At 66.5% G+C, this 57671-nt stretch carries 22 protein-coding genes and 1 pseudogene (1 of these 23 running past the window's edge); 14 read left to right on the top strand and 9 right to left on the bottom strand.

Annotated elements, in window-relative coordinates; genetic code table 11:
• Together eccD and FNH09_RS05340 are read left to right on the top strand one after the other, a co-directional pair.
• A protein-coding gene (gene eccD, locus FNH09_RS05345; RefSeq protein WP_152885572.1) for a type VII secretion integral membrane protein EccD crosses the window boundary here: on the top strand, positions 1–404 show its final stretch. It extends 952 nt beyond the left edge of the window; only the last 404 of its 1356 coding nucleotides appear in the window; its start codon lies off the left edge, out of view; the stop codon is at positions 402–404.
• The gene (locus tag FNH09_RS05340) at positions 401–3103 is read left to right on the top strand and encodes a right-handed parallel beta-helix repeat-containing protein (RefSeq protein ID WP_162468148.1); all 2703 of its coding nucleotides are present in this window, start codon (positions 401–403) and stop codon (positions 3101–3103) included. Before eccD ends, FNH09_RS05340 begins: the two co-directional genes overlap by 4 nt.
• A 41-nt stretch (positions 3104–3144) precedes the next feature.
• Here the strand turns inward: FNH09_RS05340 and FNH09_RS05335 are convergent, their stop codons facing one another.
• On the bottom strand, positions 3145–3723 hold the full coding sequence (locus tag FNH09_RS05335) for a hypothetical protein (RefSeq protein WP_152885571.1): 579 nt from the start codon (positions 3721–3723) through the stop codon (positions 3145–3147).
• A 175-nt stretch (positions 3724–3898) separates the two neighbouring features.
• Between FNH09_RS05335 and FNH09_RS05330 the strand changes: the two genes are divergently transcribed.
• From FNH09_RS05330 to FNH09_RS05315, 4 genes are all read left to right on the top strand, one after another.
• The gene (locus tag FNH09_RS05330; RefSeq protein WP_238426472.1) at positions 3899–4195 is read left to right on the top strand and encodes a WXG100 family type VII secretion target; all 297 of its coding nucleotides are present in this window, start codon (positions 3899–3901) and stop codon (positions 4193–4195) included.
• A 2-nt stretch (positions 4196–4197) separates the two neighbouring features.
• Positions 4198–4617, top strand: coding sequence for a WXG100 family type VII secretion target (locus FNH09_RS05325; RefSeq protein ID WP_152885569.1), 420 nt, complete (start codon positions 4198–4200; stop codon positions 4615–4617).
• Positions 4618–8685, top strand: coding sequence for a type VII secretion protein EccCa (gene eccCa / locus FNH09_RS05320; protein ID WP_152885568.1), 4068 nt, complete (start codon positions 4618–4620; stop codon positions 8683–8685).
• Between the two features lie 109 nt (positions 8686–8794).
• Positions 8795–25525 carry a hypothetical protein gene (locus tag FNH09_RS05315; protein ID WP_152885567.1) on the top strand — a complete coding sequence of 5577 codons (16731 nt, stop codon included), beginning with the start codon at positions 8795–8797 and terminating at the stop codon, positions 25523–25525.
• 79 nt (positions 25526–25604) lie between these two features.
• Here the strand turns inward: FNH09_RS05315 and FNH09_RS46990 are convergent, their stop codons facing one another.
• Positions 25605–25940 carry a YbaB/EbfC family nucleoid-associated protein gene (locus tag FNH09_RS46990; protein WP_162468147.1) on the bottom strand — a complete coding sequence of 112 codons (336 nt, stop codon included), beginning with the start codon at positions 25938–25940 and terminating at the stop codon, positions 25605–25607.
• A 142-nt stretch (positions 25941–26082) separates the two neighbouring features.
• Positions 26083–27030: a ricin-type beta-trefoil lectin domain protein gene (locus FNH09_RS05305; RefSeq protein ID WP_338017473.1), complete on the bottom strand. Its 948-nt coding sequence runs from the start codon at positions 27028–27030 to the stop codon at positions 26083–26085.
• Positions 27031–27574: 544 nt separating this feature from the next.
• Between FNH09_RS05305 and FNH09_RS05300 the strand changes: the two genes are divergently transcribed.
• Positions 27575–31780, top strand: coding sequence for a hypothetical protein (locus FNH09_RS05300; protein WP_152885565.1), 4206 nt, complete (start codon positions 27575–27577; stop codon positions 31778–31780).
• Positions 31781–31935: 155 nt separating this feature from the next.
• Here the strand turns inward: FNH09_RS05300 and FNH09_RS49450 are convergent, their stop codons facing one another.
• Positions 31936–32058, bottom strand: a complete 123-nt coding sequence (locus FNH09_RS49450) for a hypothetical protein (RefSeq protein WP_274390205.1) — start codon at positions 32056–32058, stop codon at positions 31936–31938.
• A 534-nt stretch (positions 32059–32592) separates the two neighbouring features.
• On the opposite strand from FNH09_RS49450, the gene FNH09_RS05295 reads away from it, so the two are divergent.
• From FNH09_RS05295 to FNH09_RS05285, 3 genes are all read left to right on the top strand, one after another.
• The gene (locus tag FNH09_RS05295; RefSeq protein WP_152885564.1) at positions 32593–32889 is read left to right on the top strand and encodes a hypothetical protein; all 297 of its coding nucleotides are present in this window, start codon (positions 32593–32595) and stop codon (positions 32887–32889) included.
• Positions 32890–32991: 102 nt separating this feature from the next.
• On the top strand, positions 32992–35427 hold the full coding sequence (locus tag FNH09_RS05290; protein WP_162468146.1) for an amidoligase family protein: 2436 nt from the start codon (positions 32992–32994) through the stop codon (positions 35425–35427).
• A 33-nt stretch (positions 35428–35460) separates the two neighbouring features.
• Positions 35461–39255: a hypothetical protein gene (locus FNH09_RS05285; RefSeq protein WP_152885562.1), complete on the top strand. Its 3795-nt coding sequence runs from the start codon at positions 35461–35463 to the stop codon at positions 39253–39255.
• A gap of 319 nt (positions 39256–39574) precedes the next feature.
• Here the strand turns inward: FNH09_RS05285 and tpg are convergent.
• Positions 39575–39975 (bottom strand): annotated as a pseudogene (gene tpg / locus FNH09_RS05280) (telomere-protecting terminal protein Tpg); the annotation flags it as partial.
• A gap of 1054 nt (positions 39976–41029) precedes the next feature.
• On the opposite strand from tpg, the gene FNH09_RS05275 reads away from it, so the two are divergent.
• The gene (locus FNH09_RS05275; protein ID WP_338017472.1) at positions 41030–41902 is read left to right on the top strand and encodes a methyltransferase; all 873 of its coding nucleotides are present in this window, start codon (positions 41030–41032) and stop codon (positions 41900–41902) included.
• Positions 41903–42242: 340 nt separating this feature from the next.
• Here the strand turns inward: FNH09_RS05275 and FNH09_RS05270 are convergent, their stop codons facing one another.
• Together FNH09_RS05270 and FNH09_RS05265 are read right to left on the bottom strand one after the other, a co-directional pair.
• A complete protein-coding gene (locus FNH09_RS05270) occupies positions 42243–42566 on the bottom strand; it encodes a fic family toxin-antitoxin system, toxin component (protein WP_152885561.1) in 324 nt (107 codons plus the stop codon).
• Positions 42567–42613: 47 nt separating this feature from the next.
• Positions 42614–42859 carry a plasmid mobilization protein gene (locus tag FNH09_RS05265; protein WP_152885560.1) on the bottom strand — a complete coding sequence of 82 codons (246 nt, stop codon included), beginning with the start codon at positions 42857–42859 and terminating at the stop codon, positions 42614–42616.
• Positions 42860–43235: 376 nt separating this feature from the next.
• Between FNH09_RS05265 and FNH09_RS05260 the strand changes: the two genes are divergently transcribed.
• The 3 genes from FNH09_RS05260 (at position 43236) to FNH09_RS48185 (ending at position 48153) form a co-directional block, all read left to right on the top strand.
• The gene (locus tag FNH09_RS05260) at positions 43236–46463 is read left to right on the top strand and encodes a hypothetical protein (RefSeq protein WP_152885559.1); all 3228 of its coding nucleotides are present in this window, start codon (positions 43236–43238) and stop codon (positions 46461–46463) included.
• Positions 46464–47056: 593 nt separating this feature from the next.
• On the top strand, positions 47057–47776 hold the full coding sequence (locus tag FNH09_RS48190) for a transposase (RefSeq protein ID WP_238426467.1): 720 nt from the start codon (positions 47057–47059) through the stop codon (positions 47774–47776).
• A complete protein-coding gene (locus FNH09_RS48185) occupies positions 47773–48153 on the top strand; it encodes a transposase (RefSeq protein WP_338017471.1) in 381 nt (126 codons plus the stop codon). The genes FNH09_RS48190 and FNH09_RS48185 overlap by 4 nt, the downstream gene beginning before the upstream one ends.
• 114 nt (positions 48154–48267) lie before the next feature.
• On the opposite strand, the gene FNH09_RS05250 is transcribed toward FNH09_RS48185, so the two are convergent.
• Positions 48268–49539: an IS256 family transposase gene (locus FNH09_RS05250; RefSeq protein WP_420802739.1), complete on the bottom strand. Its 1272-nt coding sequence runs from the start codon at positions 49537–49539 to the stop codon at positions 48268–48270.
• Positions 49540–49811: 272 nt separating this feature from the next.
• Entirely contained in the window at positions 49812–57341 is a 7530-nt protein-coding gene (locus FNH09_RS05245) for a toxin glutamine deamidase domain-containing protein (RefSeq protein WP_162468144.1), read from the bottom strand.
• Between the last annotated feature and the right edge of the window lie 330 nt (positions 57342–57671).

Here is a 57671-nt window from a genome sequence, read left to right as displayed (position 1 = left end):
TTGCCGCCGCGTGCCTGGTGGTGCTGGGTATGGCGGACCATGTCTTCGCGGTGGCCCTGGCCAGCTGTCTCGGCCTCGCGCTCATCCTGCGCGCGGGACGGCTGACGATGGCGCTGGCGGTGGTGCCGATGGTGATCGCGGGGACGATCGGTCTCGCGACGACGCTGATCCACGCCCCGGGCGCCTTCGGGGCGCCCGGCTGGGCCGGCTCCGTCGCCCTGCTCGGCGCGGCGGTGATCGCGCTGGCGTTCGGCCTGGGCCGGGCCTTCCGCGCGGACGGTTCCGAGGAGAGGCCCTCCTGGATCGATCCGCTTGCAGGGTTCTTCCTGGTGGCCTCCGTGCCGCTCGCGGTGGGCGTCTTCGGCATGTACGCCTCGATGATGAACTCGGGGCAGACGCCGTGACAGCGGCGGCAAAGCGCGGTGTGCTGCGGGTGGCGGACCGCGGCTGGGGTACCTACCGCACCATCACGGCCGCGGTCCGGGCGGCCGGCGAGGGCGCGGTGATCCACGTCCAGCCGGGGGTCTACCGCGAGTCCCTGATCCTCGACATCGATGTCTCCGTCGTGGCGGAGAAGGGCCCGGGCACTGTGCGCATCGTGGCCGTGCAGGGCCCCGCGGTCAGTGTGAGCCGCGGGGCGCCCGTGCTGCGGGACGTGACGGTCGAGAGTGGTTCCGACCGGGGGCCGGTGGTGCTGGTCGCCGGAGGCACACCGGTGTTCGACCACTGCCAGGTGTCCGGCGGCCGTGTCGAGGTCATCCACGATGCCGCCGCCGAACTGCGGGCGTGCACCGTCGAGGACGCCTCCGACTCCGGAGTCCATGTCACGGGCACGGCCGCGGCGGTCGTCGAGGACTGCGTGATCCGGGAGTCAGCAGGCCACGGCCTGACGTTGAGCGACGCCGCCAGGGCGGAGGTCCGCCGCACCACGATCGAGCGGGTCGCCGGGTGCGGGGTGGTGATGGCGGGGGAGTCGTCGGGCACCTTCGACGACTGCACCGTCCGGCACGTCGGTGAGGCTGCGTTGCTGGTGCACGCCCTGGCGCGGCCCCTGTTGCGCGGGTGCCGGCTGCACGACGCGAAGGCCGAGGGGGTGCGTGTGGGCGACGCTCCCGGTTCCGGTCCGGCCACCTCGGCGACAGGCCGGGACGACGCGGTCGCGTCCGGTCATGACGAAGTCCGGGTTCGGTTGGAGAAGTGCGAGGTCTTCCGCACCGGCCGGGAAGGTGTGCTGGTGTCGGGGGCGGGCGACGTCCGGCTCCGGGACTGCCATGTGCGGGAGACGGGCGGAGCGGGCGTGATCGCCGCGGGTGCCGGCCGGGTGGAGATCGACGGGACACGGGTGGTCGACGTGCCCGGGACCGGCCTGGCCGCCGTGGAGAACGCCGAGTTGCACGTACGCGGTGGCACCGTGGCCCGTACCGGCGCCAACGGGGTGCACGCGACGGACGGGTGCACCGTCCGTCTCACCGAGTGCGAGATCTCGACCACGGCCTACACGGCCCTCCACTTCGGCGGGAGCGCCCGGGTGGAGCTGGCCTCCTGCACGGTGCGGGACAGCGCGCAGCACGCGGTGCGGGTGGAGGGCTCCGCGGAACTCACCGCCGAGGACACCCGGGTGGAGCGGGCGCAGATGACGGGCGTCGACGTCAAGGATGCCGACGTGGTGCTGCGCCGGTGCGTGATCGGCGAGACCGAGACCGGCATCAGGCTGGACACCCGGCACCGGCCGCTGCTGGAGGACTGTGAGGTCGTCCGGCCCGCCAGGACGGGCATCGAGATCGCGGCCGGCACGGGCGCCGTGGTGCTGGGCGGCCGGGTCGACGCCCCGGGGTCCGCCGGGGTCTTCCTCGACGAGCGCAGTGAGTCCTGGATCGAGGACCTGACCATCACCGATGCCAAGGGGAGCGGGCTGGTGATCTGGTCCGGCGCCAGGCCGCGGGTGCGGTCGGTGACCATCGCGGGCGCAGCGAAGAACGGCGTGTACGCGGGCGATGGCGCCGAAGGGCTGCTGGAGGACTGCTCGATCTCCGCCACCGGCTATCCCGCGGTGTACGTAGGGGCCAAGGCGGCGCCTGTGCTGCGCCGCTGCCTGGTGCACGACACGGATGAGGACCTGTCGCAGGCCGAGGACGCCGCGGCCAGCTTCGAGGAGTGCCGCACCAGCAATGTGAAGGTCGCCACGATGCCAGCGGCGGCCGAGGGCGAGATGATGCCGGTGGGGGCGCCGCGCGGCACAGCCGGGGGGCCGGCGGCCAAGAGGGCCCGAATGGAGCGGGTAGGCGAGGACCAGCTGCCCGAACTGCTGGCCGAGCTGGAGCGGCTGGTGGGCCTGGAGAGCGTCAAGCGCGAAGTGGCCTCCATGGCCAAGCTGATGCAGATGGTCAAGCGCCGTCAGGAGGCGGGTCTGCAGCCGCCGCCGCTGAGCCGCCACCTGATCTTCGCGGGCAACCCCGGGACCGGCAAGACGACGGTGGCCCGGTTGTACGGACGGCTCCTGGCCGCCCTCGGGCTGCTGGCCAGCGGGCATCTTGTGGAGGCCGACCGCAGCGCGCTGGTGGGCGAATACATGGGGCACACCGCTCCGAAGACCACCGCGGTCTTCCGGCAGGCGCTGGGCGGCGTGCTGTTCATCGACGAGGCGTACGCGCTGGTCCCGGCGGGGCAGAGCAGCGACTTCGGGCACGAGGCCATCTCCACCCTGGTGAAGCTGATGGAGGACCACCGGGACGACGTGGTGGTGATAGCCGCGGGCTATCCAGAGGACATGGAGCGCCTGATCGACTCCAACCCCGGTCTGGCGTCGCGTTTCACCCGCACCCTGCGCTTCGACGACTACACGTCGGCGGACCTGGTGCGGATCGTGGAGCACCAGGCGTCCCGGCACGAGTACCGGATCGGCGAGGACACGGCGGCGGCGCTGCTGACCCACTTCGACGCGATCGACCGGACGGAGCGCTTCGGCAACGGGCGCACCGCCCGCCAGGCCTTCCAGCAGATGACCGAGCAGCACGCCCTACGCGTGGCCGACCTGGCCGATCCCGGCGACGAGGCCCTGACGGTGCTGCTGCCGGCCGACGTGCCTGTGGTGGCGGTCCGATGACCCGGCCCCGCAGGCACGCCGGACTGGGCGTGGCAACCGGCTCACTTCTTGATGGTTCCCGGGGGGCCGGGGAAGCGCGAGTGCCGGTCGACCGTGGCGTAGGACTGGCCCGTGGCGTTGACCACCGCGATGTAATTGCCGAGCAGTTCGAGGGAGTTGCTCAGCAAGGCCAGAACCTTCTGCATCGCCGGGTTGATGTGCCGGGCGAACTCGTCACCGATGCCGGCGAGGATCTCGTCATCACGATGCATGGTGTCGCCCAACTGGGAGCCTCCTCCGCCGGTGCTGGGATCCACGTTTACCGACACCCCGCTGGGATGGGCGGGGCCCCAAAACTTGCCCTGCAGCACGGTGTTGACGCTTTGGCGCAGCGCCTCGTAGTGAGAGACGCCGATGCGGGCCTGTGTCAGCAGCGTGGTCTCGGTCGCCCGCACCGTGTCCGCGGCGAAGTAGAACGGCCCACTGTCGGCAAGGGTGGACGCGGAAGGCCCACCACCGGGCTGGGGGGTCTCGGTGTCGTTGAAGCTGGGCAGGCTGTTCCAGCCGACCGTCATGGTAGGGACGAGATAGCTGAAGTCCTTTCCCGCGTCGGGATCGTCGGGTTGCTGGGGATCGGCCATTTTCATCTCCTGAGTTCGCGTCTGGCGGTTGGGCAGGGGGTATTTCAGTCGGCAGCAGGCGCCAGTTTGTCATACCGGAATCGGTGGGCGGAAGCCCTGTTTCAAACATTCGATATTCCGACGGAGACCCGCGAAGCGCGGTCGTTCTGGCGAAAGGAGCGTTACCGTGGCAACGATGACCGTCGAAGAGTTTCGGGTCGCATTGGGCGACCTCGGCAGGGCTATCGGTGTAGTGCGGGGGGAGAGCGAGCACATATCGGGCTTGATCAACCAGATCCAAAGCCAGTTCGAAGCGGCTCACAGCTCCTGGAAGAGTCCGGCCGCATCCACACTGCACACGATTTCCGCTTGGTTCACGGACGCTTCTCGTGACCTGGAGAGCCTGTTGCAGGAGATGGCCCGGCGCATGCAGACCGCGTACGACAACTACGCCACGGCCGAGATCGCCAACACCCACAACTCCGGAGGCTGATCGTGCCCGAATACGGTGACTACGACATCGGTGTGCTGAGCATGGACCCGCAGGCGCTTGACGGGGTGGGCGATAAACTCATCGCACTCGCCGGCGAAATGGCTGACTCGATCATCCGGATTAACCACACCGTGAGCGGACTGTCGTTGGGATGGGTGGCCGAGAGCGCGGATGAGGCGCAAGCGTTCGGTGACCGCTGGAATCGCGTGATGGCGCAGATGTTCGGCGATGACGGCGTGCTTACTGCTCTGGCCGGGGGAATCAAGGCGGCTGCCATCGGAAGCAGCCAGGCGGAGGTCGCGCGGGAAGCCGCGTTCCGCTCATTTTCCGAGGCGCTCGCGTCCACGTCCGGGGGTGGCGGCGGGGGTCCCCAGGACCACACCGGACCCGAATTCCCTATCACTCAGGATTTCCCGAACTAAATGACCAGGATAGATTTCCACCGCCCCGCCAGGACGTTCCCGCCTGCGGTCCCGGAACAGCAGGTCTCGCTGGCGGCGCCGCCGCAGAAGGCCACGCAGAACCAGGCCCAGACCTGGCTGTACATGCTGTTGCCGCTGCTCAGCAGCGTCAGCATGGCCGCGTACATGTTCACCTTCGGCCGGCCGTGGATGATGGCGCTCGGCGTCGGCTTTGTCGTGATCTCCATCGGCGTCATGGTGATGGTCAGGGCGCAGACCAAGAACGCGAGTCGGCGCACGCAGTACCGCCAGCGCGACCGGTACGTCGAGTACCTCGCCGACATCCGGCGCCAGGCGCAGGAGTCGGCGACGGCCCAGCGGGCGGTCAGCGCCTTCGTGTACCCCGGCCCCCAGCGGCTGTGGGCGATCGCCACCACCGGACCGCGGCGGGTGTGGGAACGCCGGCCGGCCGACGCGGACTTCCTGAAGCTGCGGCTGGGGATCGGCCACGGCATGCCGGCGATGCGGATCGCCCTGGGCCGGCACAGCGACCCCATGACGGAGCACGACGCCGAGGCGCACCGGCGCGCCGAGAAGCTCACCCGGGACTTCGAGACCGTCAGTCTCCAGCCGGCCTGGGTCGATCTGGCGAACACCGGCGTCCTCAGCCTGCTCGGCCCCGAGGAGCGCACCGCCGAGCTCGCCGGATCCCTGCTGATGCAGTTGTCCGTGCTGCACGCCCCGGACGACGTCCGGGTCGCCGCCCTCACCTCGGGTGAGGACGGGGAGTACTCCTGGGCCTGGGTGAAGTGGCTGCCGCACGCCCGCCAGCCCGGTCGGGTGGGCCTCGTGCCCATGGTGGCGGAGAGCATGGACGGTATCGCCGACCTCCTGCAGTCGCAGGTCGACCGGATCCGCGAGGAACGCGCGGAGCGTGCCGCCTCCTTGGGCATGCGGCGGGAGGGCGGGGCGTCCCGCCACCTGGTGGTGGTCCTGGACGCGTTCCGGCCGGGAGCGGATTGGGCGCGTTCGCCGCTGGTGACCGACCTGCTGGCCGAGGCCGGCCCGGAGAGCGGCCTCCACGTCGTCTGCCTGGTCACCAAGGAGAGCGAGGAGCCCAGCCGGGTCGACGCGCGCGCCCGGGTGGACGCCGACGGCAACCTCAGCCTGGAGACCCGTCACCCCGGCCTGGTCCAGGTGGTCCAGGACGCTGTCGCCGACGCCTGTCCGCCGCAGCTCGGCGAGCAGGTGGCCAGGGCGCTTGCCCCGCTGAAGCTGACCGGCGAGCAGGAGCAGGTGCTTGCCCGCACCATCGCGCTGCCCGAGATGCTGGGCGTGACCGACCTCGGCGCGTTCGATCCCACCGACCTGTGGCGGGAGCCGGACGATGAGGCGCTGCTGCGGTTGCCGATCGGATTCACCGGCGATGGCGCGCCGCTGGTACTGGACCTGAAGGAATCCGCGATGGGCGGAATCGGCCCGCACGGCCTGGTGGTCGGCGCGACCGGTTCGGGCAAGAGCGAACTGCTGCGCACCCTCGTCACGGGGCTGACCATGACCCACGCCCCGGAGCACCTGGGCTTCGTCCTCATCGACTTCAAGGGCGGTGCCACCTTCGCCGGAGTGACCGAACTGCCCCACGTGGCCGGCCTGATCACCAACCTCGCCGACGACTTGGCGATGGTGGACCGGGTCCGCACGGCCCTACAGGGCGAGCAGCAGCGGCGGCAGCGGATGCTGCGCGAGGCCGGCAACGTGGACTCGGTCCGCGAGTACCAGATCCTGCAGGCGGCCGGCGGCACCGACGAGGACGGCAGGCCCTTGGAGCCGATGCCGTATCTGATGATCGTCGTTGACGAGTTTGGTGAACTCCTGGCCCAGAGATCCGACTTCATCGACCTCTTCGTCCAGATCGGACGGGTCGGCCGAAGCCTGGGCATGCATCTGCTGCTGGCAACGCAGCGGCTGGACGAGGGCCGTCTGCGCGGCCTGGAGTCGCACCTGTCGTACCGGATCTGCCTGCGCACCTTCAGCGCCCAAGAGAGCCGTGCCGTCATCGGGACGCCCGACGCCTACCGGCTCCCCTCGATCCCGGGCTCTGCTTACCTCAAGGTCGACGAGTCCGTCTACGAACGCTTCCGCGTCGCCCACATCTCCGGCGCATACGACGAGGACAACCGGCAAGAGCCGGTCGCCGGCCCACCACCGGTGCCTGTGCCGTTCGGTGTGCGCACCGCCGAGGACGCCGGGACCGAGGAGGCCGACGAGACCGAGCCGTCCGTGACACTCTCCCGTCCGCTGCCCGGCCAGCGCACCGAGATGCAGGTGGCCGTGGAGCGGGTGCGGGCCCACGGCACCCCCGTCCATCAGGTCTGGCTGCCACCACTGCCCACAGCCATCGAACTCGACTCGATGCTGGCCCCCCTCACCACCGACGACCAGCGCGGGTACCACTCCCGTCTGTGGCCGCAGGGCGGCAACCTCGCGTTCCCGGTCGGCGTCGTCGACCTGCCCAGCCGCCAGGAACAACGCGCCCTCCTCCTGGACATCTCAGGCCAGCAGGGCCACCTGATCCTGGTGGGCGCACCGCAGTCCGGCAAGAGCACCCTGCTGCGCTCCCTCATGACCAGCGCCATGCTCACCCACACCCCCGACGAGATCCAGTTCCTCGGCATCGACTTCGGCGGCGGCAGCCTCGTCGGCTTGGAACGGGCGCCGCACGTGTCCGGCGTCACCACCCGGCACGACGAGGCGCGCACCCGGCGCGCCCTGTCCGTCGTCCGGCAACTGATCGACGACCGAGAGCGGCTCTTCCAGGAGCTGCGGATCGACTCCGCCGCGGACTTCCGCCGGCTCCGCGACGAGAAGGCGCTGCCCGCCGGGGTCAACGCCGCCGACATCGTCCTCGTCATCGACAACTGGGCCGCGCTGCGGGCGGCCATGGAGGAGGCCGAACAGGTTGTGCCCGACATCGCGGTGCGTGGCCTCGGCGTCGGCGTCCACCTGGTGCTCACCGCGAACCGCTGGGCCGAGCTGCGGGCAAACCTCCGCGACACCATCACCGGCCGTCTGGAGCTGCGCTTGGCCGAGCCCGCCGAGTCGGAGATCTCACGGCCGCTGGCCAGGCAACTGCGCGCGTTCGTACCCGGCCGCGGTCTGGTGGCTCCGGGCAGCGTCTTCCACGCCGCTCTGCCGCGCCTGGACGGCACATCGTCCACCGACAACCTGACCAAGGCCCAGGAGGCCGTGGTGGACGAGCTGGTCGCGGGCTGGAAGGGCGCCGTCGCCCCGCCGCTGCGCGTGCTCGCCGAAGTGGTCACCCCCCAGGAGCTGGAGCAGGCCTGTGCGGCCCTCCCCGGCGGGGCGGCCGCGCTGCCCGAGGGCGCCGTGCCCATCGGCATCAGGGACTTCGACTTGACTCCGGCGACCCTCGACCTGGACGCCGACGGGCCGCACTTCCTGGTGTACGGCGACCCGGGTTCTGGCAAGACCTCGTTCCTGCGGTCATGGATGCGCGCCATGGCCGCCCGCCGGTCGGCCTGGGACCTGCGTTTCATCGTCGTCGACTACCGGCGCGGACTGCTGGGCGCGGTGCCCGGGGACTACGTCGGCGCGGCGGCCGGGGACGCGGACTCCGCCGCCGTCTACATGGAACAGGTCGTGGACAAACTCAAGGAGCGGATGCCGCCCCCGGACATCACTCCGCACGAGCTGAAGCAGCGCGACTGGTGGGACGGCCCCGAGCTGTACCTGGTCGTGGACGACTACGACCTGGTGGCCGGGGGCGGAACGACCGGACGCGGGCCCCTGGCGGCGGTGGGGGACTACCTCACCCACGCCGCCGAGATCGGCTTCCATGTGGTGCTCGCGCGCAGAAACGGCGGGATGAGCCGCTCGCTCGCTGACCCGGTGGCCGGCCGGATCCGCGAACTGGGTTCCGGCGGACTGCTCCTGTCCGGCGACCCCCGTGAGGGCGCGGTGCTGGCGGACCAGCGCGCGCGGCGCCTGCCCCCTGGCCGCGGCGTTCTCGTCTCCCGCCGCAGCGGCGGCTCCCTCGTCCAGACCGTCCACGACCCCGGGGACGGATAGGGGCACCACCCCCTCCGAGATCCGTCCCCTCTCTCCTCCCGTATGACGCCCACCCGATGACCTGTGGGCGGCCGCTACCTGCAGCCCACTCTGTGAGGACACGCATCCCATGGCCGCATTCGACGACTCGCAAATACGGGCTCTGGGCAACCAGTGGATCGAAGCCGGTCGGAGCCTCCTCGACGGGCTGCGGACCATGCACGGGAGCATGCAGTCCATGGCCGCCGAATGGACCGGCAAGGCCGGCCGCTCCGCACAGGTGGTCTGGAACGGCAACGGCAAGCACAACATCTTCGAAGCCGTCTGGGAGGCGGGCACCACCGTTGAGGCGATCGGCGAAGCGATCCTGAGCTATGCCGACGAGCTGCAGAAGACGGTCCAGGAAATCAACCGTGCCCACCTGATCGAGGGCCTCGCCGCGATTTTCGGCACGATCCTCGGTTTCCTCACGTTCCCCATCGGAGGTCTGCTGGGGCGGTTCGCCGGGTTCATCGGTGAGCTGACGTCGAGCATCCTGAGCACCATCTCCAGGGTCGGCGCCGCTGCCGCAGCGCTCGGCCGCGCGGCCACCTTCGCCGCCGATGCCTTCATCAACGGGGCAATCCAGCTTGTCAACGACGTGATCTCCCAGGTGCTGGCAAAGGCAGCCGCCCATGCGCCGATCGACGTCCACCTTGACAACCTTGAGTCCATAAGCGTCCTCTTGGCCTCATGGCTGGGTGCGACCTTCGGCTTCCAGCACCCCCAGGTCGGCACAAGCGGAGAGGTGCCGCATGTCGGAACCCCGCGCCCTTCGTCAGTGCCATCGGTGGAAGGGGCCGTCCCGCACGTTCCGCCAACCACCGCCCACGTCGAAATACCGCGCCCCGGGACCCCGGGCTCCCCCTCCGTGGGCTCGCTCGACCCTTCTGTGATCACAACAAGCCATACGCCGATACCTGTGAAGAGCCTCTCGGACTCGGTGATCGAAGTACCGCGCTCCGCTGCCGGTGCCCAGGGTTTTCATACGGGCTCATCGGCGCCGAGGGCCGTTGCTCCCGAAGACAGTGGCGCCATCGCGGCACCTGCCGGGGCACGACCCGGCACGCCGCTTCCGGGCGGGACCGGGCGCGATGTGCCCGTACCCGGGACCACTGGCAGGGGGCCACTGGAGAACGGGACCCCATCTGCTCCCAAGGACCCCGTCAAGGGCGATGCCACGTCCGGGATCCCGAGTGCTCCCGGCTCCGCGTTCCTCGAGCCGCGGCCAGGCACTCCCAGCGGTGTCAAGACTTCCCCGCCTTCGCACGACATCGACACGGGGAGCCTGCGGACCCCGGCCGACAGCCCCGCCGTACGGGATGGACTCCCGCCGACCGCGACCACCGGCATGCATGCTGGCAGTGGGGTCGACCGTGGGGTCTCCCCAGGCGGAAGCACCGGCAACGGCCGAGGCACGGTCACGTCCGCACACGGCTTCGAAAGCCTGCAGGAGCGCGCGGCGAACGCGGGCGCCGCGGGCAGTGGCAACGGCCTGGCTGCGGTAGCCGGGCACGGTGGCGCTGATGCCGCACCTGGCGCCCCGATGCGGTCTGGTGGCCCGGAGACCGCCGGTGCCGCCCGTCCGTCGGACATGACCAGCAGTGTGCGGAGCCAGGCGGAGGCGGCCTCCCCCTCGACGCCACCCGCGGGAGGACGCCCCGCGCCCGGCGACCGGCGCCTTGAGGTGGCTGCTGGGCGCGGGCACGCGGAGCCGGGGGGCACGGGTGTGCGCACGAAGCCGTCGGGAGTGGAACCCGAGGGCACCGGACGTGCTCCGGACTCCCTCGCGTCGCCGGCGTCCGACTCGTCTGCCGGCAAGCCCCACGACATCGGTTCCGATACGGCGACGCCCCGTGGAGGCGGGGTCACCGTCGAGACCCAGGGCTCGCGCCAGGTCCACGGCGGGGGCACGGACGACGTGTCCGGCCACGGTGCCACAGAGGGCGAGAGCGGCATCCCCGGCCCCAGCCCGGACCGGTCGACGCCCAGGACTGTGCGTCTGGTTGCATCGTCCGCGTCCCTCGATGAAGGAAGAGGCGGGTACACACCGCCCAAAATGAAGTTGCCCGGCAGGGATGATGAGCCGCAGGCGGTCCTCGACGCGCCGTCCCGCGGTGGCACCACCGGCACCGGCCCCGGGAAGCCGGCCGTGACACCGCGCACTGGCAATGTCCGCGAGGACGTTCCCTCGGCCACACCGGCCTCACACGCCGGCGGCGGTAGGGAAATCGTCTCGTCGGACTCGGCGGCAGCCCACGGCAGCGTGGTGGGTGATGACGCTGCCTTGGCCAAGGGACTGTCGGAGAGCGCTGACGTAGAGGCCGCTCGGGTCGCGACGGACAGTGGCACAGGCGGTGTCGGTGGTGACCGGCGCCTTGAGGTGGGTTCCGGCGACGGGCATGTGACGCCGGGTGGCACGGGTGTGCGCTCCAAGGCGCCAAGGGTGGAGGAATCGGCGGACACCGGGCCCGCTCCGGAAGCTTTCGGGTCGCCTGCGGCCGAGCACCACGACATCAGTTCCGGTGCTGCTGCGCCTCGTGGCGGCGAGGACAGCGTCGGGGCCCAGGACCCGCTCCAGGGTGGTGCCCCGGAGCACACGGCCGACCACGGCGCTGCCGATGACGCAAGCGGCACTCCCGGTCACGACCTGGTGCCCGACCACGGGCTTGTCGACGCAGCCACGCTGCGACAGGAATGGGACGCCTTCAAGCAGGGGCATGATGCGCGGACCGGGGCGGTAGTCGAGGCGGAAGCACGGACAGACGGCGCGCCCCTCGACGAGGCTTGGAACCTGGGGCGGGACAAGTGGGCCCAGTACAATAAGACAGAGCCGCTTTCCGAGCGCGAGATCGCCGGCGCCCGATTGAACTGGCGCCATGACATCTCCGAGGCGATCCAGGCAGAGGTAGACCGCTCGGCGTACGTTTCCGGCGAGGCCCTTGACCACATTCTCGATCATGCGGGGCAGAACGCATACAAGCACTACATCCAGGTCGTCGAGCTCCGGCGCTTTGTCACCGAGTTGAGGAACGTGGTCGGTGAGGCACGCGGCTCCCTCCACGGCGAAGACCTACCGTCATTGGGCGACTTGGCACAGCCTCGCGTCTATGACCATGAACTCAATATGTTCGTGAGGGACGATGCCCATCTGGAGGTCGGAGGCAATAAGACCGGCGAAAAGCCTGACGTCTTCCGCAACAAGGAAGAAGATTTCAACCCCATTGAGCAGTGGGCCTACGAAAAAATGGCCGAGTTCGAACGGGCCTTTGCGTCGTACCGTAACTCGGAGGACACCGGGGGCGCGCTACCTCGGTGGGTGAGGGATCGGCTCGACGGCCTACTGGAGGGCGCGGGGCAGGACCTCGAACGGATGGCGGTGCGGGAACGCGACGTCCAGGTGGCCATGGAGAAGCACTTCGCAGCCATAAGGTCCGACAATCCCGAAATGGTTGCAGGAGCCGTTCTGGATCGGGTGGAGTGGGCTCTTCGGTCCGACCTGCGGGCTCTGCATGAGGAGGTGTACCCGGCCGGCGTCAACGCGGCATCGCTCGCACGGTGGAGGCAGGAGACAGCCCAGGTCTTCGAGGAAGTCCCGGGCCGCATCGAGCGGGAGGATTACATATTCTTCCGGCTGAAGGAGGAGAGGGAGTACGCCGATTCCTACCTGAAGAACGAGGACTTCGTTGGCGATGACGGGCCGCAGCGCGTTCTCGGAGAATATATCGACAAGGTTCGGAAGCTTGCTGACTGGCACTTCACCAACCGACTGGACGATATCCGCGATCTCGGCGGCCCTGCGATGGAGTGGACCTCCGTACGTGACGATCTGCGCTCCGGCCTTGGCCAGGCGGCCGACCACGAGGGCAACCTGCAGGTCAAGGCTGTCCAGTTGGCACGGGACTTCCACGGAATTGTGGGGCACCCCGAAGATCTCGAGGCGTTTTCATTCCACCTCGCGGACAGCACCCGCATCCGAGCGGGCGACCGTTACCTGACAGAAGGGGTGAAGAAGTACGACGAGCTGTACGCGCCTTGGCACGACGCAGAGCGCTGGCTCGCATTCGAGAAGCACCATGCGGACCGGTTCGGGACCGAGCTCGGCAATCTCCAGGCCCCCCGCCCCGAGCCCATGAGCCGGCCCGGCAACCCCTCCGGCTCCGCCGGAGATGGCCCTTCCCTTCCCCCGTCCCTTGAGGGGCGGCCCGAAGAGCCCAAGAGCGCCATCCCCGCCGCCTCGACGGATCACGACGCGCAGGTACAGGTGCAGGCGGTTATGGAGCGTGGCGTGTCTGACGTCCGCGACCTGACGGCTCACGCGCCCAGGGCAACGTCTGGCACGTCCCGTGTCGAGGTTGGGGTTCGTGATTGGTTGAGGGAGCGGGGGTCTGCTGTTTCCGATGAGCAGGTCTCTCGTGTTCTGGGGGAGTTTGACGGGGATCAAGGTTTTGCTGGTCTGCCGGTGCGTCTGCGGGTGGACGCGGTGGCCAGGCGGGTGGTTGCCGAGAACGTTCTGGCGGGTGCGGTCAGGCGGCAGGGCGGTTTGGGCGATGTCGAGGTCTCCGAGGTGTGGCGCGTCCATGGCGAGCTGGTGCGGGATCTTGGGGCGGGCTTTGCGAAGTTGAGTCTGCAGCGGCGGGCCGATGAGGTGGCCAAGTGGATGGTGGGGGATCGGGCGCTTGGTCGCGCGGGTGGGGTGTTGCGTGGCGAGGCCGGCGATGTGGATGTTCCGGTTCGGCAGGTGGTGGACCGGGTTCATGGCGATCTGGTGCGGGAGCATGCCGCTTTCGGGCAGATGCCGGTGGAGGCGCGCGCGCAGGCTGTGGCGGACCGGATCGGTCAGGAGCGGGCTGCGTTCATCGAGGTCAACAAGTCCCGTGGGGTGAAGGACTTCGTCGGCAGCGACCAGGTGCGGTGGGTCTACGAGGACCGGAGGCATGACGGTGGGGACGCAGACTTCGGACAGCTGACCGCCGAGGACGGGCAGACGCTGCTGCCACACCAGACGTCCGACTCGCCCCTTGTCGAGGCTGGGGTTCGTGATTGGTTGGGGCAGCGGGGGTCTGCTGTTTCCGATGAGCAGGTCTCCCGTGTTCTGCGGGAGTTTGACGGGGACCGTGATTTTGCTGGTCTGCCGGTGCATCTGCGGGTGGACGCGGTGGCCAGGCGGGTGGTTGCCGAGAACGTTCTGGCGGGTGCGGTCAGGCGGCAGGCCGGCTTGGGTGATGTTGAGGTCGCCGACGTATGGCGCGTCCATGGCGAGCTGGTGCGGGATCTTGGGGCGGGCTTTGCGAAGTTGAGTCTGCAGCGGCGGGCCGATGAGGTGGCCAAGTGGATGCTGGGAGATCGTGCCCTAAGTCGTGTGGGTGAGCTGTTGCGCGGTGACGTCCGCGATGTGGATGTTCCGGTTCGGCAGGTGGTGGACCGGGTTCATGGCGATCTGGTGCGGGAGTCGCGCGGGGGTGCCTTCGGGCACATGCCGTTCGGGGCGCGCGCGCTGGCCGTGGCGGACCGGATCGGTCAGGAGCGGGCTGCGTTCATCGAGGTCAACAAGTCCCGTGGGGTGAAGGACTTCGTCGGCAGCGACCGGTTGCGATGGGTCTATGAGGACCGGGCGCATGCGGGCCAAGGCGCTGACTTCTGGCAGCAGACCACCGAGGAACGCACCCGCGTGGTGACTGAGCGGTTCCCGCTGGCTGAGCACGACTTTGCCGGCGAGGTCCGCGACTACGTGCGGGAGCGCACCGACTTCGTCTTCACCGACGCCGAGATCAACGATGCCCACCGACAGCTTGCTCAAGAGAGGCCGAAGTACGCGCAACTGTCGGAGCAGGCGCGGGCCCGGCTGGTCGCCGACGCCCTGGCTCGCCCCGTGGAGGACCTGGAACGCGCCACGAACAGCGTGCTGTTCCGGCAAGGAAAGGACTTCGCCAAGAGCGCCGAGGTGTACAGGGCCTGGAACGCTCTGAACGAGGAAGTCCCGGAAGCCGAGTTCCCACAGACGAGGGACGAGCAAGCCCGGGCCGTCGCCGTACGGGTACTGGAACACAGGAGCCGTGTCCCCGCGACGCCCACGCAGGCCAACGACACCAGACCCCTCTTCCCCGCCCATGACACCCCGGACGCATCCGTTACCCACACGCCGGAGGACTCTCATACTGAGACGCCGGGTGCGGTGGATGTCCAGCGAGGGACCGCGGTGCCGGAGGAGGCCAGTTCCTCGGGTCCGCAGGTCGAGGTTGGGGTTCGTGATTGGTTGAGGGAGCGGGGGTCTGCTGTTTCCGATGAGCAGGTCTCTCGTGTTCTGCGGGAGTTTGACGGGGATCAAGGTTTTGCTGGTCTGCCGGTGCGTCTGCGGGTGGACGCGGTGGCCAGGCGGGTGGTTGCCGAGAACGTTCTGGCGGGTGCGGTCAGGCGGCAGGGCGGTTTGGGCGATGTCGAGGTCTCCGAGGTGTGGCGCGTCCATGGCGAGCTGGTGCGGGATCTTGGGGCGGGCTTTGCGAAGTTGAGTCTGCAGCGGCGGGCCGATGAGGTGGCCAAGTGGATGGTGGGGGATCGGGCGCTTGGTCGCGCGGGTGGGGTGTTGCGTGGCGAGGCCGGCGATGTGGATGTTCCGGTTCGGCAGGTGGTGGACCGGGTTCATGGCGATCTGGTGCGGGAGCATGCCGCTTTCGGGCAGATGCCGGTGGAGGCGCGCGCGCAGGCTGTGGCGGACCGGATCGGTCAGGAGCGGGCTGCGTTCATCGAGGTCAACAAGTCCCGTGGGGTGAAGGACTTCGTCGGCAGCGACCAGGTGCGGTGGGTCTACGAGGACCGGAGGCATGACGGTGGGGACGCAGACTTCGGACAGCTGACCGCCGAGGAACGCACTCGCGTGGTGGCTGAGCGGTTCCCGATGACCGAGCGCGATTTTGTGGGCAAGGTCAGCGAGCACGTGCGGGAGCGCACCGGCTTCGTCTTCACCGAGGCTGAGATCAGCAAGCAGATCGCGAAGGAGAAGCCGAAGTACGCGCAGATGTCGGAGCAGGCGCAGGCCCGGCTGGTCGCCGACGCCCTGGCACGCCCCGTGGAGGACCTGGAGCGCGCCACCAACAAGGTGCTGCGAGATGCGGGGAGGAATCCCGCTGAGAGCGCCGAGGTGTACAGGGCCTGGATTGCTCTGGATCGGGAGGGCGAGGCCGTACCCCTGGAGCTGCGCGATGAGCCGGCCTGGGTGGAGCAGGCGCTGGATGTGGCCAGACGGGTACTGGAACACAGGACCCGCGTCCCTGCGACGCCCACGCGCGCCAACGACACCAGGCCCCTCTCCCCCGACCACGACACCACGGAGTCGGATGCCGGCATATCGGCTGACCTTGGGGAGCGCTCCGAGCCCCCGTTGCCGCTGACGCCGGAATCCGAGGTCCCGCGGGACCTGCGGCTGCAGGCCGAGCTTCCGGGCGAGGTCAACAGGCACCTGGTGCTGCTCAACGAGGAGGCCGCCCCGGCCGAGCGGGTCATCGAGGCGTACCACGATCTGAGTGCGTCGCGAGAAGATTTTGCCCAGCAAGCCTGGGAGTCGCAGGTCCAGGCCGTGGCGCGGTACATCGCGGGGCTTGAACCGGTCGCGGAAGTACTAGCCGGGATCGTTCTCAGGAGGCTCCAGGAGAGCGGGGCGTACGCCGCTTCCGATACCGAGATCGCCGATGCCCAAAAGGAGCTCGTGAAGGAACAGGCCGACTTTGTGCGTCTGCCCCTGCGCGCGCAGGCGGACGTGGTGGCCGAGCGGGTGGTGGACGAGAGATCTTTGGTCCGGGCTGTCAGGCAGGGTGGCTTGGGCGATGCCGAGGTCGCCGAGGTACGGGGGGCATATGGCGAGCTGAGGCGGGATCTCGGAGCGGGCTTTGAGGAGGCGAGCCTCCAGCGCAGGGCCGACGAGGTGGCCAAGCGAATACTGGAGGATCGGGGCCTGGGACGTGTGGTCGAGATGTTGCGTGACGAGGTCCACCACGAGGTCCGCGAGGCGGAGGAAGCAGCTCGGCGGACGGTCGATGAGGTCCATTACGCCTTGGTGCGGGAACATGGGGACGTCTTCCGGCAGATGCCATTGGAGGCGCGGGGTCAGGCTGTGGCCGACCGGGTGGCCGAGGAACGGGCTCTGCTGCGCCAGGTCAACGAGCTGCGGGGCGCGAGCGCATACGTCACCGGTGCCCAGGTGCGGTGGGTCTACGAGGACCTTGCGCCCGAGGACCGTGCCGCCCTTTCGCGGTTGACGCTGGAGGAACGGGCCCGTGTCGTGGCTGAGCAGGTCCCGTCGGCCCAGCGTGGTCTTGCCGACGAGGTCCGCGAACGGCTGAAGCGGCGTACGGAGTTCGTCTTCTCCGAGGATCAGATCGGGCGTGCCCACCAGCAGCTTGTGAACGAGGAGGCAGGGTACGCGTGGCTGTCGGAGCAGGCGCAGGCCCAGCTGGTCGCCGAAGCCCTGGCACGTCCGGTGGAGGAGCTGGCTGACGCCGTCAACACACTGCTGCTACGGGATGAGAAGGAACCTGCCGGGAGCGCTGAGCTGTCCGCGATCCACAGGGACCTGGAGCAGGAGACCCGCGGCGGCTACTTTGAGTTGCCGGTCGCAATCCAGGCCCTCCTCGTCATGGTCCGGCTGGAGGAGACGCGGGAGCGGGATTCCGCCGTGCCCGAGCCTAGTGGGGACTCGCCGGCCGACGGTGCTCAGGCTCTGGGGCATCCGCCCGTTGTCCATGGCGACGCCGCCGTTGCCGCGGTTCCTCCCGCGGCGCAGGAGTTCCCCGAATTCGAAGCCGCCCCTGGCCGCCCGTACCGCAGTGAATGGGAGACCTCGCGGAACCTGACACCGGCGTCCCCGATCTCCGATGCCTTCGTCGCGGAGGTCAACGAGCACCTGTCCGGCCTGAAAATGCCGATCGCCACGCCTGGGGTGATACAGGACGAACATAACGCACTGGTCGCGTCGAGTGGTCCCGGCTTCCACCGACAGGATCCCAGGGCCAGGGCCCGGGACGTGGCCCAGCACATCGCCCGTCGCAAGAGGCCTGCTGTACGCGGTGGCGCCTCGGAGCCGTGGGAGACCGAAGGCCCCTCGCTCCGTAAGACTCAGCGGCCGGTGCCCGCTGGCGCTGGTGAGGCGTCGGGCTCTGGTGTTCCGCCTGTCGTACGAGGAACGCGGGATTACGTGCCGATCGGGACGCAGCTCGACCAGCGGCGGCCGCCCAGGCTCGATCCCGGGATGCCCCCGCCGCCGTTGCCGGGGAACCTCCGGCCGGTGAGGTTCGCCGAGGGCTGGATGCCCCCCTACATGAGCGGACGTGTGGCTGATCTGCTTCCCGAGCTGCCGCCGGAGGTGCTACGGGAATCGATCTCGTTCGGGCACAGCGTTCGGACGCTGCGCGGTTTCGACCTGGCGCTGCAGCACATCGCCGACCGGTTGCGTCAGCACCCGGGTATCGCGCCGGCGGCACTTGAGACGCCTGACGGCGGCGGTCTGCTCCAGAAGATCGACGGCGCTTTGCGGGGCGATCCGCAGGTGCTCTTCACTGACGGTGTGCGGTTCGACTACCGGACGGCCGACGGGGAGAAGCGGCAGCTGCTGCTGGAACTGCAGGTATACGGCAACTGGCGGAAATACCGCTTCGGCCTGGGGAGCCTGGAGAAGGTCGACAGTATGCGGCAGCTGGCCAGCACCAGCGGCCGGACCGTGACGAACGGGAGTGCCACGGGGGTTGCGCCTTCGCTGCCCCTGGGGCTCATCAGCGCCGCGGTCATGTGGCACGCCCGGATCTCCACCATGGTCAAGCTTGGCAAGCGGACCGGGTACGACCTGCAGAAGAGGAACGAGATCGAGGGGCAGATCGGTGCCCCGGACGGGGAGCTGGTCCAGGACGACGTCGGGTACAAGGTGACCGTCCTCGACGGTTCGGGGCGCCCCGTGACCTTGGACGGCAGGCCGATCGCCGAGGACGATGTGCGCCGGCAGCCCACGACGTTCGGCTTTGGCATCCATCACGGACTTCAGGTGCGGCTCGACCGGTCCTTGACTTCGGCGGAGTCGCTGGGTGAGGACAGTGCGCCCGCGACGCTGAGCCTGGAGCAGTGGTTGCCTCGGATGGCACGGACCGTGGGGTTCGGTCCCATGCGTCATGTTCAGGAGTGGGCTCTCGCTCACGCGGGAGGGGCTCAGGATTCCGTGGCCGCTGCGCAGATCCGCGGCTTCTTCTCCACCGAGAACTTCCATCGGCTGAGTGACCTGCTGAACACGGGTCGCGTGTTGACGGAGGCGCTGTACGGCGGACGCAGGGGCACCGATCCGGCGGGGATGTTCTCGGTGCGAGTCGAGTCCGGCACCGCGGTACTCGTCAGTGTGGCGAAGAACGCGAGCATGGCCATGTCCGTCCACGCAAAGATGCCCAACGGGCGCACGGTCACCAGCGGGTTCAGCCTCGGTCTTGGTGTCTCGGCTGGTCCTGGCTTCGATGGGATCGGCCTTGGTAACGGCGCTTTCAACATACGGGGCACGCTGGGGGTCAGCGGTTCCGGCCGCTTGGACCAGGAGACGGACGCCGGATGGGAGGTCGCCGGGTCGTCCAAGTACCGAGCGGCGACCAAGGACGTCGCGACGGCGCTGTATTTGGTGCCCAAGAAGGTGATCGTCACCACGCCACCCCGCAGGACGCCGGAGCGGCCCGGCCCGGGGCTCGATGCGTCGGGTCGGACGGTACTGCTGAAGAGCCTGCCCAGGATTCCCGCCACCGAGGAGTTCTGGACGTGGTCGTTGGAGCAGATGACGGTTCCCGAGGCCCGTCACCGGGCTCTCGGTGGCGCCGAGACCGTGCCCGACTCCGGTCGTGAGGCGCCGCTGCCGCCGCTGTATCTCACCGAGAACGAGCCGCCGATGCTCGGCATGAGCCGTGTGGAGGAGATCACCTTCCCCGGTGGCGCCTTCTCGCGTGAAGGCGCGGACCGGCACGCGGTGACCGTCCTCGACGAATTCCGCGCCGCGGTGTTGAGGAGGGTTGCCGGGACCGTCCCGATTGCCTTGGACCACCAGCTCCACCCGCACCACCCACGATGGACCAGCGCCGACGAGTACACGACCGCGCTGTACAACCGGCAGCAGGTGGACGACCAGCTGCAGTACCACAGTGTCATGGCGAACCTGGGCACCATGTCGACCACCGGGGTCGAAATCGCGCTCGTCGGCCCCGGCAGGCTTCGGCGGACGGCGGTCTACTTGCGGGTGCGTGCCAGTCTTACCCGACGCCGTTACGAGGGCAGCCAGTCGAACCAGCGCAACAGCTACAGCACCCCGGTCTCCACGAGCGTGTCCGGCCAGCAAAGTGCCGCGATCTCCGCCCAGGCCGGAGTCGAGGCCGTGCTGTCACTGCGTGACCCGGCTCCTGGCATGGGGGGCGGGCCGCTGCAGGCCGGCACGGCTTCCGCCGGGGTGCGTTTCGGTGTGAGTGCGGGGGTCGCCAACGGCCACGCCATAGCCGCCGCGTTGGAGAGGAAGTCGACGGGCAGCGGCGTGGATCTGTACCGCTATGACCTCGCCCTCAGCGCCGAACTGGGTGGCTACCGCGAGATCCGCCACATGGTGGGCCATATATTTCCTTTCGCCCGCCTCCTCGTCTCCGAACTGCCGTCAATCGCTCTGACCGGGCAACCGGATCCTCACACAACCCTGAATCCGGGCACGTCGGGTATGGGCGAGGTGCTCCTGAGTGTCCCTGTCGAGCACAGGCCCCTCAAGACCATTACGTTCACGAAAAACCCGCCGCGGGTGACGGCGATGTCCCCGCAGGACGCCCGCGCCCTGGCACTGGGCAGGCTGCAGCAGCAGAATCGATCGGCATTTTCCGGATATCCCTACCAGACGATCGCCGTTACGGGGGCCGGCGAACTGACCGCCGTCCTGCGCGAGGTGCTTCGCGAGGCATCCGGCGGCTTTTGGAGGCTGACGAAGGATCCCGCGCCGGAGTTGACCTCGGCTCTGCGGTATTTCGAGGCCTCGACGCTGACCGGGAACTTCGATGAGACCTCCGCACCGAGCGGATTCCGGACGTGGATGCAGGTACCCGCGACGCCGCTGCCGTCCTGGAACGTGAAGTTCGCGCTCAAGACCTCCGTCGTCGGTCCGCCGACCGTCGTCACCCCGGCGGTGAACATGGAGGTCAGCACGGCCGTCGGCAGTTACGGCATGGCCGCCGGACGAACCAATGGGACACGCAGCCTCTTCACCGGCGGCCAGGTGACCTACTCACGGTCCTACACCGCTGTCGGACCCGTGGGAAACCACTCGCTGGTCGCCAGCCCGTACGTTCTCGACGACTCCCAGGCCAGGACTGTCCGGCGGGAGGTCTACGAGGAAGTCAACCGCGTGGACAACCGCCCGCACTTCCTGCTTGCCGCGCCCCTGGAATACAGGCTCGCAGTGGATGCCACCAGCATCGGCCGATGGGCGCAGGAGGCACCCTTCGTTCCCAGGTCCCTGTCCGGAGCCTCGGCCGGGCGCACGATGGTGGTCGAGAACGGCTGGTGGGGCCAGATTTCCGAGCCGGAGGCGTACAAGAGCCGCATAGTGGAGAACCATTTCGGCGAGCTACCGCGGTACACGAGAGAGAAGTGGGTGCCCAACCCGTGGGCGGCAGAGTCCGCCGGGACCAGCTGGCCGGTCAACACCCTCGACACGGCGGAGCCGCTGGCCGACTTCGAACGGCAGCTTGGGCGGCTCGGACTGACCGAAGAGCACCGGGCACAGCTGCGGGCGTTCGCCTCGGACCGCATGGTGCTCGCCATGGGCAAGGCGGCGAAGGCCACCGGTGTCTCGATGCCGGCACGTATCGGCCGCTGGGGCTCGGAGTCCTTGGAGACGTGGGTCGGTGATCGAAAGGTACGACTGCGGATCCAATTGCTTCCCCCCGAGGACGCGACGGAGGGCGGTGGCGGGACGTTTGACGGCCTGGGCCACAGCGTGAGCCTGGAGACCTACCGTGAGGCGAGGGAGACCGTTCAGGAGACCCACAGCCGCTCCTCGGGCGCGACGATCGGTCTTGCGACGTCTGTGGCTGCGGCAACCGGGAGCGCCATCGCGGGAACGGCCGCATCGAGCTACTCCCATTCGGGTACCTCGGTGCAGTCGGCCGTCCGGACGAAGACCACCGGTGGCGTTCGGGCACAGGTGGTGGTGACCACGCAGGCATACGGCGAATACACCACGCCGTACAGGCTCCGTCTCGAACTGGAGGTCGCCGGCGGCACGCCGGTCTCGGTCGAGAGGGCACGCCGTCTGACCGAGCACTTCCCGCTCAGCCTGATGCTGCCCGGTGACCAGCCCTCGCAAGAGGACGTGCTGGCGCTGCCTCGGATTCCCGAGTTCACCGGTCCCCGCCCGGCCGGCCACGTGCTACAGGCGTTGCGGGACGGCACATGGCACCACGTTCGGCTCCCCGGCGACGACATGCCCAAGCCGTTCGTCATGCCCGAGTCGGGCTTCGTCGTCCGCGGCATTGTGGGGTTCGAGGATCTGGAGAAGGCCAACGACTTGGCCATGGGCATCGCCTACGACACGTCGTTGGCGCTACCGGCACACGGCCCCATTGACGACACCCTGCTGGCCCGGGCGAAGGACACACCACTCACCCGTCCGGGCACGGGTGCGGCGCAGAGCCTGAAGGAGGCCACATCGAGCCTGGCCCTGATGGGCTATCTGCACAAGTCCCTGCAGCCGGGCGGCCTTGAGACACCGCAGCTGAGCCATCGCGGCCTTGGCGGCGCTGACGGCCACCTCACCCTCTACTCCAGGCCCGACTTCTCCGGGGCTCTGCTGCTGGGGGTGGCGGACGGCGTGCAATTCGACGCGTTCAGGCAGGGCGTGAACGCCGACAGCTCGTCCTACGGCCGTGGCGGTGCGGCGGATCACACGCTGGACGCCGGACCGGCTGTCACATCAGCGGCCGGCACGATCCAACTGGGCGGCCTGCCGGGCGTTCAGGTGAGCGACTCCGTGACCGCGAACCTGGCCCGTCAGGACCTGACCTCGGTGAGCGTGAACCCCGGCGAGAACAAGCGCGGGTTGTTCGTCGCCGTGCCTTGGCAGTGGCTGAGTTCCGGTCAGGTCCACAACCACCTCAAGGACAACCGTCCGGCGCGGTGGATCCGCAGCGTCTTCGGCAATGTGACGCGGGATCCTCAGATAGTGGAGACAACGACCTGGGTGGTGGGGTTCGTCGAGGAGGGCCTCGCGCGCCAGTGGGGACTGATCACCGACGTCAACTTCCCCGCCGAAGTGTCCGAGGCGTGGGACGCCGTCGGCCAGGCGGACAAGGCGTGGACCGACGCCGACAAGGCGTACATGGGCATTCTCCGCACGGCGGAGAGTGCGAACCTGCACGCCGAGCTGGCCCGTCACGAAGCAGGTGTGGCCGAGTTCACCGCCGCCGCGGAGCGGGCGGCAGCAGCTGTCGATCAAGCTCGCGCCGATCTGCGCGATGCCGAGCCCGCCCATGACGGATGGGAAGCGGAGCAGCGCAGCCGGCTGGAGGAGGCACAGTCGAGGCTGGCAGCCGCGAACGGTGCACTCACCGAAGCGAGCCGTGAGCGGGACGCTGTACAGGCACGTCTTGAGGAGACTTCTGGGCAGCTGCAGGACCTGAAGGAACGGGCCGAAAGCCTGGCCGCACAGTTGGCCGAAGTGCGCAGGGGCGCTGACCGGCTCACCCGCTGGTACCAAGTGCGCCCCACGGGTGTCGAGAAGCCGGGGCCAGTGACCTTCGCGGCGCCGGAAGCCCCGAAGACGGAGGTAAAGACCGAGGCGGAGGCCCCGAAGAGCAAGGGCAAGCAGCCGGCATCGCCGGCCGTGTGGCAGCCTGCCGAGGACGCCCCGGTGCACCCGGCGTACGCCACCGCGCCGTGGCAGCCGCAGAGCGCGGCCGAAAGTGGCGAGTGGGTCTTCGACACGGCCACCGACCATCGCATCCTCAACGCGACATTCCCCGACGGCACCCGCCATGTGTTCGACCTGCACCAGCCCGCAGTCGAGGGGAATGGCTTCTACGCCGCTGTCTGGCAGGCCGGCGGCTTCCAGGGCGACCCCGGTGAACTGGCGACACAGGTCGCGAGGAGATCGCAGCTGCCGAGCGGCCTGCGGATCGATCCGGGTGCGCTCTTCCGCGTTGGCGACCTGGAGGAAGAGATCCCTGCCCTGTTCAGCGCGGACCCGGAACTGCGCGAGCAGATCACCCGCGCCGGAGGGCGGCTGCCGGGTGCGCTGCTCGCCCGGCTCGCAGACGAGCCGAACCTGCGGGAGGCCGTTCTCCGGCTGACTCTTGACAGGGCTCACCGATGGGACGACAGGACAGCCGAGGCGGCAGCCTCACTGACCGCAGGACACCTTGGCAGCGAGCACCGCAGGGGCCTGATCGTCGTCCAGGAAGACGGTTCTTACCAGCTCTTCCGCAACGACGAATCCGACCCGCACCCGGTGATCGTCTACCGGCAGGCGGATGCCTATCTGGCTGCGGTCCCGCGGCTCAGCGACACAGTGCCGTACGACCCGGTCGCGTCCGCGGCGGAAGCTCAGCGGAAGGCGATGATCCGGAAGGGCAAGCGGCCCGAGACGGAGTCCGAGGCCTATCTGTACGCAGCCGTGGCTGATGCCGTGCGTACGCAGCCGTCGCTGCGCGGACTCGATCCCCATGATGTGATCAGGGCTTTTGGGATCTGGCAGGAGACGACGGCACCGCGCATAGGGACGGACGCGGGGGTACAAGCGCTGCGTAATCAGCAGTCGAGTGATCTGGCCCGAATCACCCGGGTGCTCCTTGCTGAAGGTGAGGCGCAGGCCAGGGCTGAGGCGTCACGACTGGCCTCCCAACGCGATTTCCCAGCCGCCCGAGTACACGACAACCCCGTGTGGTACCGGCTGGAGGACTTCACGCCGACCTCGCTGCAGGGCATATGGCTGTTCGCCGTCGACGACGACGGCAAGATCAGCATCGGGCGTGAGCAGGATGTGCCCGCAACGGCCGATGACGACCTCGACGGCCTGTGGCACAGGATGCGGCAGGTCGACGAAAACGCGACGCTGGAACAGCTGAAGGCCGCGATCCACGAGCAGGGACCCGCGACCGGCGCGGCCGAAGTGCGCGGAGCCGGCACCACCGCCGTTCCTCCCGCGCGCATCAGTGGCGAACTTTCGTACAACCACGGTGCGCAGCAATGGGAACTCACCGACCAGCCCGGGCGCTACCTGGGCAACACGATCCGGACCAGTGCCGAACCCGACCAGGTGCGGCAGTGGCTCTCGGAGGCCGCCTTGCGAATCGGCGAGCAGGTCGGCGAACCGATCACGCCGGTGATGTCCACCCTCGAGGAGACGCCGAACACCGTCTCGGCCGTGGGCACCACCGGGCGAAACGAGGAGGGCGGCGCACCGGCGGTGACGCCCACGAGGCGGCGGCTCGGGTATCGCAAGCGTCTCGCGCTCGCCACGACCGTGTGGCCAGGTCCGGTCGACCAGGGGGTGGAGAACCTGCAGAGCAGGCTGCTGGCCGCCGGCACGGGCGCCCGTTCACTCGTGATACTGCCGGACCAGAAGATGTGGGCGCTGAATTCCGGCGGCACGGTCAAGTGGTACGAGCCCACGGCACTGGAGCAGGTGCAGGCCCCGCAGACCGCGTCGGGGGTGGTGATGTCCATCGACCTGGACCCGCAATCCAGGGTGCTCAACGCGGACCCGCAGCTGCTCGCCGAAGCGGGAGCGGACAGGTTCTGCGACCTCACCTTCGGCGCCCCGCTCGGGCACGTCGGGTGACGGCTGCTCCACATGAAGGCGCCGGGGCCGCGGAAACGGTGAGGAACCGTACCGCGGCCCCGGCGCCCGGGAGCTCGTGTCAGCCGGATATGTCCCGAAGCTCAGTGCGGAGGGAGTCCAGCACGGGGGCGAGTCGCTGCTCGTGGCGGTCCATCAGGGTCTGATGGGCATTCTGGACAGCGGACACGATCATGTCGGCCAAGCCCCGGACGTTGCCCGGATCGGCCACGACCGGCGAGATGACCAGACCTTCCAAAGCGCCCCGGCCGTCCACCGTCGCCTTCACCGCGCCGCCGCCGGCAGTCCCCTGTACGGTCACCGCGCTCATCTCCTGCCTGGCCTGGACGAGGTCCTGCTGGAGTTGCCGGGTGCTGTCCAGGAACCTCTTGATGCCGAGAGTGTCGTCGAGATCCATGTGCCTGTTCCGATCCGGTGGGTCCTGTGAGACGGAGAGAGGTCGTTGACGGGGCCGGGGTACAGCCCGGCAGGAGTGGCCGGGGGCAGCCCGGCGGGGGAGCGCCGACGTCGGCTGACGCTCCCCACCCGTCGGGTGGCGTCTAGCGCTTGCTCCACTTTTGGTTGTCGGTGCCGAAGCACGTCCACAGTTGGAGCTTGGTGCCGTTGGCGGTGCCGTTGTCGACAACATCGACGCACTTGCCGATCGTGGTGTTCACCAGGTCGTGCGCGTCGTTCAGGTTGAACCGCTGGGCCCAGCTGCCGTTGCACGTGGCGAGTTGTATGGCCGCGCCGTCGTTCTGGGAGGCCCCGGCGATGCTCATGCACAGGCCGAACATGCGCGCGGTGCCGTCGGAACGGAAGTCGATCTTCTCCCACGAACCGCCGACGCAGTCCCAGATCTCCAGGCGGGTCCCGCTCGTGGCCTTGACATTGGCGGCCCCAGTGGCCGCTACACAGCGGCCGCTGGCGTGGCTGAAGACGGCGACACCCGGGTACGTTGCGACCCGCGTGCTCGGTGTCGAGCCGGTCGTCTGCACGCGCCTGGCTGCGCTGTCGGACCCGGAGGCAGCGTTCGTGCCGCTGGCGGGCGTGCTCTGCGTGGCCGTGGCCTCGTTGTTGCCGTTGCTCTTGGCTCCACTGTCGCCAGCCTGCTGACCGCCTCCGTTTGCCGGAGAACCGGCACCGTCTTTGGCGCCGTGGGCACCGTGCGGCCGGGCCGAAGCGGACGGGGAGCCGTGAGGACCGCCGGGCTGTGGCGAGCTGTGCGTCCCCGGCGAGACTGCGCTGGACGCAGCGGCCTTGCCCTTGTCGTCGGAGCCGGAAGGAAACTTCGTGACGGCGAACACGATGAGCAGGATGCACGCGGTGAGCGCGGTCGCGCCGGCGGCCCACGCCCACGGACGAACGCCTCGGTTTCCGTTTTCGCGGGCTTGTGTCGTGCGCCGGATGAACGCGTCAGCGAAGCGCGACGACGCTCCGTCCAGCAGCGGCGGGTCCTGCGGCTTGGGTTGGGGCGGCACTTCGTCTCCTGTGAACTGGTAAACCACGGACAGGCAGGAAGCGCGAATGGGCGCTTCCTTGGGTAGAGGATGCACACAAAGCAACAGGCATCTTATAAGTAGTAAGACGCTCACGATGAGGTGCCCGGATCAATTCGGAATCGACGACACGCACCGAACGACCATGCCTGTCGTTCGAGCGGCGGGTTTCCCAGTGGCGTTGACGAAACCCACGCCGGTCTCGAAGCCGAAGCCCATCACCGCGGCCGACCGACGCCGAACTGCCGACACCGGCTTGGATGTCGGCTGTGCGCGGCTTCGCTTCCGCTCCTCGAGCGCATACGCAACTGGTGTGTCCACGCAAGACATGGCACTGTGATGCTGCCCTAAATGGCACCCGAATTGCTCGATGGGGCTTACATTCGGCCTCTCGACCCGGGGCCGCTTATCCGGCACCGTATTGTGTCGCGATTCGGGCGAACCGTCGTGCAATATCGATGGTGCAGGACGCCATCAGAGCCACCTTGCAACGAGGCCGTGAGATTTCGCAGACCTCGGGTGGGCAAGTCTCGAGCGGTGAGGATGCAGTGATATGGCCGAGCTTTCCACAGTCTGTTTCGAGGTGGCGCCCGATGTCGCGCGAGAGGTGACACCGCTGCCTCATCCGCTCGAGCGGCTGGCAGTCCTGGCCGCGTACTTCGACGAGCAGCCACACCTTGAACAGGCACAGCGGACCACCGGCGCGCCGCTCTCCGAAGCCGTGCTGGCGCAGGCAGGCTCCGCGGTGGACGATCCTGTGGCGAACGATGACCCGCGGGAGGCGCCGCACGACGCGGAACTGCTCCACGCGGTGAACCTGCGGTTGCAGGCACTCGGGCAGAAGGCCGTAGACCAGGCCGCGGTCGATGAGGCGTCCCGGGCGCTGGCGGAGGAGCGGGGCCCCGCCTTCACCGAGTCGGCGACGGATGCTCAGGCCGATCTGGTGGCGATCAGGCTGCTGGGTCCTGAGCCGGACCGGCTCCGGACGGGCATGCCCCACGCGGACTTCGACGCCGGCGCGCCCATCGCTTCGGCAGCGGGCGGGCGCCACGCACCCGATGGCATACGGACGCAGGAGCAAGGCCGCATCGGCGAAGACGACCGGCGCGCCCACTCGGCTGCGGAGTCCGACAACCCGGTTGTCCACCCCCCACGGAACACTCAGGGCCACGTGCCCCCTGGTGAGGACGCGGCCGCTCCTGATGGAAGCGGAAGCCACGTTCTGTCGTTCGAGGACGACTTGTTGCACTGGGTCAACGTGCAGCTGAGGCAGGTGCCACGGGAGACCGACTCCCGTGAGGTCCGGAAGGCGTTGCAGACGCTGGTCAAGCTGCGGGGCCCCGCGGCCGCGAAGAGGCCTGCCAGGGACTTGGCCGCGGACATCGCCGCGATCGTGATGGAAAAGGACCCGCCGCGATTGCCGGGAGGCGCCCCGTCGCCGGTCGGCAACGAGGCGGAGCGAATCGTGGAGCCCTCGGGCAGCGGCTTGTGGGGGGCGACCAGCGGTTCCCCGGAAGAAGGACGCTTCCCTGCGGTGCAACGCGCCGACCTGGACGCTGCCGATGCCGGATTCTGGCAAACAGGGGAAGGCCCGGAGCCAGACGGCCCGTTCCAGCCGGACCGCGAAGTGGCCGCGCAAGCGACGACATCAAATGGTGCCACAAATGCGAAGAATCTGCGAAAAAAGGACAAGACCGGGGCCGGAAAATGGCGAAAGTACACGATTTCCTTTCCGGAAACCGTCAAAAGCGTGCCGCCTGACCAGATCGCCCAGATAAACGGACTGGCCTCTCACATCTTCGACATCGCCGAGAGGAATTGGCAGGAGGGACGGCCCCTGCCTCGGGTCGAAATCGTGGGATACGGCCACGGCCGCACGTTCAGCATCAATCGGGCAGAAAATACCGGACAAGCGCGCGCCGACGCCACAAGGGAAGTTCTCGAAAGAGCACTCGCGGGGGCGATCTCCTCTCCCAGGATCACGACCGGCATCGAACTCGGCGATTTCTCTGTTTCTTCGCGCTCGGGTGGTCAGGGTGAGCGGACCGCGGCCGTCTACGTACAGTTCAAGCCGGAAATTGATGCGCGGCCAGAAGATGTAAAGCGCATCAAATATAGTAGAGCGGCCGCCCAGTTCGAAAAGAACTTGGGCTGGTACCTGATTGGTCGTCCGAAAGCGCTGAAAGCGGTTCAGGACGTGGTCAAGGGAATCTGGCGAACCATTGGAACGCACGATCCCGAGAACCTTGCCCTCCTCGGTACCGAACTTCCCTACAGCGGTGCCGTGGGGACCAACCTGGGTGACCTGAGCAGAGTGGTTCACTCGGGTAACATCCGTGAGTTGTCCACGATGCTCCTGGAAGCCGTCTTCAATCGTGCGCTGCGGAATGTCGTGACACAACTTCCCCGTTATCGCGATTTCCCGGAGATTGCGAATGAGCACAAAGAAGAGGAGGAGCGCGACGCGCACCGCACGGTGCCGCTGCGTGCCGCCTGGTCGACGTACTCGATCAATTCCATACAACCCCCGCTCAGCACTGCGGAACGGAACGCCGCAAAAATCACGCACGATCCATACTGGGAATACGTCAACTGGAAGACGCCCTTTTACGATGACCGCGAATGGAGCGGACACCGGCCGGGGACTTCCCGGGACGAGAAAGACCTGCCTCTCGATTCCGCATTGCACCGGGACGGCAACAGGACGGGGGGGTTGGTCGGCAGGGGAACCTCCGGCGCTTTGGCGCTGACCCTGGAAACGGCATGGCGGCTGCAGCAGCGGTTCGGGTACGAGTTTGATTTCCCCGAGCTCAGGCTGGCTCTGATGGGGCACATGCTCGTGACTCGGCAGCACACACTGCATGAACTGATGCGAGCTGCGCACATCTTCGACGAGGCACACAATGGGGCTTTCGGCTTCCGCTATCTCGACGGCTGGAGCCGATACCGCTACCTCTACCCCCTTACAGAGAAGCAGTTGCGGGACAACGTTGGGTCTTTCCCGGACGAGATCGCTCTGGATATAGAGGCGCCGCAATTCAGCGACCAGAGGGTCGCCAGCGGCCTGGACGTGTTGCGGGCCCTGAAAATCGATCCAGACTTGTGGGCGAAGGAACTTGAATTCACCGCGAATGGCCAGCAGATGCCTCCTCTTGGTGCCGGCATACGCCTGGACGCGTGGTCGCGGTACTGGCAGGCTCTCCAAAATGAGAGCGTAGCCCGTCCAAATCCCGCTGATCTGGAGGAGCTTGTCCGCCGGGCAGGCCGCACGGCCGGTCGATACAGAGTCGACCACAAAGCGCTGGCCAAGGCACTCGAAGAAGAAAAGAATCGCGCCGCTCAAATGGTCCGTACCACCGGCCACGATCCTGAGGAACTGCAGAGACGCTTCGCCAACTGGACGAAAAGGCAGATCGAAAGCCGGAGCCAAGCGAAGACGCTGGCCGGGATCTACGAGTCGAAGGCTGTGAACGACTTCCGCAACCCGTATTCGCCGGTGAACATCGCCATTTCGGAGATCGAGCAGCACCCCTTCAATGAGCCGTTCCGGAACGTGATCAGAGGAGTTCTGGAGCAGGTGCACCAGCATCGTGCATGGGAAATCTGGGAACTTCGCGAGGCAAATGATTTCCATACGCTGAGTGATCTCGGCATCCTACAGCGCCGCCGGCAACTCAGCACAGACCTTTGGCATCAGTTCCGCAGTCGGCTCGTGAGTCCGATGGTGAACCAGTCTGCTGAATCTGCGCAAGCGGCGCAGATGATGCAGAAACTACTGGACTCCTTCACGCGGAAACCCTTGGACAACTGGATTTCCGGGCTGGAAACCGATCTCGACCGGTACCTCGGCTCTACTCCTCACGCTTCGGTTTCCACGTCCGGAGGCAATGGGACGGTCATCGCGAGGATGGCTGATACCAGTGATGCCATGGCCAACGGGCTGCGGGTCCGGTTGGAGGAAAAGTTCACGGGTCTTGTCGAGGAGGCTCCGCGTATTGCCGATACGGGTGCCCTTGATCGGGGTTGGATCGAAGCTCGTTTGAACGAGGAGCCGATCAAGGTTCTGTACCAGGCGCTGACCCAGTGGAGTAGGGCGGCCAGTGTCGCCGATCTCTTCGACACCTGGTGGAACGAGCGCCAGCCGATTTCGCGGACGGGGCCGGACCAGTACAGCGGGCTGGACAAAACGGCGACCTCTGAGGCGGCTTCTTCCGCCGAAAGGGTGCTGCCGACGTTGCCGAACTCGGCGGAGATCCCAGCACCGTACGCCTCCGCAGGGTCGGGAACACTGCACGACCCACGCGACCCCGTGACCAGCACTGACTTTGCTACGACCGTGCCGGACAGCGCGGATGCTCTGCTTGAGCAATTCAGCCTTGAGGTCCGCCCAGCGGTACGCGTCTGGGATCCTCCGATTGCCGGCCAGGCCGTGGCGTTGGAGAAGGACATCTTGACAACATCGGGGGCACGTGCCGTGGTCTTCTTGGGGGATCAGGTGCTGTGGGCCGTCAACACGGGAAGCACCATCACGTGGTTCGACCATCACAGAGCCCAGTCAGTGCCGCGGCCGGTATTCGCTGATCATGATCTGATCGCCTCGATCGACATGGACCCCCATGGCCAACTGATCGGTCCGAAAGCACGATCGCTCAAGGCGACGGCGACGATACTGCCCGACCGGGTGAGGGGCGGCTTCTGTGACCTGAATCTGGGTGCTGATCTGCATGGTGTCCTGGGATGGAGCCCGGCCCGCAGGTAAAAGCAGCGGCGCTCCGATGGCAGACACCAACCGGCCCAGATAGACGGTGGTGGTCGCGCGCCCGGGCACCGATCGCGGGCTCGTTGCCTGGTGGCGGACCGGATTCCTCGAAGCCTCCGATTGTACTGGCTGTCCGACGAACCACGTCCCGGTGTCTACTGCGCCATCACCGATACCCGGCCGGAAGAGGCGGCGGATCGCACCACGTACTGGTCGATGCGGAAGCCGGCCAGGCGGGTGGGAACCTCGACTACGAGTGTGCTGCGGCTTCGGGACATGCTCCTCAGCGGACAACGGTGGCCTCGCCGAAACCTGAGTGGTTGGGGCAGCATCGTGCGTCATCCGCCGAATTGCGACTGATAGTTCGATCTTGTCTGGAAAGTGCAGGAAGCAAAGTGGGCATCACGTCGCGTGCAGTTCCGTTCGTGGAGGCGAATTGTAAATCGACAACCACTTTGCCCGAATGTGCCAAGTGAAGGGAATGCGGGCACTTCTCGGTTGACATATGCCGGGAAACGTGGAACCCAAACATAGAATCGCCTTTTGGTGCCAACCGATGCCGGGGCCCCCGTCTACTTTTAGGACTCCTGATGGCTCGCGCGACCGTCGCAAATCCGGACGATATGCGTCTACTCGAACCACCGACTCGAGCGGATGGGACATTGTTCCGCCTGGAGATGGTGCATAGCGGATGGAGACGGAGAACATATGCCGACGAAGCCATCGACTTGATGGACACGCTAGTGCCAGGTTACGGAGAACTAGGTACCCCAGAAGAACGTCGAGCACGGCGGGTGGAGCACGGTCTCGCCATGCAAGTCAGGATTCAGGCGCTCCTCAACGTGCAGTTCGGGCTGGCTGAGTGCAATGAGTATGAGAAGTCTGCCCTGACCTCTGATCGTGCCGAACCCTTGAATCTCCGGGCGCCTTGGACAGCTGGTGTCCCACTTGTCCTGCTGGACATCAATTACAGGCCTCACACAACGGCGGAGCGTCCAACGTCATCCGGCGACGGCAGAATTCTGTGGCTGCGTCCCAGCAGTGAATGGGAATACTTGGAATCGCTGCATTCGATCGGCGTCATTTCGATTGCGGTTCGCGAGGACTGAGGTCTCGCGAGCGACCGTGCACCACTGATTCATCTCACAGAAACGAAAGAGACAGCTCGAATGACCTCTCCCAGTGGCGTATCCTCAGGCTCTGCAGTCCAGGTGACGGCAACCAAAGTTTGCTTCGATGTTCTGCCGCAAATCAGGAATCTACAGGGAACGGAATCCTTGTCCCGCGGAGAGGTCCGGAATCTCACTGAGCAGGTAATCAATTCCCTGCGCCTGACCTTCGCTGATGAAATCCGTCGATTGCTCGAAACTCGCACCGTTCCCGTAGCCAGTGTGGAACCGGTCCGCTGGGTGGAGTCTATCCGGCGCCCCGATACCGAACTCAGCGTGCGACTCGCACCCGGTGCACGTACTTTCGATGTCACCGCACTGCAGCATCGCCTGGACCGAGGCAAGAGCCGCGCCGATTCCCCCTTTTTCGACGAGGCGACTCGGATCGTTCGGCAGTATTACGGGTCCATGCCACTGGCCTACCGGGGCGAGGGCATGCGGTTGGAGACACTGCCGGCAGCCTGGCAAGCGGTGCACTTCGTCACGGCGCACCTGGAGGACGCAGATCCAGAGGATCTGGCAGCGGCCCGGGAATCGGCAGCAGATCTCGCACTTGCCATGTCTGCTTTGCTGCCGCCCGAACTCGCGCGGGTGCTTGGTGGTGCGCCGGCGCTGGTGCAGACAACCCACCAGGACATCGTTCGAGTGACAGAGCAGGTTGCCGCGCGTGGTGCACAAGGGCTGTCCCCGTTGCTCCGCACGTCGATTCCGAACCAAAGCGATCTTCCTCCGTGGATGAATCGCAGATTCGGGCTGGAAATTGAATTTCACGCCCGTGATGAATCCGTTCGAGAATCATTGAAACTCATCGAAACGGTGACGGAGAATGCGAGCAACATAGACACACCCGAAGCGTGGGAAGAAGCGGTTCAGCGTCTCCAGGAATCTGGACTTGACGTTCCGGAAAACAATGACGATCCCCTGGATAATCTTATTGCGCTACAGGAAGAAATGGGGGAACGGGAGGACGGCCCGGCCTTTGCGATGTTGGAGGAGCTCCGCTCCAGAGGTTTCACGAACGAACAGCAGATCGGCGACTACCACACCGCATACAACAGAGGGTACCGCGAAGCATCTGATGCTTGGAGCTTTGAACGCGACACGGCGATGTTCGAGATCGTCAGCCCTATTCTGAGGACAAGTTCGGAAACATGGGACCAGATTGACGCAGTCATTGGCACTATTCAGCGTTACGGTGGCCGCGTCGACACGCTGACTGGTGGGCACATACACCTGGACATTGCAGATTTCGGGACCTCCGTAGCCGTACACCAGGCATTCATCAGCATCGTTCAAACGCATCAGGATGTCTTGTACCGACTGGGCACGAATCCTTGGTCGAGGACGGGGCACCGCGGATACCGAGCCGCATCACCCCTGACGCAGCCAGCACCCGGATATGTGAACCTCGCGCAGATTCGGACGGATTTCCATCACGACAAGCTGATAAACTTTGAATCGGTTCATGGTACCCTCAGCGATCATCTCGAATTTCGGGTGCCCGACGAAAGCCTCAACCCTCAGGTCAAGCAAGTTCTTGTAACGCTATTGCAAGCAATGGCTGACTTGGCATTTCGTGTAGCAGCCAACCCAGGGCTTCTTGCCAGTGACGTGATTGAAGCACCGGGTTCTCATCGTGACTTGCAACAGTCCATCACGAGCACCTTCCACGACTCCGCGGACCGGGAATGGCGCCTTTACGAAAGCGACTCGCCCGAGTCGACCACCAGCCTGCTGAGACTGCTGAACCTCCTCCCTCTCTCACCCGAACAGCGTGATGAAGTCCTCGCCTTGTGGTCCATTACGCCATGGCCATTGGCGCGTCAGACGCTCGGCCGTGCCCCCACCGAGCCACACGCCCTGAGCAACGCGGGCCCGAGTCGACTGTCAGAGGCCACTGAGGAAGTGCACGAACCCGTTGGGGTTGTGGGTGGTGGGGTTTCGTATGAGTCCGGTCTGCGGTCTGCGGTGGATCGGGCGTTGCGGGGGATGGGTGAGGGGGCGCGCCTGGATGATGCGGAGTTTGAGGCGGCTCGTTCGGTGGCCGAGGGACGTGTTTCCGGGGCCGTGTGGGGTCGGATGGCTTTGGGTGAGCGGGCGGATCATGTTGCTTATGCTCATCGTGGGTTGCCGGTTCCGCGGATGCGGGGTGGGGCGCCTTGGCCGAATTGGTTGACATCTGGGTCGTCGTCGGCGTCGTCGGCGGCGGCGTCGTCGTCGTCGGGGTCGTCGACTGGTGTGGTTCAGACTCGTGGGCTACCTGTGGGGAAGTTCTTTTTTGCCAATCTTTCGACGCATGAGCCGATTTTTATAGGCAAGGCTGCTGCGTTGGCGTCGATTCTGTCGTTGCATCAGGGCATCCAGCAATATCTGGCAGGACGTCCTACGCGGATTATCCTGGAGAAGCGGCTTGCCGATTCTCCGGCGGAAATCATACCGAGCCCCGAGGGGCCGCAGATCACGCTTGCGGCGTATTAGTTCGAGCGGTACAGCTTGGGTTATCTTGCGGGAATGATTGCGCACGAATTCGGCGCGCACCCCCTGCCGCGGAATATGAATGGCGCTGATGGGGACCGGCATTATCACAATACGCCGGTTTTCGTGCCGGGCGTCCCAGCGAGGATGATGACGGCGTCTGCGGGGTCTCAGGCCGAGCATGTGTATGCGGCTTCGATGGGTGGCCACTATTTCGATGTGTACAGGCGTACCGTTATCGAGATGGCCAGGGTGATCCTGACGGAAGGGGGGACGTTCGATGCGACCACCCAGGATGTCACGGATCTTTTCGATGCCTATTTGATGGATGTTGCTTCCATCGCGGTGACGAATGACCACCGGGATCGTGGTTTTCCGTTCGTGCCGGGTTCGACGGCGGTGCGGGCCGATATCGCGACGTCATACAATTTCTATCGCCGTCTTCTCGAGGATGAAATTCCCGGTAACCTGTCTGCTGCATTGGTGCCGCATCTTCCCGGGCAGAAGACGTCCCAGGCTGTCTACGATGACTACGCTACTTTGGTGCGGCGTGCGGCCCGTGGATATATGCATTCTCCGAGTGTTGACGGGCGACCGGTTGAGGGATTCGGGAGGCCGGGCGCGTCGCGTGAGATTCCGTCGGCTGTTGTCGGCGAGTCCGGCACCCGGGTGGGGATTGCCGAGAGCGGTCCGAGCCGTCCGGGCGGCCTGCGAGTGGGGGACGGTGCCGCGGGTGCAGGGGACGTTGCGGTTGACGATGCATGGTTGATCGAGTGGGCGCGTTCCCGGAACTGGACGGATGAGTTTGCCGGCGCGCAGTATGCGGCGGCATCCGGTCTCGTGTGGCAGGCGCTGGATTACCGCCCGGTCCTGGGGCAGGGGGAGGCGGAGGAGGAATATCGTGACCGTCTGCGTCAGGTGACGGCCGCGGTGGCTGTGGCCCGCGCCGAAGTGCCGGCTGTGGGCAAGGGCAAGCAGCAAGAGGATATCCCGGCAGAGTCGTCTGACGGGCAGCTGGTTTCCCGCCTGAAGGATCTGTGGGACTTCTTGCACGCTCTCAATCTTGTGGTTCTCGAAGAGGACCGGGATCTCGTACCGGATCGCGAGCTGTCGATCGCCAGCATTGAATCCTTGGTCAATGACGCGGCCGATAAGGCGATGGAGATAATTCCCGGCCTGGACCGTATGGACGTCTTCCGTCTCTACGAGTACCAGACCGCACTTCAGCACCCGGACCGTCCCGCGGTGTATCTGCCGGGCAATCCGAACCACGTCGTCCTCGAACCCTCCGAGACCTCCACACACAATCGTCCGGCCACTGAAGACCTCGAAACTTCCCCGCGACCCAGAACGGCATTTCTGGAGACCCCACGCGGCCGGGACGCCGGAGAACAGGGCACGCCACAGTCGGCACCCGCTGGCGAACCCATCATTGGACGCGACACCGCAGCACCGGTCCAGAACACACCACACCACGACACCACCGTTGAAGTGCACGAACCCGTTGGGGTTGTGGGTGGTGGGGTTTCGTATGAGTCCGGTCTGCGGTCTGCGGTGGATCGGGCGTTGCGGGGGATGGGTGAGGGGGCGCGCCTGGATGATGCGGAGTTTGAGGCGGCTCGTTCGGTGGCCGAGGGACGTGTTTCCGGGGCCGTGTGGGGTCGGATGGCTTTGGGTGAGCGGGCGGATCATGTTGCTTATGCTCATCGTGGGTTGCCGGTTCCGCGGATGCGGGGTGGGGCGCCTTGGCCGAATTGGTTGACATCTGGGTCGTCGTCGGCGTCGTCGGCGGCGGCGTCGTCGTCGTCGGGGTCGTCGACTGGTGTGGTTCAGACTCGTGGGCTACCTGTGGGGAAGTTCTTTTTTGCCAATCTTTCGACGCATGAGCCGATTTTTATAGGCAAGGCTGCTGCGTTGGCGTCGATTCTGTCGTTGCATCAGGGCATCCAGCAATATCTGGCAGGACGTCCTACGCGGATTATCCTGGAGAAGCGGCTTGCCGATTCTCCGGCGGAAATCATACCGAGCCCCGAGGGGCCGCAGATCACGCTTGCGGCGTATTATTTCGAGCGGTACAGCTTGGGTTATCTTGCGGGAATGATTGCGCACGAATTCGGCGCGCACCCCCTGCCGCGGAATATGAATGGCGCTGATGGGGACCGGCATTATCACAATACGCCGGTTTTCGTGCCGGGCGTCCCAGCGAGGATGATGACGGCGTCTGCGGGGTCTCAGGCCGAGCATGTGTATGCGGCTTCGATGGGTGGCCACTATTTCGATGTGTACAGGCGTACCGTTATCGAGATGGCCAGGGTGATCCTGACGGAAGGGGGGACGTTCGATGCGACCACCCAGGATGTCACGGATCTTTTCGATGCCTATTTGATGGATGTTGCTTCCATCGCGGTGACGAATGACCACCGGGATCGTGGTTTTCCGTTCGTGCCGGGTTCGACGGCGGTGCGGGCCGATATCGCGACGTCATACAATTTCTATCGCCGTCTTCTCGAGGATGAAATTCCCGGTAACCTGTCTGCTGCATTGGTGCCGCATCTTCCCGGGCAGAAGACGTCCCAGGCTGTCTACGATGACTACGCTACTTTGGTGCGGCGTGCGGCCCGTGGATATATGCATTCTCCGAGTGTTGACGGGCGACCGGTTGAGGGATTCGGGAGGCCGGGCGCGTCGCGTGAGATTCCGTCGGCTGTTGTCGGCGAGTCCGGCACCCGGGTGGGGATTGCCGAGAGCGGTCCGAGCCGTCCGGGCGGCCTGCGAGTGGGGGACGGTGCCGCGGGTGCAGGGGACGTTGCGGTTGACGATGCATGGTTGATCGAGTGGGCGCGTTCCCGGAACTGGACGGATGAGTTTGCCGGCGCGCAGTATGCGGCGGCATCCGGTCTCGTGTGGCAGGCGCTGGATTACCGCCCGGTCCTGGGGCAGGGGGAGGCGGAGGAGGAATATCGTGACCGTCTGCGTCAGGTGACGGCCGCGGTGGCTGTGGCCCGCGCCGAAGTGCCGGCTGTGGGCAAGGGCAAGCAGCAAGAGGATATCCCGGCAGAGTCGTCTGACGGGCAGCTGGTTTCCCGCCTGAAGGATCTGTGGGACTTCTTGCACGCTCTCAATCTTGTGGTTCTCGAAGAGGACCGGGATCTCGTACCGGATCGCGAGCTGTCGATCGCCAGCATTGAATCCTTGGTCAATGACGCGGCCGATAAGGCGATGGAGATAATTCCCGGCCTGGACCGTATGGACGTCTTCCGTCTCTACGAGTACCAGACCGCACTTCAGCACCCGGACCGTCCCGCGGTGTATCTGCCGGGCAATCCGAACCACGTCGTCCTCGAACCCTCCGAGACCTCCACACACAATCGTCCGGCCACTGAAGACCTCGAAACTTCCCCGCGACCCAGAACGGCATTTCTGGAGACCCCACGCGGATCGATGTCGCCCGACGCTCTCACCATCGGACGCGATGCCTCACCACCGGTCCAGGAGACACCGCACCACGACACCACTGCGGAACCTGCGAAACCGGCAGTGGAACAGGCATTGCGTCCGGATACGGAGCGCCACACGTTTGTACTTGAGGCGGGCGCGCTGGCGAAGTATGGCACAGCTGAATTTGCGGATCAGCGCAAGGTTGCGGTTAAGGTTTTGAAGGACGGCCTTAAAGCTGCGCTGCCGGGCGAAACACCAGAGTTGTTCGTCAGAGTCGAAGGGTATGCTGCCGGGTTCGATGACGCGGTGAAGTTCGTCAAGGAGACCGTGGATGTACTAAAACAAACCATCAGGCTTGACATCGGTGGGCAAGTGATCAACATCTGCATATAATAAAAACGTGCTGTCCTTCACAGCGAGTCATTTCCGCGGCATGCAACCAGCGTTCAGGGGAGGGTGGCAGCCATGGGCCTGGCGGCGAGCAGTGTCCAAGAACTTGCAGCCGACTGGCCGATTCTGCGGCGGCACTTGAGATTTGGGCCGTTGGTGAAGACGCAGCATGGTCGGCGACATCTTGACCAACAGTCGCCAATTGTTCGCGCGGCCGGCTGGTTGAAGACCAGCGCCATGCGGATGCTGTGCTCCGGCTGGCTGTGTACGGGTGACGTACACAGCCATATGCCGGCTCAGGCGGGGGGTCTGGGGGTCTGCCGAGCCGGGCCGCGTACGCGGGTGGCAGCGCCTGGGTGATCAGGCGCAGTCGGGCGTCATCGGTACTTCCGGGGCGACGGTGAAGCCGAAGCGGGCGCGGGTGTCGATGACGATGCCGCCGGTGGTGGCCGCGGCCTGCTTGGCGCGGGCGCGGACCTGCGGCTGCCAGCGCCGGGTCACTTCGCGCTCCATCCGGGCGGCGAGGTCGGCGCGGGGCCGTTTGATCCGGCCCTTGACGTAGCGTTCCACGGTCCGCTGCGAGACCCCAAGTACGTGGGCCACGGCCTTGGTGGTCTTGAGCTGTTTGACGAGGTAGCGCATCTGGGCCGGGGCGGTCTTCGGAATGGGGCAGGTGAAGGTGCCCCGCAGGGCCCGGTCCAGGCTGTCGCCGATGATGCCCATGGGTGATTCCCCACTGTCTTCGGCCTGGGCCACAATGCCGTCCTTGATAAAGCGGGCGAGGTTGAGGTCCGGGCCGTGTTCTTCGCGTTCGCTCTCGGCCCGGAACGCGGTCTGAGTGCTTTCGTGCTTGACCATCCCGGGGGTCACGCCCAGCCGGAAGGTGCCGGGCAGAGGCTTGTCGCCGGTATGGGACAGGACGTCCAGCGGGCTGGGTTCCGTCGGAAGGGTAGACCACGCAGTCCGACGGCACCGCGACCGGGTAGCGGCCCGTGGCGATGGCGAGCTTGAGCATCTTGCGGTGCATGTTGACCGGGTCGTGGAGATCACCGCGGCACGGCTGTCGGGGCCCCAGGTTGGCCGGGACAGGGCCGGCCACGTCTGGCCGGGCGCCATCCGCCGCCGCGCGGGCGTTCGCGGAGCTCGCCGATGCCGCCCTTGGCCGTCGCCTTGATCGCCGTCAGCAGGATCGCCGTATCCGGGGTCGGCGTCCCTGTGGCGTTCCGTGACCCGCAGGAAGCCGCGGGGAGGGTCATGGCGAGGGGTGGCGCCGAGGTCGGGAGTGGTAGCCGGGTATGCCTTGTGCAGCCGGTTGTACCGGGCGCGCAGGTAGCGGCCGTTGTCCGTCCGCACGTGGGCCTCGACGGGAGGTGACCTGGTAGTCGAGTTCGACGACGTAGACGAGGGTCGGTGTCGAGTGCCAGGCCGGTCTCTCGCCCCCGGACCGGTCCGCGCTCCCTTCCGGACGGCGCGTGCCGGCTTCGCTGAGGCCACCGCCGCGGCGGACGGCACCACGGCGCGGGAGGTGCCTGACGTGGCCGTGCCGCAGAGCATGCATATCAGCTCCGGCCGGATGACCGAAGCGCACGAAGTCGCCAGCCTCACCTCTCGATCAAGTAGGAGCTGACATGTCCGCCGACCAACCGATCACCCCCGAGCCGATTCTGCAGCTGGGCTTCGGCTTCATGGCGTCCAAGACGCTCCTGAGCGCTGTGGAGCTGGGGATCTTCACCGTTCTGGCGAAGGCGGCCGCGATCGGGAGGCCATCGCCGGCGAGGTGGGCCTCCACCCGAGGTCCTCCGCCGACTTCCTGGACGCCCTCGTATCGCTGGGTCTGCTCAACCGCGACGAAGACGGGGTCTACCACAACAGCCCTGCGGCCGACGTGTTCCTGGACCGGGCCAAGCCCTCTTACATGGGCGGCATCCTCGAGATGGTCAACGCCCGTCTCTTCGGTTTCTGGGACAACCTCCTCCTTGCCCTGCAGACCGGCACCCAGCAGAACGAAGTCACGCACACCGGGGTTCCGTTCTTCGCCACTCTCAGCCAGGACCCGGTCGCCTGGCGCAACTTCCTCAACGGAATGAACGGAGTCAGAACTCCCCTGGCAGGCGCTCTTGCCGCCGACTTCGACTGGACCGGGCGTCGGTACGTGGTCGACCTCGGCGGTGCGCTGGGCGCCGTGCCTGCCGCGGTGCTGCGGTCCAACCCGGACATCACCGGCGCAGTCTTCGAACTGCCGCCGGTCCGCCCCGTGTTCGAGGAGTTGGTCACCGCTCATGGCCTGTCCGACCGGCTCACCTTCCACGCCGGCGACTTCTTCGCGGACCCGCTCCCTGCGGCCGACGTCTACGTCATGGGACAGATCCTCCACGACTGGAACCTCGAACAGCGTCAGTTCCTTCTCCAGAAGGCATACGATGCCCTGCCCGAGGGCGGCACCCTCATCGTCTACGACGCCATGATCGACGACGCGCGTCGCCACAACACCTATGGCTTCATGGTTTCGCTGAACATGCTCATCGACACCGAAGGCGGATCCGAGTACACGGTCGCCGACGCAACCGGCTGGCTGGAGTCGGCCGGGTTCGCGAAGGTCACCGCCCGTCCGCTCATCAGCGGCTACACGGCCATCTACGCCACCAAGTAAGCGCTGCTCTCAGCACCGGACACAACAAGAAGCGCGCACACGATCCGGCAACCGCCTGCCGTTCGACGTAGGCGGCCGTAGCGCGCGCTGTGCAGCAGGGCGCGGGGCTTCAGGCATGCCATTGGCCCGAGGGGCTTCACGGCCCTCGGTTCACGGTCGCCTGGAGTCCCGCGACTGCTTGATCAGCGTTCAGACGGCATGCCCAACCGGCCGCCCGGTCGGCACTGCCGATCCTGGTCTGCCGCCATGGCATCCGCTTTCGCCGCCTGCTGCGGCATCGCCCCGCCTCGACCCCCGGCCATCTCAGGGCTTGGGTTTCAGCGTCCACCGGGCCGACTGCCTACGCCGCCACCCACCCCCGGATGGCCTCCGCGACTGCCCGAACGTCCAGCGCATCCCGGTCGATCCGCGCCGCCAGCTCCGCCGCTTCCTTCGCTCCCACGGTCACGATGGCCCCGCTCGCCGTCAGGTACGCCGCCGCCACCACCGCGCCGAACAGCTCGTTGGCGTGCTCCAGCGCCGGTACGCGGATCAGCTGGTGCATCAGCGCAGCCGCGCGGTGATGCACCTCGGTGTACACGGGGGTCTCCATCACCCGGTCCGCGTGCCTCGCCACGGCGGCGGCCATCGACCCGAAGTCCGTGATGTCAGGGTCACCGGGCATGTTCCGGTGCGCAAGGTCCAGCAGCCACGCGCGATCGATGTGGACAATCACGCAGCAGCCCCAGCGCCGCCGCCGGCCTTCGGATGCCCGAACTGCTCCGCGAAGGTGTCGCCCCAGGCGTCCGCGAAGTGCGCGCCCGCGCCGAGGAACCGGTGCCGCAGGTCATTCGCCTCGTCCGCGAGGACCTGACGGGCGTAGTCGGGCACGCTCATGCCGGCGGCCTTCGCCCGCGCCTCGATCCCGGCGGCCGTCGCCTCGTCCACTCGCACGTTGATCTGCCTCTGGCCGCTCATGTCTCTACCGTAGCAAAACGTACGTTCCGCTACACCCCATCGGCGAAAGCTCTCCGCAGCCGCGGTTCGATACCCTCGGGGGCCTCCAGCAGGTGGCACGGCGGTTTCCGACGCCGTGGTCTTCCAGCCAAGACCAACATAATTTGCAACTGCCCCGGCCCATAAGGCGACTGTGGTGCACGTTCGGGACGAGCTCGTCCGGGACCGGGGAGAGATAGGTCGTGCTGGATCTATGCTGACTGGTTACACAATTCCCCCTCAACTGACCTGTACGTCCTCGCTTGATGGACCGGCACCTGGCGCCTGGTTTCATGTGTGGTGTGGCGATGATTTGGTGTCCCGAGGGATTTTCAGATGAAACGGAGTGTTGGTCCGAATGACCCGTCCCGGACGGCATGAGATCTGCTTCTCTTATGATGAGGATTTTGATCGGTTCGTCGAGCATGTAAAAGAAGTCACGGACGTGTATCGGCGGATGATGGAGAAACCCCCGGGCAACCTCAAGGCACAGGACGTGCTGGAGGCTATGGCCTCGGTTCCCTCACGGAAGATCATGACTCTCGCCAACCCCAATGACCGCGAGAAGCTCGCGGCTTTGATTGTGAGGCGGCATGGTCAGCTGTCGGCCGAAAAGCCGATTACGCAAGGAAATCTGACCGCGGTTGCCATGGCGGTAGCACAGCGGGTGGGGGTGCGGCCAGGACTGGAGAACTGTGTCGAGCTCGCCGAAGCTTTCCTGCGGCGCGTTTTCGGTCGGAGGATTGGGACGTCCGCCGCCCAGGATGACTTGGGTGTTGGATCCAACCGGGTCGGAGACCGGCTCGTTCCCGGCGGGACGTGGTCACCGGTATTGTCGCAGAAACAGGTATTCGAGGCACTGCACAAGGTCGGTCCGGAACATATCGCCGTGGTCCTGGAGCAGGGTGAGAAGGGCCTTGGGCACGTCCTGTTCTACGCTATCGTCGAGGACCAGACGACACGCGAGCCGAAGATTCTACGCGTGGACCTGCAAGACCGTCCCGCCGTCGCGGATGTACCTGCTCCCTCACTGCTACCGGAGCACGAATGGCTCCGCGCCGGACGCGGTACACGCATGATCGTGATCGACCACACCGGACGGTCGACCGACCCCGCCGAGCTCTCCGACGTTCTTCAGCCCCAGTCAGCCGTCCGTGGGCAGGAACTGGTGGACGGCCCCACCGGCCTCGGCTACGGTGCCCTCGGCTTTGAATTCGAGGTCAATAATCACCCGCTCTCCACCACCGACGGTTCTGCTCTCAAATCGAAGATCACACTCGCGAAGAATGTCAACGGCTTTACGCTGACAACCGACAGTACCACCGTTTTCATTGTTGGCGGCCGGGAATTCCTTTCAAAAGAAGATGCACGCGAATTCGACAGACAGCAGGCGCTGCTGGAACAGCGCCCATCGTCCCAGCAGTCGCCACTGGAACAGCGGTTGATGAAAACCATCGAAGTGGTGTCGCCGGCGCTCGACGTGACTGGGAAAGCCAGTCTTGGCGTGGAAGACGGTATGCGCATGTATGCATACATTCGTGAACGGCTGGGTTGGGCCACTCGGGCGGAAATCCCAGTGCGCCTTGTCGATCTTTTCGGGCCACGCGAGGGCTGGACATTTAGACCAGCTGGCCAGAAAGTGCTGGTTCACCCGTCCGTGGCAGGAGACAACCACCCTGGCACCTATCCGCAGTTCACTGTCGGCGCCAACATTGGCGGGGCGAGCCTTATTATTGCGCTGGCGCAAGATCGAATCTCAAAGACCAAGACTTACGTGCAACCTGCCGCAGCAGCAGCACGGGCATTCGCCACCGACATCACAACAGCCTTCGCAGCCGAGCAGCTGGGACGGCCGGTGGAAGCCAGTCAGCTAGACTTCCTGGGCCGGGTGACACCCTATCTGCGAGAAATGGAAGCCTATACATGGCTGATGTTCAGCCATGCCTCTGCAGTTCCTCTCCAGCTGCGATTCCGCGAAAACTCTCTGCCCAAGAACATGCTCCCAGCGGCACTGCGGAATCCGTTTTATGCACTACACGAATCTCTGAGCACCCCTGTCCAGGCCTTCCTGATGGAGAATGAGCGCCTCATCGCCGACCGATTCCTGGCGAGACTGCTGGAGGTGGTGGACCACTATCAAAAGCAAATGAAAAGCAAGCCCGTAATCCCTACCTCAGGCATCATGGAGGAACACACGTATGGAAAAGCGAGTCACAGGGATTACTTGACCGCGATGATCCGCGGCGAAAGGTTGAACCAGCGCGAGACTGTCGGCATGGAAGATAAGGCCGCCTACGAGTCTTTGGACACGAAGAACGGGCCACTTCCGCTGGCCTTGTTCGAGCTCAGATCGCTCCCCCGCATGGACGATGGTGCCCTATTCGAGACGTCCCGTGAACTCTCTGATCTCGCGAATAAGGCCCACTCCATGGCGTTGCACTTCACAGGTTGGGATCACACGCGTACGCGCGCCAGGGCCGCCCGTGTCATCGATCACCATCTGGTGAAAGAGGCCCAACTCCTCCTCCCATACCTGGAGGCTCTGCAGACGCCCGGCCAGGCCACGAAAATACTGTCCTTCGTTGAAGGCCTCACCATCGCTGAAGCGATCGCCGAGCACGCCGCCTTCAGGCAACCGATCCCTCCCGAGGTCATTCCTCAACTCGAAGCCGCCCGCATCAAGCTGCTCAAAGCGTTGGCTCCCAACTCGCCGATCGCACAGCAGCACCGGCCGCGCTACCAGCAATCCCTCGACGGACTTCTGCGGCTGCAAAACCATCTGCAAGCCCGCACGCGTTCCGCTCCACGGACTGTCCACGCGTCCATAGCCCTCACCGATGACCCGATGCGCACTGGCCTGGCACAAGCCTTGGACGATGCACGCAAGACATCCGACCCCAAGCAAGCTCTCATCGCCCGTCTTGAGACCCAGCTGCAGCCATGGCTCCCCCAAGGCTCCCAGCGCAACGCACCACCTCAGTTCACAGCGCCATCAGCTGTTGAATCGCTGAGTCCAACCGAAACCACCTCGTCGACCGTGCCGCCGACACCGGTGGAAACACCGCCACCCGCTCCAGTCGCCGCCATCAGCAGGTCTGCGGCGCCGGGGACGTCATCGACACTTGACGGGGCAGATGTCGAAAAAATCCCGGAGGCGCCTGGCATTGCCTGGGGAGGGGCATGGCAGAACCTGCCAGTGAAGCCAATCCGGCACCGGATCCCCTTCTCCGTGCCGAGCCTGCTCGGCGACAAATACACCATGGCACGATTTGCCGAACTGGTGCTGCAACCTCTGGCTATGGGCAACGAACAACAGCAGGAACCCGCCGGGCTGGTCAACGAAGAACTCCGTGACCTCGTGCGACAGTCAGCCGAGCACGTGCGCAACCACCTCCACGCACTGAGCGCTCACCGAGACGGCGCTACCGGAGTCATCTGGAGCATGAGCAACTCCGACTTCCTTATCACCAACACCGGCAACCCCCGAGCCGGCCTCATATTCGCCCAGCTACTCGCCAACGAACTCGATCACCGCGTCATGGTTGAGATTCCATCGGGTGGCCATATCCCGGTCTGTGCGCAATAACCCACCACACTCCGAAAGTGACGGAATCGGGCGGCCTCGCAGCTCGGGGCCCGCCGGTCACGGGTGTGTCTGAAAGATGGCTCTTCCAAGAATTTCGTAGGCGTTGATCGTCTGGGTGTTCCTCGGTGCTCGTGCGCTGCGTTCGTGCGGGCTGGGTGTGTGTGATGTCGAACTGGCCGTGCTGTTACCGCAGTTGGCTGAGGTGCGGGTCGAGCGGGTGTGTGCGGGGGCGGACCTGATCCGGATCACGGCCCGGACCAGGGACGGGGTCCGGTGTGCTGGTCCGGGGTGCGGCGAGTCTTCTTCGCGGGTGCACTCGCGGTACGTGCGGGACATCGCGGACGAGGCCGTCGGCGGCAGACCGGTCGTGATCGACCTGTGTGTGCGGCGCCTGTACGGCGAGAACTCGGATTGTTCGAAGGTGACCTTCGTCGAGCAGGTGGCGGGGCTGACCGAGCGATATCAGCGGCGAACTCCCGCACTGCGCCGGGTGATCGAGGCGATCGCCCAAGTGCTGGCCGGCTCGGCCGGCGCCCGCCTGCTGACGGTCTTGCATCAGATGGTGAGCCGGGCGAGCGTGCTGAACTGGCCTGATGCGCATCGCGCCGCCGAAACGCGAAGCCCCGCGAGTGGTCGGGATCGACGAGTTCGCGCTGCTGCGCGGCCACCGCTACGCCACGATCATCATCGACACCCAGACCGGTCAGCGCATCGAGGTGCTGCCGGACCGGAAGGCTGCAACGGTCTGCGCCTGGCTGCGGGAGCACCCAGGCGCACGGGTGCTCTGCCGCGACGGCGCGGGAAGCTCCGCCCAGACTGCCCTCGATGCCAACCCGCAGACCGTGCAGGTCAAGGACCGCCGGCACCTCTGGCGCGGGCTCGTCGAGGCCGTGGTCAGAAAGGTCACGGCCCACAGCTCATGCTGGGGCAAGTGCGGAACTGTGCTGCTCGAGGGCAAACGCGCTCAGAACACCCGCGAGCTACGGCAGCAGGTCCATTGCCTGCTCGACCAGGGCGTCGGCCTGCTCGAGTGCTCCCGCCGGCTCGGCCTGGCCATGAACACCGTCAAACGCCACGCCCGCCACACCGAGCCCGACCCACTGGTGCGCACGCCGACCTACCGGCCCGGACTGGCCGACCCCTACCGGGACCATCTGCGCGAGCGCCGCGAGAAGGACCCGGCCGCCCCGGTCACCATCTGCCGGCCGAGATCCACGAACACGGCCATGCGGGCAGTGCGAACCTGCTGGTCCGCTCCATCAACTCCGGCCGTGTCGAAGCCGACCACGCCGCGCTTTCCCCACGCTGGGTGACCGGCCTGCTCACCCGCCATCCTGACCGACTCGACGACAACCAGCACCGACTCCGCGACCAACTTGCCGCAACCTGCACGGAGATGACCACCCTGGCGGCGCAGATCCGATCCTTCGCCCAGCTCCTGATCCCGACCGACCACAACGCCGCCGAGCTGACCGACTGGATCACCCGAACCCGCGCCGCGAACCTGCCCTTCCTGCACGCCTTCACCACCGGCCTGGAACGCGACCGTACCGCCATCGACGCGGCCGTGACCCTGCCCTGGCACAACGGCCGCACCGAAGGCAGCAACACAAAGATCAAACTCATCAAACACCAGCTCTACGGCCGAGCCGGACCCCGCCTCCTCCGCCAGCCCATCCTGCTCAACTGACACCGCTGTCACAGCGATCAACGCCTACGAAAATCTTGGAAGAGCCAGATCACTGACACGTCCGCCGGTCACGACGCGGGGGCGTGTAAGCGTTCTTGTGTAAGTCCTCGGTTTTCACCGGATGCTGATCCGGTCTTCGAAGAACAGCGCGAACGCGTTGAGGGCGCTCTTCCAGTGTGCTGCGACATGGTTGATGTCGCGTGCCTTGGGTTCGATCAGTTCCCGGACTGCGAGGTAGAGCACCTTCAACGCGGCCTGCTCGGAGGGGAAATGACCTCGGTTGCGGGTGGATTTCCGCAGGCGGGCGTTGATCGACTCGACCATGTTGGTGCTGTAGACGACCTTCCTTATCTCGGCTGGGAAGGCCAGGTAGGGCGTGAACTCGTTCCAGGCCGTCTGCCAGGTCCGGACGATTGCCGGGTAGCGCACGCCCAGATCAGAGGCGGCAAACGCATCCAGCGCCTGCTCGGCGGCCTGCTCGGTCGGCGCGCTGTAGATCGCTTTGAGCGCCGGCACCAACTGGGAGTGGTCCCTCTTCGAGGCGAACCGCAGCGAGGCCCGCACCAGATGGATCACACAGGTTTGGACCGTGGCCTTCGGCCAGGTCGCCGTCACCGCATCGGGCAGGCCCTTGAGGCCGTCGCAGACGACGATGCACACGTCCTCGATGCCGCGGTTGCGCAGTTCCGACAGCACGGCCATCCAGGTCGTGGCGCCCTCGCCCTCGGCACCGACCCACAGCCCCAGGACGTCCTTGCAGCCGTCCATGTCGACCCCGACAGCGACATAGACCGGCCGGCTGACCACCGACCCCGAGCGGATCTTCACCCACAGCGCATCGATGTAGATGATCGGCCAGACCGCACTGAGCGGCCGGTTCTGCCATGCGGCCAGCTCGTCCACGACCGCGTCGGTCACGGTGCTGATCAGGTCCGGGGAGACCTCGACGCCGTAGATCGTGGCCAGATGCGAGCGGATGTCGCGCACGCTCATGCCCCGCGCATACAGCGACAGGATCCGTTCGTTGAAGCCCGCCAGCCGCCGCGCGCCCTTGGGCACGATCTTCGGATCGAACTGTCCGTTGCGGTCGCGTGGCACGGCCAGTGTCACCGCCCCGGCATCGGTCAGCACCGTCTTGGGTGAGGTCCCGTTGCGGCTGTTGCCCGACCCCCGGCCGCCTGGATCGTGCTTCTCATAGCCCAGGTGGCCGCTCATCTCGGCTTCCAGTGCCCGTTCCAGCACGGCCCGGGTCACCTCGGTCAGCAGCCCGCCTTCACCCAGCAGGGCCGCCCCTGAGGCATCGGCACGGTCCATCAACCGCCCGACGACCTCGTCCACCAGCTCGTTGTCGACCGGCTCGACGGTCGGATTCTCGGAGTCACTCATGTCCGTCCGATCCGGGAGGCCAGGGACCAGCAACGATCCCTCGCCACCCTGTCACGTCACGGACTTACACGATCTTTCAGACACACCCCGACGCGGGCCCCTCGGACGGTGAGATACCACCCCTGGGTGCGGCTGCCCGCCCGTTGGACGGGCTGTTGCTGGACGCCACGGGCTCGACCGAGGCCGAGCGGGCCAGCAGCGCGGCGTTGCGTACCCACATGGGACGGTACGGGCCCGGTGGTCGCGCCGTGTACGAGCCAGCTTTCAGCGCGTCAGTCGTTACAGATCGTAGCGCGCATGCCGGCCGAGAGCTGAACCATGACGCGGTGTTCCAGCTTGTCGGCAAGCGTTTGGGCGAATACGAGAGCGACCTGGGAGTTGTCGACGGCCGTGAGGACGAAGTCGGAGTTCTCCATGCCCAGGACGTGGGTGGTGCTGCCGGCAAGGTGTCGGCGGATGTGCTCGGCAGCCCGTTCCACGAGTGGGTTGAGTGCTTCGTCGACCTGCCGGGCGACTTCTTCTCGTTCCTTGCCGATGGTCGATCGAAGCTTCTCCATGAGCTCAGCCAGTCGTGCCAGGGTGCGTGAGACGTCCTCACCGCCGAGGAGGCTTGGCAGCGGGAATTCGATTTCGTGTCGGATCGCCTCTACTTCTATCGCCAACGGCCGCCATTCTGGCCCCAAGGCCAGCCCCGGGGCGTAGTCGGTCGGCGCGGGGGCGGACACTGAGGTCGGCGCCGGACGGCGTACTGGTTCGTCCGCCTGTTGTTCCTGGGTGCGGGTGGCCCCCGCTGGGCTTGCCGGACGGGTTTCAGGTTTCTCGCTGCCTGGATCAGCGCCGTCAAGGCTGATGCGCGCTGCGGGCAGCGCGGCTTCCGCGCCCTTGGCCCCACCGTTTTCATCGAAGGCGGGCGAGCGATGGAGAAGGGCTTCGTCGTGGGCAGGGGGAGCTGGCCGGGCGTCGGGGGCGTCATCGGCCACCCGGCCGTGGGGCTCGTCGAAGACGGGAGGCACGGGCGTGGCTTCCAGAGAGGATGCGTCAGGCGCGTTTCGTCGACCTTCGGGAACGGGGGCCCCTGGGGAGTTCCCTCGCTCTGGCCCGTTGACAGGATGGTGTTCGTCGTCCATTGCTGGCCCGGCAGGGTCGCCAAGGGCGGCATGGTCGTCGTGAACCGGCGTCTTGGCGCGCTGGGCCGACGGGGCGTCCACGAGGGGGACGGGGGACCTCGGAACCTCGAGCGTGTCCGTGAATGCGGCGCAGTACAACAGGATCGACCGGACATCCGGCACTCGTGTCCCGGGTGCAGCCGCGGTCTCTTCGGCGCGTGTGTTCGGATCATCCGCGGGAAGCCTGAGTTCACCGCGCATGACGTCGCTGGTGAGGGCTCGGGCGAGGAGTTCGCCACGGGGCAAGCGCTCGAAGCCTTCTTGGGCCTCGTGTATGTAGAGCGGCAGAGCCGGAAAGTATTCCGTCACGATGGCCCGTACCGTACTCAGAACCTCGTATGTCCTCTCGTTCTGGGAGGTTTTCCCCCAGGCGTTTTCCGCCCACTCCGCGGGATTCGCATATCGGGCGATCAGCGTCTCGATCTGCTCATCGGCTTCCGGCACGATGTCCGGCACGTTGTCGTCGAGACCCTTGCGCTCCATATGCGGACCGTCCTGCCGCGGGTCCGTGACAACATAACCCTCGACTCCCTGCTGCCGCGGAGTGAAGATCGGGATCCTGTTCACCTCCGCGACTTCGGTGTCATTCACGGGAATGGCGATTTCGACAGGTACGACGCCGTTCTCCCGTCGCGGGCCTGACGGCCCCTCGATCGTCACGGTGACTTCAACGTAGCCATGGTAGACAGCCATCGGGGTAGGCAGCTTCCCGTGGGAAACCGTGTGCCCACCATCTACCAGGGAGGAGCCCTGGCGCTTGCGCAACTCTGAACCGAAACCCGCGAGTACTCTTCCGCCTACAAAGGCTGTGCCTTCTGCGACACCGACTTGGGCCTGTGCCGCGAGCGAGTTCCAGTGCAGCCGCGTCTTCGTTCGGGTGGTGCTGACCTCGTTCGCGGGGCTCAGCTCCGCCTTCGTGTCCAAGCCGACGTATCGCAGGCTGACCACACGCAGGTTTGCATGGACGCCGCTCGCGGGACCGATCAGCCGGCGCCTCACATAGGGCACACTGAGGTCCTCCTCGGCCGATCGGAGATTCACATGCGTGGCAAGCCGGGTGCGGTCGAGCGTGTGCTGAGCCGTCTCCGCCATCTGCTCCCAGCTGCGCTTTCCGGCCCAGCGGGCGCCGAATACCCGAAGGATGTCGGCGATGCCCTCGGAGTTGAGATCGCGGACCACGTCGGTGTCGAGCAGCCCCTGGCTCCAGACGCGCCGAGGAGGAATCCGGACCTCCACGGGCTTGGGCAGGAGACCGTCCGGGCGGGCCGGCATCGGAGCCGCTGCCTTGGAGGCACCCTCTGCGGTCTCACTTTCGACGAGCGCGGTGAACCCGACCTGCATGCTCGCCATGGTGCGTGAGGGAGTCCCGATGCGTCGCAGCGATCGCCAAGCCGCACGCGGAAGGCCATCGGACCGCGGCGGCTCGGGCACGACCCGGTTCTGGTCGCCCATCGCCACCAGGGGCGCGCGTTCCATTCGGATCACCAGACGCGCAACGCCGACGTACGATACGGCAGGGTGCTTCGCCTTCGAGGACACGCCCACACCGATCGACCAGGCTTCACGGTCCTGTCGATCCTGTCCCCAGCTCACGGTGACGTTGCCGCCGACCACGGGCGACACTCCGATGGGGGTGGGTACCGTAACCAAGGCTCCGGCCGTCACGGAGTGGCCGATTCCGCGACCCTCCATGATTGATCCGTCGGTACTGGCGAAGACCCGCTGCATACCGACGCCCGAGTTGAACTCCGTGCTCCCTGTCCGGTTCGCACGGGACAGCTCCTCCACGTGTGCGGAGATGCGGACTGTGCTTCGCCCGTGCCGCAGGACGATCTCGTGCCCCGCCATCATCGGCTTGAGCTTGGCAGGCAGGTCACGGTCGAGGAGGGCGGCCCGGATCTTCTCCCTCATACCGCGCCAGTCGGTACCGAGTACGGTTGAACCCGACTCGTCCAGAGGCCGGATCGTGTGCTCCGCCCCGGCATCGCGGCCTCGCTCCGGTCCGAGCAAGTAGACGTCGGTGACGATGTCAGTGCTGCCCAGGCGCAGACTGTCCGCGATACGGCGCGGCCAATCGGGTTTGCCCAGCGGCTGGACACTGCCAGGATCCGTGTCGCGGCTGGGCACCGAGATAGTGGTGACGACCTTTACCGGAGGGCCCGGCGGGATGGTTCTCGGCACAAGTCCGTGGACCACGATCTCCGTGGTGATGAGCACGTGCCCCTCGAACAGGTCGGCATCCTCCACCGTTTTGACGCTGCTGACGCCCCGAGCGGTGCTGCCCTGTGCGAGGCCCCGGCTGCGGTCCCACAAGTGCTGGTAGCCACCCCAGACCTCCGCGTGGTGGTCTTTGAACCTGAGGAGTGGGCCCGTGGTCCTTCGATGCCAGAAATCCTGGGCCGTGCCGGAGGAGACGCGCTGTTGCGTCCCGAATTCGAACTCGTACTGAGGAATGCTCCGGAGATGCCGGAAGCCTGGTGCGAGTTCGGCCCGCACGACGATCGTCACACGATGCCCGCGCAGCGGGACCTCCGCCCGGATGGCGCCGCCGCGGGTCAGGCTTGACAGCTCTGCCGCCAGGACGAACGGGTCGAAGCGATTCGACAGCCGTTCCCTCACTTCGTCCGAGAGGGTCCCGAACCGGGTCCTGAGTTCCGTTTCGATGTCGTTCAGAACCTGAATGGTCTCCGGTCCCAGGCTGTGTACCACGTCGGATGCGCTCATCGCCCCGCGTTCCGTGAAGCGCTGGGGAGGCTTGCGCGGGGTAGGGGGGAGGATGGGGGTCTGCCGGCGGGTGATGGTGTCCCGCGTGAAGACGGCCAACCCGTCTTCACCTACCGTGTACAGCTGGGTCTCGCGAGCATCCATGCTGATCTCGACGGGCAGCTCGACGGTTTGCCTGCCAACGCCGGTCACCGTGACGGCGACCTTGACCCAGGCGGTGAAGATCGCACGGGGATCCCGGCTCTTGCCGTTGGATGCCAATTTGTGGGTGATTCCGTGCTGCGTTCCCTGGCGGTACCGCCACTGCTCCCCATGGACACCACCGACGTTCAAGGTATCTCCGGTGTGGTCCACGGTTGCCGTGCCACCCCCCGAGACCTGTGCGGCCGTGGTGTCCGACCACAGCCGCTGGGCCGACTCGGATGTCGTGGACTCATTGACCGTGTTGAGTTCGGCCTTGTCCTGGTAGTACTTGAACTCCATCCTCTCGACAGCCGCCGTGGCCGACAGTGCGACCCCGTCGACCACCGGGGAGCGAAGCTCATACCCGCGCGTCATCGAGGTGATGCGCGCGGCGAGGCGTTGCTGGTGGAACGCGGCGAGCACATCTGCGCGGGTGGTGTCCCAAAGCTCTGTGCCCACAGCCTGACGCCCGAGCCTGTCGATTCGTTCACGCAGGGTCGACAGGTCGGGCAGGTCACGTACGACCACTCGGTCGTTGAGTCCCCCCGTTGCGGCGCTCCAGATCTCGGCCGGTGGAGCGTGGACCACGGTGCCGGGTTCCCAGAGCCGGTGCCCGGTCCTGGGGTCCACCGGCGGTGTGGGGTCGGCGAGTGCGGTAGGCCCATCGGGCTCCGCGAGGGCTTCGGCCCGGCCTGCCTCATGGCGCTCGAGCAGGACGGTGAAGCCGAGTCTTGCTCGGGCTTCGGTGCTGTCTCGGTCGGGTCGGGGTGTGCCTTCGTGCATCGCGAATTGCAGCTCGGCGACACCGTCGAAGAGTACGCCGGGGACCTTGGTCTTGGTGGTGGCCCCGATTTCGAAGACCGTCCGGGACTGCCGGACGCGGTCACGGCCGAATTGCACGGACGACCCGCCGCCCGTGGTGATCGGCTGGCCGCCCATCGATGTGACATTGACCTGGAGGGGGGCGGGCAGCTGGAGAGCGTGGGACGAGACGTCCTCGTGGGCCAGGGAGCGGACGACCGCCGTGCCGACATTGAACTCCGTCTGCCTGGTCTCGCCGCTCTGGACCGCTGACACCACCTTGGCCGTGATCTCAATGGTGCCGGTCACGGCGCCCTGGTCGTTGAAGGCCTCGACCGTGAGAGGTTGTCCGGCCGTCATACCGGTCAGGTTCTGGTGGAGCGCGCTCAGGCTCAGTTCCTCGGTCAGTTTGCCGCGGATCGCCGGCCACAACGACCGGCCGAAGAGCCTCTGTCCCTCCGAATCCACGTTGCGCAGCAAGTCGCTGACGGCGTCGCTCGAAGCGGCGTCGGCTGGCCAGACATCCGTCACGATGTCGGACAAGGCCATGCGCCCGGCGGTAAGGCGCGCGGGCGGGGCGAGTCGCTCTTCGAACTGTTGGCCTCGGCCTGTCGCGTCCACGGTGTCGCGCTCGGGGATCGCCACGGTCACCGCGATGCCGGGGATGCTCAGCGGCCCGGCGTTTCCATCGCCGGTGAACGGCCTTCCGTGTCGCATCAGGCCGCTGAGGTCGATCAGCAGCTTCACATCGCCGTCGAAGAGCGCGGCAGCCTCCTTTGTCTTGTGCCGGGCGATGAAGCTTCCGCCGTGAAGGCCCTTGTCGCCCCGGAGGTGTTCACCTGACACAGAGAGTGACTCCGTCATGCTCCATGTCGCGAAGGTGAGTCGTCCCTGCAGGTTTCCTTGCAGCCGTCGCCGTCGATCGGTGATCTGCTCCCGGCTTCCCTGATGCGAGGAACCGCCCTCGAACTCGATCTCCACAGGGCTTTCGGTATGTCGGTAGCGCAGATCCCCCAGCACTGCGCGGACGGCGATCTGTCCCGACCATCCACCGCCGCTGATGGGTGTCGCCCAGCGTTCGTTGCGGGTCATCGCCGAGATGAGCGGGCGTAGCGTCTCCGGGCCGAAGGCCTGCTCGACGATGGTTCGCGCCGCGGGCATGTCGGCACCGAAGGCCCTCTCGAAAACGGCCGTGATCCGGTCGACAATGACGGCTTCCTGCTGATGCAGGCTCACCAGCAGGTCAGAGGCGGCAAGGCGTCGGCCCTCGGTGATCCGGCTCGGTGCCTGGCGGTCGAAGGTGGTTGCGGGATCTGTCGGTGTCGGACCCTCCTCTTGGACCGTGCTGCGCAGGTCGGTGGGGGGCTCCGCCTGCCGGGATGCGGATTGGGTGATCGTCCGCTGACGATCCAGAGGGACGATGGGCTCTGCCACGTCAGGGGTAGCGGGCTGAGACCCATGGGACTGGGTCCTGGCCCGCGGGCGGTCCGGATGAGTGTGCTTGTCGTCCGTCACAGGCACAGGGACCGTCTCGGTGTCGGGTCGTCTCAGCTTGACGGGGGCACTGTCGAGGGAATCGCGGGCGCCGTATCGGCGGTTTGTAGCTGCGTCCGTGAGAGAGGCGCCCAGGGAATCCGACTCCTGCCAGTGGGGCAGAGCGTCGTCGACGACATTTCCCCTGGCGTCGATCAGCACGGCCCGTGCGAAGACGGCGGCCAGTCGGCCGGGCTTCGTGACCAGCACGCGGTTGCCGGGACTGCCTTGTGGTTCGATCCAGCGCAGGCCCTCAGTGGTGTGGCTCAGCGCGACTGCGTGTCCGATCCTCCCGTTGGGACGATGCCCCAGCACCAGAGCTGTCGTGCCCACGCCCTGTGCCTCCACCGCTTTCACCAGCGAAGCCCAGGACGTCCCCACCCGCGTCCAGGTTCTCCCACGGGCCAGGGTCATGTCCTCCCGGCCGGTGCCGATATGGGAGTCGTTCACAGTCGTCCCTGCGCGCACCGCACTGGGGCCTCCACGGTGTCCCGCGAATGCCGTCTGCGGCGGTTCGTGGTACAGCTCTCGCTCCAGACTCTCCAGGAGAGCGAGGCACGACTCCAATGAAGTCTTCTCGGCTGGGCCGGTACGGAGATGAGCCATCGCCACTTTGTCGACAACAGTGCGCAGCCCTGCCACGTCCCGCTGGCCGCCGCTCTGCCTGTGAATCGTGCGCCTGCCCGATTTCGTGGCGGCCTGAGGAACCTCCCGTACCTTTCTCGGAGCGTCCAGATAGGCCACGACTCCATTGGCCCTCCGTGGTTCGGGGGCTGCAGTGTTCTTTGGGGCGGCCGTGACGGCGGCACTTGCTTCGGCCGGGCGGCCGCGTAGCGGGGCCAAGGCGGCGATGGTCAACGCTAGGTTCTCCGCGCCTTCAGCGCTGTCCACTCGCCCTCGGTGGTGGAGCATGTAGGCCGTGACGAAGTGCACGGCCAGCTCGACGGGAGACAGCTTCCCCAAAGGCGTACCTTCCGTCGCCGCCCGTATGGGGCGCTCGTCGTCGAGCACTTGGGAGACCAGCCTCGCCGCCTCGTTTCTGACGGAGTCGTAGGACGGATCGGCGGACGGCGTGTGTTCTCTCCACCACCGTTCCAGACCACGCACGTCGAAGGAGGCGCCATCAGGTGTCGGCAGGACGGCGAGTTCACCGTCGGGGCCGGTCTCCGGCTCCGACGCGAGAGCCACCAGTGCTTCCTGGTCCGGCCCCTTCAACTGGGGCAGGGAATCCAGTGCGTGAATGAATGCACCTTCCAGGGCCCCGATCAGATGAACGGCGGCAGGCTGTAGGTCGCCTCTCTCCAGCCGCCCGGCATCGACGAGTCCCCGTAGCGTGTCGACGATCCGAAAGCAGACCGTCTTCGAGGTCGCCTGGATTCCTGAGAGCGTCTTCATGCCCCTTCGATTCCTGGTGGTTCGGGGCCTCGGTGCCAGTAAGGACGCGAGCGGCCAGTCGACCATTCCTACGATTCGCAGGTGACGGCGAAGTGAACAGGTGGAAACGGCATCGTGGCGCCGAGTCCAAACGCCAAGCTCGGGCGGACGACGAAACGGCACCCGTGATGGTCCGACCAAGGGAACCTGGGTCCCTTGCATGATCGAGGTCTGTCCGGATTCATCCGGTGGTGCCGGGGGCGGTCAGGGGCCTTCGCCAGTCGCGGGCGGTGTGACGTAGGGCGGCGGCGATGCTGGTGTGGCCGTCCTGACGGTGGACGCCGATGGCGA

The organism is Streptomyces adustus (assembly GCF_009377175.1).
Taxonomy (GTDB): Bacteria; Actinomycetota; Actinomycetes; order Streptomycetales; family Streptomycetaceae; genus Streptomyces; species Streptomyces adustus.
The sequence above is the reverse complement of the archived record's forward strand: the minus strand, read 5'-3'. Positions and strand labels throughout refer to the sequence as shown.

Bases quoted from the DNA above. Each gene is read 5' to 3' on its own strand.
- FNH09_RS05335 (WP_152885571.1), bottom strand. From the start codon at position 3,723: ATGGCCGATCCCCAGCAACCCGACGATCCCGACGCGGGAAAGGACTTC.
- FNH09_RS05330 (WP_238426472.1), top strand. From the start codon at position 3,899: ATGACCGTCGAAGAGTTTCGGGTCGCATTGGGCGACCTCGGCAGGGCT.
- eccCa (WP_152885568.1), top strand. From the start codon at position 4,618: ATGACCAGGATAGATTTCCACCGCCCCGCCAGGACGTTCCCGCCTGCG.
- FNH09_RS05315 (WP_152885567.1), top strand. From the start codon at position 8,795: ATGGCCGCATTCGACGACTCGCAAATACGGGCTCTGGGCAACCAGTGG.
- FNH09_RS46990 (WP_162468147.1), bottom strand. From the start codon at position 25,940: ATGGATCTCGACGACACTCTCGGCATCAAGAGGTTCCTGGACAGCACC.
- FNH09_RS05300 (WP_152885565.1), top strand. From the start codon at position 27,575: ATGGCCGAGCTTTCCACAGTCTGTTTCGAGGTGGCGCCCGATGTCGCG.
- FNH09_RS49450 (WP_274390205.1), bottom strand. From the start codon at position 32,058: ATGTCCCGAAGCCGCAGCACACTCGTAGTCGAGGTTCCCACCCGCCTG.
- FNH09_RS05295 (WP_152885564.1), top strand. From the start codon at position 32,593: ATGCAAGTCAGGATTCAGGCGCTCCTCAACGTGCAGTTCGGGCTGGCT.
- FNH09_RS05285 (WP_152885562.1), top strand. From the start codon at position 35,461: ATGATTGCGCACGAATTCGGCGCGCACCCCCTGCCGCGGAATATGAAT.
- FNH09_RS05270 (WP_152885561.1), bottom strand. From the start codon at position 42,566: ATGCCCGGTGACCCTGACATCACGGACTTCGGGTCGATGGCCGCCGCC.
- FNH09_RS05265 (WP_152885560.1), bottom strand. From the start codon at position 42,859: ATGAGCGGCCAGAGGCAGATCAACGTGCGAGTGGACGAGGCGACGGCC.
- FNH09_RS05260 (WP_152885559.1), top strand. From the start codon at position 43,236: ATGACCCGTCCCGGACGGCATGAGATCTGCTTCTCTTATGATGAGGAT.
- FNH09_RS48190 (WP_238426467.1), top strand. From the start codon at position 47,057: ATGCGCATCGCGCCGCCGAAACGCGAAGCCCCGCGAGTGGTCGGGATC.
- FNH09_RS05250 (WP_420802739.1), bottom strand. From the start codon at position 49,539: ATGAGTGACTCCGAGAATCCGACCGTCGAGCCGGTCGACAACGAGCTG.
- FNH09_RS05245 (WP_162468144.1), bottom strand. From the start codon at position 57,341: ATGAAGACGCTCTCAGGAATCCAGGCGACCTCGAAGACGGTCTGCTTT.